The sequence below is a fragment of the Acinetobacter sp. LMB-5 genome, assembly GCF_001541635.1.
Lineage (GTDB): Bacteria > Pseudomonadota > Gammaproteobacteria > Pseudomonadales > Moraxellaceae > Acinetobacter > Acinetobacter pittii.
Map to the genome: position 1 here is coordinate 288358 of NZ_LRDR01000005.1, position 57671 is coordinate 346028.

Annotated in this window: 49 protein-coding genes (2 of these 49 only partly in view); 20 read left to right on the forward strand and 29 right to left on the reverse strand. The window is 39.9% G+C overall.

Going from position 1 to position 57671, the window contains the following annotated elements:
• The 5 genes from AW165_RS08390 to AW165_RS08410 form a co-directional block, all read right to left on the reverse strand.
• Positions 1-299: the start of an OprD family porin gene (locus AW165_RS08390; RefSeq protein ID WP_060465493.1), read on the reverse strand. It extends 952 nt beyond the left edge of the window; 299 of the gene's 1251 nt are visible here — the first part of the coding sequence; its start codon is at positions 297-299; the stop codon falls past the left edge of the window.
• A gap of 81 nt (positions 300-380) precedes the next feature.
• A complete protein-coding gene (locus tag AW165_RS08395; protein WP_060465494.1) occupies positions 381-1520 on the reverse strand; it encodes an acyl-CoA dehydrogenase family protein in 1140 nt (379 codons plus the stop codon).
• 74 nt (positions 1521-1594) lie between these two features.
• Positions 1595-3481, reverse strand: coding sequence for a feruloyl-CoA synthase (locus AW165_RS08400; RefSeq protein WP_171254242.1), 1887 nt, complete (start codon positions 3479-3481; stop codon positions 1595-1597).
• An 81-nt stretch (positions 3482-3562) separates the two neighbouring features.
• Entirely contained in the window at positions 3563-5014 is a 1452-nt protein-coding gene (locus AW165_RS08405) for an aldehyde dehydrogenase (protein ID WP_060465496.1), read from the reverse strand.
• A gap of 37 nt (positions 5015-5051) precedes the next feature.
• Complete coding sequence (locus tag AW165_RS08410; protein ID WP_169538806.1) at positions 5052-5891, reverse strand: p-hydroxycinnamoyl CoA hydratase/lyase; 840 nt, start codon at positions 5889-5891, stop codon at positions 5052-5054.
• A gap of 248 nt (positions 5892-6139) precedes the next feature.
• On the opposite strand from AW165_RS08410, the gene mhpT reads away from it, so the two are divergent.
• Positions 6140-7372 carry a 3-(3-hydroxy-phenyl)propionate transporter MhpT gene (gene mhpT / locus AW165_RS08415; RefSeq protein ID WP_060465497.1) on the forward strand — a complete coding sequence of 411 codons (1233 nt, stop codon included), beginning with the start codon at positions 6140-6142 and terminating at the stop codon, positions 7370-7372.
• Between the two features lie 70 nt (positions 7373-7442).
• Positions 7443-7901, forward strand: a complete 459-nt coding sequence (locus AW165_RS08420) for a MarR family winged helix-turn-helix transcriptional regulator (protein WP_000252459.1) — start codon at positions 7443-7445, stop codon at positions 7899-7901.
• A gap of 96 nt (positions 7902-7997) precedes the next feature.
• On the opposite strand, the gene AW165_RS08425 is transcribed toward AW165_RS08420, so the two are convergent.
• Positions 7998-9569, reverse strand: a complete 1572-nt coding sequence (locus AW165_RS08425; protein ID WP_060465498.1) for a carboxypeptidase regulator — start codon at positions 9567-9569, stop codon at positions 7998-8000.
• 488 nt (positions 9570-10057) lie between these two features.
• Here AW165_RS08425 and AW165_RS08430 point away from each other — a divergent pair, with 488 nt between their 5' ends.
• Positions 10058-10750 carry a GntR family transcriptional regulator gene (locus AW165_RS08430; RefSeq protein WP_005802836.1) on the forward strand — a complete coding sequence of 231 codons (693 nt, stop codon included), beginning with the start codon at positions 10058-10060 and terminating at the stop codon, positions 10748-10750.
• Positions 10751-10793: 43 nt separating this feature from the next.
• Here the strand turns inward: AW165_RS08430 and AW165_RS08435 are convergent, their stop codons facing one another.
• The 5 genes from AW165_RS08435 to AW165_RS08455 all read right to left on the reverse strand — a co-directional run bounded on the left by AW165_RS08435 (position 10794) and on the right by AW165_RS08455 (position 16925).
• Positions 10794-11738, reverse strand: a complete 945-nt coding sequence (locus tag AW165_RS08435) for a PDR/VanB family oxidoreductase (RefSeq protein ID WP_060465499.1) — start codon at positions 11736-11738, stop codon at positions 10794-10796.
• A gap of 12 nt (positions 11739-11750) precedes the next feature.
• On the reverse strand, positions 11751-12827 hold the full coding sequence (locus tag AW165_RS08440) for an aromatic ring-hydroxylating oxygenase subunit alpha (RefSeq protein WP_060465500.1): 1077 nt from the start codon (positions 12825-12827) through the stop codon (positions 11751-11753).
• A gap of 233 nt (positions 12828-13060) precedes the next feature.
• A complete protein-coding gene (locus AW165_RS08445) occupies positions 13061-14248 on the reverse strand; it encodes an OprD family outer membrane porin (protein WP_060465501.1) in 1188 nt (395 codons plus the stop codon).
• Between the two features lie 12 nt (positions 14249-14260).
• Positions 14261-15214: a formylglycine-generating enzyme family protein gene (locus AW165_RS08450; RefSeq protein WP_081410589.1), complete on the reverse strand. Its 954-nt coding sequence runs from the start codon at positions 15212-15214 to the stop codon at positions 14261-14263.
• 25 nt (positions 15215-15239) lie between these two features.
• On the reverse strand, positions 15240-16925 hold the full coding sequence (locus AW165_RS08455) for an arylsulfatase (protein WP_060465502.1): 1686 nt from the start codon (positions 16923-16925) through the stop codon (positions 15240-15242).
• Between the two features lie 372 nt (positions 16926-17297).
• Between AW165_RS08455 and AW165_RS08460 the strand changes: the two genes are divergently transcribed.
• From AW165_RS08460 to AW165_RS08470, 3 genes are all read left to right on the forward strand, one after another.
• The gene (locus AW165_RS08460) at positions 17298-18644 is read left to right on the forward strand and encodes an MFS transporter (protein WP_060465503.1); all 1347 of its coding nucleotides are present in this window, start codon (positions 17298-17300) and stop codon (positions 18642-18644) included.
• Positions 18645-18675: 31 nt separating this feature from the next.
• Complete coding sequence (locus AW165_RS08465; protein WP_060465504.1) at positions 18676-19956, forward strand: OprD family outer membrane porin; 1281 nt, start codon at positions 18676-18678, stop codon at positions 19954-19956.
• A gap of 252 nt (positions 19957-20208) precedes the next feature.
• On the forward strand, positions 20209-22407 hold the full coding sequence (locus AW165_RS08470; RefSeq protein WP_060465505.1) for an OsmC domain/YcaO domain-containing protein: 2199 nt from the start codon (positions 20209-20211) through the stop codon (positions 22405-22407).
• Between the two features lie 64 nt (positions 22408-22471).
• On the opposite strand, the gene AW165_RS08475 is transcribed toward AW165_RS08470, so the two are convergent.
• From AW165_RS08475 to AW165_RS08490, 4 genes are all read right to left on the reverse strand, one after another.
• The gene (locus AW165_RS08475) at positions 22472-24142 is read right to left on the reverse strand and encodes a GMC family oxidoreductase (protein ID WP_060465506.1); all 1671 of its coding nucleotides are present in this window, start codon (positions 24140-24142) and stop codon (positions 22472-22474) included.
• Positions 24143-24169: 27 nt separating this feature from the next.
• Positions 24170-25063 carry an alpha/beta hydrolase gene (locus AW165_RS08480; RefSeq protein WP_060465507.1) on the reverse strand — a complete coding sequence of 298 codons (894 nt, stop codon included), beginning with the start codon at positions 25061-25063 and terminating at the stop codon, positions 24170-24172.
• Between the two features lie 72 nt (positions 25064-25135).
• Positions 25136-25990: an SDR family NAD(P)-dependent oxidoreductase gene (locus tag AW165_RS08485; protein ID WP_060465508.1), complete on the reverse strand. Its 855-nt coding sequence runs from the start codon at positions 25988-25990 to the stop codon at positions 25136-25138.
• A 44-nt stretch (positions 25991-26034) separates the two neighbouring features.
• Positions 26035-27522, reverse strand: a complete 1488-nt coding sequence (locus tag AW165_RS08490) for a flavin-containing monooxygenase (RefSeq protein WP_060465509.1) — start codon at positions 27520-27522, stop codon at positions 26035-26037.
• A gap of 135 nt (positions 27523-27657) precedes the next feature.
• On the opposite strand from AW165_RS08490, the gene AW165_RS08495 reads away from it, so the two are divergent.
• Positions 27658-28671, forward strand: coding sequence for an AraC family transcriptional regulator (locus AW165_RS08495; protein ID WP_081410577.1), 1014 nt, complete (start codon positions 27658-27660; stop codon positions 28669-28671).
• Between the two features lie 43 nt (positions 28672-28714).
• Here AW165_RS08495 and ttdB read toward each other — a convergent pair whose 3' ends face one another.
• The 3 genes from ttdB to AW165_RS08510 are packed head-to-tail and all read right to left on the reverse strand — an operon-like array spanning position 28715 to position 31567.
• Positions 28715-29323: a L(+)-tartrate dehydratase subunit beta gene (ttdB, locus tag AW165_RS08500; protein WP_060465510.1), complete on the reverse strand. Its 609-nt coding sequence runs from the start codon at positions 29321-29323 to the stop codon at positions 28715-28717.
• Positions 29320-30219: a L(+)-tartrate dehydratase subunit alpha gene (ttdA, locus tag AW165_RS08505; protein ID WP_002163154.1), complete on the reverse strand. Its 900-nt coding sequence runs from the start codon at positions 30217-30219 to the stop codon at positions 29320-29322. Before ttdA ends, ttdB begins: the two co-directional genes overlap by 4 nt.
• Positions 30220-30268: 49 nt before the next feature.
• Positions 30269-31567, reverse strand: coding sequence for an MFS transporter (locus AW165_RS08510; protein WP_060465511.1), 1299 nt, complete (start codon positions 31565-31567; stop codon positions 30269-30271).
• A gap of 237 nt (positions 31568-31804) precedes the next feature.
• On the opposite strand from AW165_RS08510, the gene AW165_RS08515 reads away from it, so the two are divergent.
• Entirely contained in the window at positions 31805-32725 is a 921-nt protein-coding gene (locus AW165_RS08515; protein ID WP_060465512.1) for a LysR family transcriptional regulator, read from the forward strand.
• Positions 32726-32781: 56 nt separating this feature from the next.
• Here the strand turns inward: AW165_RS08515 and AW165_RS08520 are convergent, their stop codons facing one another.
• From AW165_RS08520 to AW165_RS08535, 4 genes are all read right to left on the reverse strand, one after another.
• Positions 32782-33660 (reverse strand): class I SAM-dependent methyltransferase, encoded by an 879-nt coding sequence (locus tag AW165_RS08520; RefSeq protein WP_060465513.1) that lies wholly within the window; start codon positions 33658-33660, stop codon positions 32782-32784.
• A gap of 113 nt (positions 33661-33773) precedes the next feature.
• Positions 33774-35297 carry a flavin-containing monooxygenase gene (locus AW165_RS08525; RefSeq protein WP_017386376.1) on the reverse strand — a complete coding sequence of 508 codons (1524 nt, stop codon included), beginning with the start codon at positions 35295-35297 and terminating at the stop codon, positions 33774-33776.
• 22 nt (positions 35298-35319) lie between these two features.
• Positions 35320-36153 (reverse strand): SDR family NAD(P)-dependent oxidoreductase, encoded by an 834-nt coding sequence (locus tag AW165_RS08530; protein WP_017386375.1) that lies wholly within the window; start codon positions 36151-36153, stop codon positions 35320-35322.
• A gap of 65 nt (positions 36154-36218) precedes the next feature.
• Positions 36219-37178 (reverse strand): metal-dependent hydrolase, encoded by a 960-nt coding sequence (locus AW165_RS08535; RefSeq protein WP_005070390.1) that lies wholly within the window; start codon positions 37176-37178, stop codon positions 36219-36221.
• 524 nt (positions 37179-37702) lie between these two features.
• Here AW165_RS08535 and AW165_RS08540 point away from each other — a divergent pair.
• Positions 37703-38323 carry a TetR/AcrR family transcriptional regulator gene (locus tag AW165_RS08540; RefSeq protein WP_002163161.1) on the forward strand — a complete coding sequence of 207 codons (621 nt, stop codon included), beginning with the start codon at positions 37703-37705 and terminating at the stop codon, positions 38321-38323.
• Between the two features lie 59 nt (positions 38324-38382).
• Here AW165_RS08540 and AW165_RS08545 read toward each other — a convergent pair whose 3' ends face one another.
• Positions 38383-39105: a pirin family protein gene (locus AW165_RS08545; protein ID WP_060465514.1), complete on the reverse strand. Its 723-nt coding sequence runs from the start codon at positions 39103-39105 to the stop codon at positions 38383-38385.
• Between the two features lie 604 nt (positions 39106-39709).
• Here AW165_RS08545 and AW165_RS08550 point away from each other — a divergent pair.
• The 3 genes from AW165_RS08550 to AW165_RS08560 all read left to right on the forward strand — a co-directional run bounded on the left by AW165_RS08550 (position 39710) and on the right by AW165_RS08560 (position 42694).
• Positions 39710-39937 (forward strand): hypothetical protein, encoded by a 228-nt coding sequence (locus AW165_RS08550; RefSeq protein WP_002163179.1) that lies wholly within the window; start codon positions 39710-39712, stop codon positions 39935-39937.
• A gap of 322 nt (positions 39938-40259) precedes the next feature.
• Positions 40260-41579 (forward strand): NCS2 family permease, encoded by a 1320-nt coding sequence (locus AW165_RS08555; protein WP_005070381.1) that lies wholly within the window; start codon positions 40260-40262, stop codon positions 41577-41579.
• A gap of 116 nt (positions 41580-41695) precedes the next feature.
• Positions 41696-42694 (forward strand): adenosine deaminase, encoded by a 999-nt coding sequence (locus AW165_RS08560; RefSeq protein ID WP_032004035.1) that lies wholly within the window; start codon positions 41696-41698, stop codon positions 42692-42694.
• Between the two features lie 45 nt (positions 42695-42739).
• On the opposite strand, the gene AW165_RS08565 is transcribed toward AW165_RS08560, so the two are convergent.
• Entirely contained in the window at positions 42740-43294 is a 555-nt protein-coding gene (locus tag AW165_RS08565) for a cytochrome b (RefSeq protein ID WP_060465515.1), read from the reverse strand.
• Positions 43295-43533: 239 nt separating this feature from the next.
• Here AW165_RS08565 and AW165_RS08570 point away from each other — a divergent pair, with 239 nt between their 5' ends.
• Together AW165_RS08570 and rnhB are read left to right on the forward strand one after the other, a co-directional pair.
• Positions 43534-43923 (forward strand): hypothetical protein, encoded by a 390-nt coding sequence (locus tag AW165_RS08570; protein WP_005076998.1) that lies wholly within the window; start codon positions 43534-43536, stop codon positions 43921-43923.
• A gap of 70 nt (positions 43924-43993) precedes the next feature.
• The gene (rnhB, locus tag AW165_RS08575; RefSeq protein WP_060465516.1) at positions 43994-44560 is read left to right on the forward strand and encodes a ribonuclease HII; all 567 of its coding nucleotides are present in this window, start codon (positions 43994-43996) and stop codon (positions 44558-44560) included.
• A 67-nt stretch (positions 44561-44627) separates the two neighbouring features.
• Here the strand turns inward: rnhB and csrA are convergent, their stop codons facing one another.
• The 3 genes from csrA to alaS all read right to left on the reverse strand — a co-directional run bounded on the left by csrA (position 44628) and on the right by alaS (position 49111).
• On the reverse strand, positions 44628-44882 hold the full coding sequence (gene csrA / locus AW165_RS08580) for a carbon storage regulator CsrA (protein ID WP_000906487.1): 255 nt from the start codon (positions 44880-44882) through the stop codon (positions 44628-44630).
• A gap of 246 nt (positions 44883-45128) precedes the next feature.
• Positions 45129-46409: an aspartate kinase gene (locus tag AW165_RS08585; protein ID WP_002115333.1), complete on the reverse strand. Its 1281-nt coding sequence runs from the start codon at positions 46407-46409 to the stop codon at positions 45129-45131.
• A gap of 65 nt (positions 46410-46474) precedes the next feature.
• Positions 46475-49111, reverse strand: a complete 2637-nt coding sequence (alaS, locus tag AW165_RS08590) for an alanine--tRNA ligase (RefSeq protein WP_032037792.1) — start codon at positions 49109-49111, stop codon at positions 46475-46477.
• 269 nt (positions 49112-49380) lie between these two features.
• Here alaS and AW165_RS08595 point away from each other — a divergent pair, with 269 nt between their 5' ends.
• The 6 genes from AW165_RS08595 to AW165_RS08620 all read left to right on the forward strand — a co-directional run bounded on the left by AW165_RS08595 (position 49381) and on the right by AW165_RS08620 (position 55725).
• Positions 49381-50400 carry a type I glyceraldehyde-3-phosphate dehydrogenase gene (locus tag AW165_RS08595; protein WP_005076995.1) on the forward strand — a complete coding sequence of 340 codons (1020 nt, stop codon included), beginning with the start codon at positions 49381-49383 and terminating at the stop codon, positions 50398-50400.
• A 165-nt stretch (positions 50401-50565) separates the two neighbouring features.
• Complete coding sequence (locus AW165_RS08600; RefSeq protein WP_060465517.1) at positions 50566-51651, forward strand: hypothetical protein; 1086 nt, start codon at positions 50566-50568, stop codon at positions 51649-51651.
• 189 nt (positions 51652-51840) lie between these two features.
• Entirely contained in the window at positions 51841-53007 is a 1167-nt protein-coding gene (locus tag AW165_RS08605) for an ATP phosphoribosyltransferase regulatory subunit (RefSeq protein ID WP_014206187.1), read from the forward strand.
• A 63-nt stretch (positions 53008-53070) separates the two neighbouring features.
• Positions 53071-54390, forward strand: coding sequence for an adenylosuccinate synthase (locus AW165_RS08610; protein WP_002121613.1), 1320 nt, complete (start codon positions 53071-53073; stop codon positions 54388-54390).
• A 122-nt stretch (positions 54391-54512) separates the two neighbouring features.
• Positions 54513-54830 carry a hypothetical protein gene (locus AW165_RS08615; protein WP_002121533.1) on the forward strand — a complete coding sequence of 106 codons (318 nt, stop codon included), beginning with the start codon at positions 54513-54515 and terminating at the stop codon, positions 54828-54830.
• 115 nt (positions 54831-54945) lie between these two features.
• Entirely contained in the window at positions 54946-55725 is a 780-nt protein-coding gene (locus AW165_RS08620) for a M48 family metallopeptidase (protein WP_057074204.1), read from the forward strand.
• Between the two features lie 54 nt (positions 55726-55779).
• Here the strand turns inward: AW165_RS08620 and AW165_RS08625 are convergent, their stop codons facing one another.
• Positions 55780-56829, reverse strand: coding sequence for an NADP(H)-dependent aldo-keto reductase (locus AW165_RS08625; protein WP_060465518.1), 1050 nt, complete (start codon positions 56827-56829; stop codon positions 55780-55782).
• Positions 56830-56988: 159 nt separating this feature from the next.
• Positions 56989-57671, reverse strand: partial view of a cAMP-activated global transcriptional regulator CRP gene (gene crp / locus AW165_RS08630; protein ID WP_005070320.1) — the 3' portion only. It continues 25 nt past the right edge of the window; the window shows 683 of its 708 coding nt (coding positions 26-708); its start codon lies off the right edge, out of view; it ends in the stop codon at positions 56989-56991.

Consider the following 57671-nt stretch of genomic DNA (forward strand, 5'->3'; position numbering starts at 1 on the left):
CGCGTGTCTCTAGGTAAGTTACCTGTACCTCCATGCTCTGCATCGGCATCAAGTTTAAAACCCGCCGTTGCAAGCACATCCAGCCCAAAACCGACAGTCCCTTCGGTATAACCTGAATTGGCTTTAAGAATAAAACCTTGTGTCCAGTCCTTGGCGGCAGGGTAAGCGGATTGCTCTTGGTAGTCGCGGTCAAAATAGAAATTTCGTGTGGTGAGTTCTACTGAACTGTTATCAATAAAACTGCCAGCCCACACTGAACTTGAGAGCATGAGGGTAGAGTACATCCATAATTTCGACATAGCATTTCTTCCTGAAATATCATTTTTTGTTTTCAACAAGGCATAGTTGTTGTGTCTGCCTTGTTTGGTTTTTAAATCGAATTATTTTCCGAGCAGTTCTCGGGCAACGATTTCTTTCATAATTTCATTGGTTCCCCCATAAATTTTTTGTACCCGCGCATCCACAAAAAAGCGTGAAATCGGGTATTCCTGCATGTAACCGTAGCCACCAAAAAGCTGAAGTAATTGATCAATCACTTCACATTGGACATCGGTAATAAAGCATTTCAGTGCGGCAACTTGAGTGACGCTTAACTGGTGTTGTTGATACAGCGCTGCACATTGGTCTACAAAAGCTTGAGCGGCTTTTGCTTTGATTTGCGCGTTTGCGAGCACAAAGCGCGTGTTTTGCATTTGGCTTAAAGGTTGTCCGAAAGCTTTACGTTCCAAAACATAGTCTTTAGTAATTTCAATGGCGCCTAAAATTGCCCCCAACGCCATCATTGAAATACTCAAACGTTCGCGAGGTAACTCTTGCATTAAATAAGTAAAGCCTTGTCCTTCTTCACCCAAACGCTGAGTTGCCGGCACACAGACATCATCAAAAAACAGTTCAGCTGTATCTTGGGCATGCAGCCCGATTTTTTGTAATGAACGGCCTTTTTTAACGCCGTCTAAAGCAGCATCAACTAATAAAATCGAAATACCTTTTGCTTTAGCTTGAGGGTCAGTTTTTGCCACCAAAACAATCAGGTCGGCATGTAATCCATTCGAGATAAAGGTTTTTGAACCATTCACACGATAGTGGTCATTTTCTAAAATGGCTTGAGTGCGTATGGCTTGTAGATCCGAGCCGGCATTGGCTTCGGTCATAGCAATTGCAGTGACGACTTCACCTGTGACCATTTTCGGTAACCAATAACGTTTTTGCTCTTCAGTTCCAATATTTTGTAGGTAAGGAGAGACCAACTCATTTTGCCCGCCAATGGCAACCGCCAAAGACGCAAAGCCCGCTTGAGCCGTTTCTTGAACCAGCATGAGGGAGTAATGAACAGGAGCGCCGTAACCGCCATATTCCTCAGGCACATCAACACACAAAAAACCATTTTCCCCAAGACGAAGCCATAGATCACGTGGGATAAGGCCATTGTGTTCCCACTGTTCGTAATACGGGGCAACCTGTTCTTTTAAGAACCTGCGATAGCTGTCCCGAAATAGTTCAAATTCTGTATCGTGTGGCATGTTGAACCTTTTTTAGGCAAAAGTGAGGCTAAGGCCCAAACCGAAGTTTGAGCTTCCTTTTCTATTTCAAATGCTTATTGCTTTAAGGTGGGCACCCGAATAATCAGCGGGTTATCAGCCTGCTTTTGATAAAGCTCATCAATTAAAGCAGCACGACGCTTGGTAATATTGCCTTGATTGAGGTTGCCTTTATCGGTCACTTCACCTGCATCGAGTTGAGGTGGCTCGGTCATTAAATAAAGTATTGAGACTGTATTTGAGCTGCCAGTCGCATCTTTATTAAAGGTGGTTAAAAATTGGCGGAACCATTGCTGGACTTTAGGATGCTGTAATATCAGTGTTGGAGAATGTTCGCCCAGCTTAAGGCCAGCTTGTTGAGCACAAGCTTCTAATTTTGGAAAAATCAGAAAACCAACAGCATTCAGGTTTGAACCAGTAATACAAACATCTTGAATCAGTAAATTACCTTGAATCAGTACTTTGTTGCGTAGTGTGCCCACATTCACAAAAGTACCCGTATTGAGTTTAAAGTCTTCGGCAATTCGTCCGTCGTACATTAGGCCTTTAGTTGGATCATTGACATCGACTAAACGAACGGCATCGCCTGTATGGAAAAAACCTTCATCGTCAAACACAGTGCTTTGCTGGTCTGCCTTTAGACGCCAATAGCCTTTCATGACATGTTTGCCACGAACACAAAACTCTAGTTTGTCGCCACATGGCACTAGCTTAATTTCGCATCCCGGAGCAGGGTATCCAATAAAACCAGCCATTACGTGTGGGCCAGTGGTAAAAGCACAAGAGGGAGCAGTTTCAGTCATGCCCAATCCACTCATTATGCGAATTTTTTCTCCACAATGTTGCTGAGCAATTTTATCGAGTCTGTTCCAGCCCGCTTCTGAAAGCGCTGCACCTGCAAAGAATAGAATTTTAACTTTGGCAAAAAAGCGGTCTCTTAATTCTTCATCTTTTTCTAAAGCTTCGGTAAGTTCTTCCCAACCTTTTGGCACATTTAAATAAACGGTTGGAGAAATTTCTTTGAGATTGCGAATGGTTTCGTCAAATTTTCCTGCAACGGGTTTGCCATCATCAATGTAAATCGTACCGCCGTTATAGAGTGCGATGCCGACATTGTGACTGCCGCCAAATGTGTGGTGCCAAGACAGCCAGTCGAGTAGGACAGGAGGAGTTTCTTCAAACTCAGGGAAAGTCTGCAATAACATTTGCTGATTGACACACAACATTAAATGCGTGGTCGGCACAGCTTTAGGGAGTTTGGTTGAACCCGAGGTAAATAAGAATTTGGCAATTTGGTTTTCATCAAGGGTTTGATAAAACTCTTGGACATTTGAAACAGGCGTATCTAACAGCGACTGAAAAGATGTGCAGATCTGATCGCCCACAATGCCTTTATTGGTTACCACTTCAATATTGGATGTAATGCATGCCTGAATGGCTTTTGCAAAAGCTTGTCCATCGCTGGCATAAACCATACCAGGTGTGAGCACTTCAAACACATGTTTGAGTTTGCCAAAGTCTTGAGAAATCAGAGAGTAGGCGGGTGAAATAGCAGAGAAAGGTACACCTGCCAGCATAGCACCCATAGAGAGTGTTAAATGCTCAAGATCATTACCACTTAAAATAACGAGTGGTCGTTCTTGGCTTAACTTACGTTCATGTAAAGCTTGAGCAATGTGCCATGCACGTTGTAAAACTTCTGCATAACTCAGTTTGACCCATTCACCTTGAGCATTGCGTTTTGCTGCAAAAATATGGTCTGGTTTAGTTTGTGCAAAATGAATTAACCGATCTGTCAGTTTTTGTGGATACGGTTTTAATTGCTCTTTTGGGCTGATATAGAGCGTGTCATCTTTATGGTGATAATGAATATCATGTTGCCCTAATTTTACGAACCGTTCGCGGTCTTGTGATTGAGTGGCATTCATTTGCATTTCTTTCACTCCATGGAAAGCGCATCAGTGCGCTTTATTTTTTGCATCATGCAATTTTTATTTAATCTGTCGGTATTCGCATTAGCCTGACTAAATCGGGTAATGACGTGATTGGGTTTGAATGGTAATCCAGCGTAGTTCTGTAAATTCGGCAACGGAGACTTTACTACCAAAACGTCCGTAACCACTCGATTTTGTTCCACCAAATGGCATTTGAGCTTCGTCATGTACGGTTGCGCCGTTAATGTGACAAATACCCGAATCAATCTGTTTAGCCACTTCCAATGCTTGCGGAATATTCTGGCTAAACACTGCCGCAGAAAGACCGAACTCGCTGTCATTTGCCAATGCTACGCCTTCGTCAATGCTTGAAAAACGTTGAACTGTGCATACTGGGCCAAATGATTCTTCACGGTAAAGCAGCATGTCAGGTTTAATATTGAGCACTAGCGTCGGTTGCATGGTGGTGTCTTCAATATGAATACCTAAAGGTAAGTCAGCACCTTTGTTTTGAGCATCTTCCAGCAAATGCTGAATACGGTTTGCAGCACTGCGACTTTCTAAAACACCGAGTACATTATCTTTTGAGGTTGGATTACCTGCCTGAATAGAGCGGGTTTTTTCAATCAGTTTTTCAATAAATTGGTCGGCAATTTTGTCTTGAACCAAAACACGTTCGGTCGACATACAGATTTGACCCTGATTAAAGAACGCTCCAAAAGCGACTGCATTTACAGCTTCATTAATGTCAGCTTCATTTAAAACCACAACAGGGGCTTTACCACCGAGTTCGAGTAAAACTGGTTTTAAATATTTAGCAGCAGTCTCGGCAATAATTTTTCCAACTTTGGTTGAACCGGTAAAATTAATGCGTTTCACAGCTGGATGAGAGACTAAACGCTCCACGATTTGTGGTGCATCTTCGGCGGCATGCGTAATCACATTGACCACACCTTTACCCAGACCTGCTTCATGTAACACTTCACCAATGAGACGATGTGTTGCTGGGCAGGCTTCCGATGCTTTTAACACAACCGTGTTACCACAAGCCAAAGGCATAGCAAGCGCACGTGTTGCCAAAATGACAGGCGCATTCCAAGGTGCAATGCCAACAATGACACCGCAAGGAACTCGTACACCCATCGCAAGATTGCCCGGCACATCTGATGGAATCAGACTTCCGTCAATTTGTGTGGTCATGGCTGCGGCTTCACGTAACATGTTGGCAGCAAGGTGAACGTTAAACCCATACCATGTTGCAGTTGAACCTGTTTCTTGCATTCCAGTTTCAATGAATTGCTCGGTTTTTTGGTCCATTAAATCGGCTGCTTTTAATAAACGTAAGCGACGTTCGGTAGGCGAGAGTTTCGACCATACTTTAAAAGCTTGTTGTGCCGATTCGATTGCACGATCAACATCGTCTAAAGTTGCGGCAGCAGCTTTACTGGCTACTGATCCATCAATTGGGCTAATACGCTCAAAAGTTGCCTGATTTGATGCATCAACAGATCGACCGTGAATAAGTAACTGTACATTTTGCATGGGTTGCGTCCTTACATTGCCATTAAAGTATCAAAAGTTAACCAGTACGTTTATAACTCTGTAAACCCGGTTTAATTGATTTTTCATCTAAGAATTGTTTCAAACCTTCTTGGCGGCCATTTTCTGTATCGCGGTGGATACATTGATCAAGTTTGGCATATAAGTAGTCTTCGTTTTGATCCCAAGTCAGTTCACGACAACGCTTAAATCCATTTTTAGCGGTACGAAGAACCACAGGGTTTTTCTCAAGTAAGCAATTTGCAAGTTCAGTCACTTCTGCTTTTAATTGGGCAAGCGGTACGCTTTTATTGACAAGGCCCATGGTTTCAGCTTCTTTACCGCTAAAGGTTTTACCCGTCATGATGTAGTACAAAGATGCACGGTGACCTACGGTATCTGCCATTGCTTTACTTACAAGGTTGCCCGGTGGGATCCCCCAGTTAATCTCAGATAAACCGAAAGTTGCTTCATCTGCTGCAATTGCTAGGTCACAAGCCACTAAAGGTGAGAAACCGCCTCCAAAGCACCAGCCGTTGACCATTGCAATCGTTGGTTTTGAATACATGCGAAGAAGTTGCCACTGCCAACGGCATGAGTCACGGCGAATACGTTCTTGGAAAATTTCAGGCTGAGTGTCGACTTCACGGAAATATTCCTTCAAATCCATACCCGCTGTCCAAGAGTCACCAGCACCCGTCAAAACTAAAACACGCGCATCTTGATCAAGCTCAAGCGTTTCGAGCACATCAATCATTTCACGATTGAGTGTTGGGCTCATGGCATTTTTCTTTTCTGGGCGGTTTAGTGTTACCCATGCAATTCCATCTTCAACTTTAACATCTACTGTTTCCCAGCGGTTTTCATAACTCATCTTCATACTCCTTGAATGATTTTTTGCTGTTCTGGGATTTAATTTAATATCAGTTAAACTTACATTCAAGTCTTTTTTATAAAATTTCATAAATATTTTATAATCCATTGTATTTTAAATATTAATTAATTTTATTGATGATTTAATATAAAAATATGTTGATTTTTTAGTAAGTTTAACTGATATTTTTGATGTGTTTAAACAACAATACACAAAGGGCTAAATGGAACGACTAGTCAATAAAGGACAACACAATGGAAAAAATATCAGGACAGCCTTCAAGGGCAAAAATCACGTTGCTACTGTGCTTTGCCATAGCAATTTTTGAAGGGTTTGATCTTCAATCAATGGGGGTAGCCGCTCCACGAATGCGGGCTGAGTTCATGTTAGACAATGCCCAGATGGCGTGGGCGTTTAGTGCTGCAATTTTAGGAACGTTACCAGGTGCAATATTAGGCGGTCGGTTTGCTGATATTGTCGGGCGTAAGAAAATTCTGATTTTTAGTATTTTACTTTTTGGAATTATGTCTTTGCTAACGGCTTATGCTGCTAACTTTAGTTTGCTATTACTCATTCGTTTTTGTACAGGTTTAGGAATGGGTGGAGCACTTCCGATGATGATTACACTTGCCTCTGAAGCTGTACCTGATAAATATAAAGGTACCGCGGTAAGTATTATGTATAGCGGAATTCCTTTTGGTGGATTACTTACTTCTGTGGTTGCCATGTCATTGGCAGGTGATGCAGAGTGGCGTCATATTTTCTATATTGGTGGGATTGCGCCAATTTTTCTCATTCCACTGATTATGCGCTTTTTACCAGAGTCAAATGACTACCTGCAACGAAAAGTTCAAGCGCAAAAAACGACACCATTCTTTGAAGTTTTATTTGCCAAAGAACGTCGTATGTCAACCATTCAGCTTTGGATAAGTTTTTTCTGTACGCTAGTGGTACTTTATTTCTTGTTGAACTGGTTACCGTTGCTGATGGGTGCGCAAGGCCTATCAAAACTACAGGCAAACTATGTACAGATGGGCTATAACGTTGGTGGAATTTTAGGTTCGGTTCTGATGGGCGTATTGCTTGATAAATTACGCATGAGCTTTGTGATTAAATTAATTTATCTCGGCATTTTATTCTCACTGTGCTGTTTAGCAATTTCTCCGACAGTGGCTTTACTTGCACTTTCGGCAGTGGGTTGTGGCCTATTCATTGTGGGAGGACAATCCGCGCTGTATGGTCTGGCTGCTATGTATTATCCAACCGAAATGCGGGGAACTGGAGTTGGTGCAGCAGTTGCAATTGGCCGTATTGGTTCGTTTGCAGGGCCTTTAATGGCTGGGTTTTTACTCTCGCTTGGACAAAGCTCGACCATTGTAATTGGTTCAAGCATTCCGGTGATTTTAATTGCAGCGATCTCTGCATTACTTCTTGTCAAAAAACCTAAACAGCCTGTACATTTAGTACAAAGCTCAGGTGCTCGCTAAGTTTTAACGAAAGTATGGGGTTAGAACCTCATACTTTCACTACAGATTTTCTTATGATGAATGAAAGGTTATGGTACGTTCGAATTTAGTTCCAAAAAAAGTAGAAGATGAGCCTAAGTTAAGTTATATGATTGCTCGTGTTGACCGAATTATTAGTAAACATTTAACAGAACATTTAAAAGAGCTTGAAATTACCTTGCCGCAATTTACTGCGCTTTCTGTTTTAGCTTCAAAAAGTAATTTATCCAATGCCAAGCTTGCTGAGCGTTCTTTTATAAAGCCGCAATCTGCCAATAAAATTTTGCAAGATTTACTGGTCAATGGTTGGATTGAGAAAAAACCGGACCCAACACATGGCCGCCGTATTTTAATTACACTGACTGAAAGCGGTATTGAAAAGCTAAATAAATGTAATGAAGTGGTTTTAAAAGTTGAAGAAAAAATGCTGGAAGGCATTGATATTAACTTGGCTTATTTAATTCGTAATAATCTCGATATTATGGTCAATAATCTTAAGAATTTTAAATAATTTAGATTAAAATTTTCTAAAAATTAGTAAATTATAGTAATAGTTTAAGGAACAGCGATCTAAAGATTATTTAAATCGCTGTATATAATACTAAATTTATTTAGAGCAATATTTTATTGCAGATGGAGAGACCGTTGGTTCTGAGTTTAACCATTGTTTTGTTGGGATCACTGTAATATCACAATTTTCAGCAACTTTAATTTTAAATGCGCTCCAATAGCGGCTTTCTCCAGTATTTGAAGTAGGGGTAAAAATTTGAGTACCTTTCATTGTATTTAATTCAACTTTTATTGGTGAGCCAAAAATACCCGGATTGGATGTACCCGAATAGTTGTGAACAAAATAATGGTAATCACCTACCATCAATTTACTTAATGTGATCACTTCAGGGCCATAACTCGTCGTATCATCAACATCTAAATTTATAAAAGGATGTTGCAGTAATGCTCCTTGGGCACTGTATGAAACATGACTGCCATCTGGGGCTAGCATATGCGAGTCAATATCATTGGGATTTTGGCCCCAAGTCAACCTAACCGTAATATTTTGGCTTGGCTCTGTTAAAACTAAGCAATCATTTAAAGTACTATTTGAAGCTAATACAGTATGTTCAATTGTATTACTGCGTAAGTTATTTGCCTGACCATTAATTAATACAATAGAGTTTTGTTTTGCTGCGGCTGAGAACTCACCATTATTATTGGTATTAGTAATGGTGTAGCCAGAGTAGTCTTTACCCTCAAGCAAAATTTGAGCATTAGCAATTCGTTTTCCACTTGAATCTGCTAAGCAGCCAGCAACATTTGTGGTCTGATAAGGAATATCTGCATTTACAACATTTAATGTACTTGAGCTACCTGCGTAGAAACTATTTCCGTTATTATCCGTCTGTAAGGTGAGTGTTTGGTTACCATCCTGAAGCCAATAACCACGAGTAGGGTCAAAATAATAAAGTGGAATGGTAGCAGGGGCAATTCCTCTCGCCATTAAAGGAATACGAATATTAGCCAATTGGTTAGCTATCAGTTCAACTTTTGCACCAGTGCTATCTCTCAAATCAACAATCATGGCTCCAAAACTTTCCAACGGCGCTCTTGTATTGTTCACTTGAGTTGCTAAATCACCTGGCATATTGCGCACTTCTTGCGCAGTGTTAATGAGTGCAAAACTCACATTTACATTACCTTGAATAGGCTGTCCATCTACACGTTTTAGACTATTTGGGGCAATAACAACTTGAGCTGTACTGTTTGCTAAGTTTACCGTTCCACCAGTGATGGCAGAAACAGACCCTCCTAAATTTAAAGGAATGAGCTGAACAATAATACCTGAGAGTTCTTGCTTATCCACTAAATCGACAGTAACAAATTGATCTGCATAACCAGTTTTACTAATTTTAATGACAGATCGACCAACGGCAATTTTTTGTAGTTGTGCTTTACCTTCTATATCAGTAGTTAATGATATTGTTTTATTTACTATGCTAACTTGAGCATTATTAATTTGACTACCTGTAGTATTATCAAATACTTGTAAGGCAACACTTGCGGAAGGAGTCGTAACAGGTGAAGTTTCACTTGGATCATTATCACTATCATTACAAGCCATTAAGCCCATACTTAATGCAATAATAAGTGGTAATTTTTTAAAAAATAATAAATTTCTCATTGATAAATCTCTAATCTGATAAATATAAATAATTTTTAAAATTATCGTTTTAAAGCTGTGTTATTAATTTTAAAACGAGAATGAAGTCATCCTTTTTAATGAGTGATTTGAAAGTAAATATTTAATAAAAAGTGATTAAATACCTATCATCTAAAATAAATGAGTTTAAAATATATTATAAATTTATTTTTTATTAAAGAGGTTGTTTTGAAGATTTATTATAGAATAATTTTTAAATTATTCTTAATAATCAATATTTTTATTTATATTATTTAATAAATTTACGACTATATTTTATCAATTTAAAAATAAAAAATAAGTTAATTTTGATATGACGGTAAACCAAGTTGAGTACTTTTTTAAAAAATTAATTTAATCTTGATCAATTAAGTTGACGCTTATAAATGTCTGAGCTGTTAGATTCAAACAGAAAATTTATTTCATTTTACAAATGAACTTGCTAGCATCGAACTGACGTTTTTGGTGATGTGTGGCAGCGAATGTCTTCAGGACAACAAGTTTTACTTAAACTAAGAAAAATGATTATTTCAGGGGAACTTGAAGGCGGTGCCAGAATTGCCGAAATTCCGACTGCCGAGTTACTTGGTGTTTCAAGGCAGCCTGTTCGTATTGCCTTTCGCTTGCTTGAGCAAGAAGGTCTCCTCATTAAAAACCCAACTCGTGGTTACACGGTTCGTGAAATTTCAGAACAACTCGTTCATGATGCGCTCGAAGTGCGCGGTGTGCTGGAAGGGTTGGCTGCAAAAACTTTGGCAGAACAAGGCTTAAGCGAAGAGCAGAAAAAGACACTGCAACATTGCATTCAAGAAACTGAAAAACTATTTAATGAAACAGACGAGTTTGGTGATGCTGAACTGGAACGTTATCACCATTTCAACGTCATTTTTCATGACACGATTATTGAAGGCGCGCAAAACGTCGCACTCATCCAAGCCTTAGCGAAAAACAATCAATTGCCGATGGCGTCTGCCCAAGCTATTACCTATGACCAGAACCAAGCTTTATCGGAATATCGTCGTTTGCACTATGCGCATTTACAGCATTGTTCGATTTTCGATGCATTGGTACATCGTCAGGCAGGGCGTGCTGAAACTTTAATGCGTGAACACAGTAGTGTGGTGATTTTAGGTGAAACGCTAAGAAATGTTCTCAGCGCTTAAGTTAAAAGAAGTTCCTTTATTTTTGAATAAAGGAACTCAAGAGTTAAAGCTCAATCACAAGATTTTTAGTTTTTGCACGAGAACAGCAGGGCGTAAATTGGTCATTTAGTGCATGTTCTTCATCGGTCATAAATAGATCCCGATGATCAGGTGTGCCTTCTACTACGCGGGTAATACAGGTCCCGCAAATGCCTTGTTCACATGAAACAGGAATATCAAAACCATTTGCAATTAATGCTTCTGTTGCGGTTTGCTCTGGTAATACTTCAATTCGGCGGCCCGTACCTTTCACTTCAATCGTGAAAGCTTCATCGTTGGACGTATCTATCTTTTGAGCAACAAAATGCTCTTGATGTAACTGTTCATTGTGCCAACCCGCCTGTTCGGCTGAGCTCATGACAAACTGCATAAATCCTGTCGGACCGCACACATATAAGTGTTTATCAGGTGAAGCTTGGTCCAAAACCTCTGCCATATTACATTCAGTGTCTGGCTGATCTTGAATATGAAAATGGACTTGGTTACCAAAGTGCTCGGTTAAGTTGCCATAGAAGGCAATCATTTCATGACTACGAACGAAGTAGTGCAATTCAAAAGGAATATTGGCCGACTTAAGCCGATATGCCATCGACAAAATCGGGGTAATACCAATACCACCCGCAAATAAAACCGCCTGTTTGGTTTGAGGGTGAATCTCAAATAAATTACGTGGCTCACCAATTTTTAAATGATCGCCTTCACGATATTCATTGTGAATGCAACGTGAGCCACCGCGTGAATTGGCATCATGTAAAACACCAATGACATAGCGATGCTTTTCAGTGCAGCAGTTTGAAAGTGAATACTGACGGGTGAGGCCGTTTTTTAGGTGCACATCAATATGCGCACCTGCTTCAAAACTCGGTAGCTCTGTACCATTTGCTGCAACCAATTCAAACGCACGAATGGTCGGGGTGAGCTGGTGAATTTTCTGAATAATAACGTCCATGTTCATACTCCTTTAAATAATCCGAATGTTTGGAAACTTCTGTGCGGATGTTTCAGGAGGTGTTTTATTTTCTTCGGCAAGCAGTCGCTCAATCACCTTGCGAGACTGTACACCGCCTGCGTCGATGTTGAGCATGAGTAACTTGCGATGTGGATTGTTTAAAATATTTTGCTGCTGTTGCTCCAGCATTTCTAAATCTTCAGTAAAGATTTTGCCTTGTCCTTCACGAATTTGATCGGTGAGTTCAGCATTATCTGGCTGGAAATTACGCGCCATTCCCCAGAAATACCAGTGAGAGGTTTCAGTTTCCGGTGTAATAAAATCAACTACGATTGAGGAAACTTTTTTGTCTTTCGGTGCGTGGTAACCACCATGTCCAGCATGTGCGACACCCACTTCAATATGAACATTACTTGGAGCAAAGAAGTGACAACGTTGCCAACGATCAACTGGTACATCATCTGCTAAGTGGTTGCCGCGAAGGGCCATTTGCCAAAATGGAGGTGCGATCACATTTTCCATATAGCGTTCGGTAATCACATGGTCACCGTCAACTTTAGTCACAGGCAATGATTCATCAATCTCTTTTTGCCCAATACTGCTTGAGTGAACATAGGTCTCGTGGGTTAAATCCATGAGGTTGTCGACCATCAGGCGATAGTCACAATGAATGTGAAACAGCCCTCCGCCATAGCTCCATTCAGGATGATCTGCCCATTCTAAAGTTGGAAGTTTTGCTTCATCCGCTAAAGCTTTCTCACCCGGCCATATCCAAATAAAACCGAATTTTTCGACAACTGCATATGATTTGTTGCAAGGGAAACCGTTTACACGTTGGGCTGGCATTGAGACGGTCTTTCCGTCACAGCCCATAACTAGTCCATGATAACCACATACAAGGTTGCCATCTTCGACATAGCCAAGTGAAAGTGGGGCACCGCGATGGGGACAAAAATCTTCAACGGCTGCAACTTGGTTTTCTTTACCACGATAAAAAACAATTTTTTCACCACAAATAGTGCGACCTAGTGGTTTGTCTTGGATTTCTTCTGGACGGCAGGCAACATACCAAGCATTTTTAATAAACATTGTGACGACTCCTTATCACTTATTGGATCCAATTTATAACAAATAAAAATATTGGTCAATTGATAAGCAGTATATTTATTCAAAAATATTGTTCTTTAAAGTTGGTTAATTTGTATATTTTTAAATATTGTTAAGGACTTCTGCTATTCTTTGGAATTTTAGAGTGAAATTTTTATTAGTTTTTATTTGGATCCATAATGACTTCAGTTAAGCCATTATGGGAGTGTAGAGATTTAGAAATTAACCGTGTAGTGAAGCATCATGCGCTGTTCATCCAGACTTTTGCCGTGTTTGGTGTCGTAATTTATATTTAAGAAAAGAAACTTAAGATTTTTAACCCAAGCATTTAGATCGTACTGAATCAACACATCACTTTCTTGCTCAAAATCATTTTGATTCATGGTCTGAAATGAATCGCCATAAATATATTTATAGGTGATTTTTAAACCCTTGATATAGTCTTTAAAGTCATACGAGGCAACAAAATGATAAGACTTTTCATCTGCTTTGGTAAATGCGCCTAAGGTCCAGTTCACCATGTGAGGAATGGGCATATTGTCGAGTTTTGGAATACCATCTTTGCCAAAGTTTTCTTGATAGCCAATTCCGGTTGTAAAGTTGCCATGTTTAATGAAATGCATAGCGCCTATGGATGTATTGTCATATTCACCAAGCTTTGATTTCCCGACATCGTCGTGGCGAAACACACGTAATTTTGTGGTGTGCTGCTTTGTCCATTGATAATCAAAGGCAAAGTAACTTTGATTGATGAGATCTGTTAAGTAACCATTATAAAATTTCCAGTGGTACCGAGGTGTATTGCCGTCCCATTGAAAGAAATAGAGCCCGTCAGATTCATGTTTTGATATGGCGAGTTTGTGGTAGTCCTCCTCATTTTTTGGTGAATAACGGTTAATCAAACCCAGCTCGAAATTTTGTTGCGGTGTCTTATATTTTAATTCCAAGCCTTTATAGTTCACTCGTAATTGATGTGTGTCTACTTGTGGCGTAAGTGGTGAATCGGGAGTGATTTCACCTACATTCATGCGAAAGTTTTGATATTCAACACCAGCTCCTAAGCCATATTTAACTTGGTCTTGCGCTTGTTTCTTAGTGTTAGGGTCAAAGGGTATGACCATATCATTGGTGTGTTGGTCGTTACTTAGGCGATATGCATATTGGATGCTTGGATTGAGGTGGAGCTGAACCTCATTAAGCTTGGTTGTCCAGTCACCACGATAAATCAAGCCTTGACTCAAGCTATGAGTATCGGGGCTAGTACCATTTTCATATTGTCTGTCGAAGTTGAATGTTTTGAGTGTGAGTGTATTTTGAAAGTTAACATCTACTTCACTGTGAGCTAAACAGCAGGCAAGGGTTGTCCCTGAGAAGAAAATCCCATAAATAAAAATATGCTTCATTTTTAAATCCGTTTAAAAGCGTTTTACTGTTCTAAATCCGACATGGCTAGTTGCAAGGTCGAGTTCCTGTGGATGCCTTGCGGCAGCACGATAACGTGCGCAATAATTGGTTGCGCATAAATAAGATCCACCTTTAATCGTGTATTGCAAAATCTGTTCGTGACTTTGCCGATATTTCGATGGATCTCCCATATGGTGATCTCGTGGGCCTGTATAGGGTGTTTGCGTCCATTCCCATACATTGCCAATCAAGTCATATAGCCCAAATGGGTTTTTGCTAAAACAACCAACAGGGGCCACATCCTTAAAACCATCTTCCTGAATGTTTTTATAAGGAAATTCGCCTTGCCAGAAATTGGCTACAATATGGCCTTCGTGGGTCGGGCCAATATCGGAATTTTGCTGAAAACCTTTGGCTGCATATTCCCACTCAAGCTCAGTCGGTAAGTCATGACCTAGCCAGTTTGCATAAGCGTAGGCATCATTCCATGTCACCATACGAACAGGCTCATGAGGCGCGGGTTGTTTAGGGGTGTTTAAGCCCCATGGATGTTTCCAATTGGCCCCTTTTTCAAATTTCCACCATTGTAATTCTTCAACTGGATGATCTGGTTGTACAAACATAGCTGCGCCGCCTTGCTTCTCTGCATCGGTGACATAACCCGTTTCTTTAACAAACTCTTGAAATTGAGCATTGGTGACTTCAGTCGCATCAATTAAAAACGCGGGAACTGAAGTTGCCTGTAAATTTAATGGGCGTTCATCTTCATAACCTTGTGTGGTGCCTAAAACAATTTTTCCTTGCGGGAGTTTGACCATGCCTGCTTCTTTGTTGTTAGGCCAACCCGAAGGAAGGCCTGAATAAGAATTACATTTAGCTTTGCTGCCTAAGTCGGGCAAGATGGTCTGTTCTAGTTGAGGCATGGTTTTTTGGCATGCACAAAGTAAGAGAAACGATGAAAGCATCATGATCTGTTTCATCTGGTTTTCTCTACTTTTTGTTGTATTGCTCAAAATCCACAACACCATTTTCATCGGCATATCTTAAATATTTATCATTTAAGACTTTGACGATCTCAGGATGGGCTGCATAAACATTATGTTGTTCATTAAAATCTGTTTTTAAATTGTAGAGTTCCCAGCCATGGCTCTTAAATTTAGAAGGTGAGTTTTCAATAAGTTTCCATTCGTCAGTTTTTGCGTAGCGGCTGCCATGTAGTTCTTTAAAGTCATAGTAATTAACAGGGCGAATACGGGCAGTATTATCTTTAAACGCAGGAATTAGGCTAAAGCCCGACGGTTTAATTTTGGTGCTTGAAGTTGGATAAACCTGATTATTTTGAATCCCCGCTAGCTCCATCACAGTGGGGAAGATATCTCTGACTGTCGCAAAGTTATTGTTAATTCCACGTTGTTTGGAAATCTGCACAGGCGATTTAACAATAAATGGAACTCGTACTCCGCCTTCTGAAGCAGCTGACTTCCAATGGGTAAATGGTGTGCTGCTCACTTCGGCCCAGCGTGGACCCATATAAACATATGAACTGGCGTTGCCTATATTTTCATAGCGATTGTCGGCATCACCCATTGGGAAATTGTGATCACCACCTTCAGCGCCGTTATCTGACATAAACACAATTAAAGTGTTGTCATATAAATGATGCTTTTTAAGATATTGAATGACATCACCCACGCGGTCGTCTAACTGGGTAACCATGCCCGCATAAACTTCCATTTTACGTGCTTCGTATTTGCGCTCTTGGGGGGTGAGTTCATTCCAGCTTTTGGTGCCTAAAGCTTGGTTGCCACGCTCGACTGGGTATTCTGCGTTTGCTGGAATTAATCCTAATTGCTTTTGTCTAAGAAAGCGTTGTTTGCGAATCGCATCGTAGCCTTGATCGTATTTACCTTTATATAAGTCTCTATAATGAGCGGGTGCTTGTAGTGGCCAGTGTGGAGCGGTATAGGCTAGGTAGGCAAAAAATGGTTTTTGCGCTTTATTTTTGTCTAAGTACTCAAACGCTTTTTGTGTAAAAAAGTCGGTTGAGTAGTAGTTGTCTGGCAATGTGACCTTTTGACCATTTTCTGTGTATTGAGTATTGCGCGGATAGTTTTTAGGCTGGTCTTTAAAATGTAAATCGAAGCCGTCGAGTAGAGCAAAAGATTGATCAAAACCACGGGCTTTAGGGTTTTGGTCGGGAGCATAGCCTAAGTGCCATTTACCGACCATGAAGGTGTAATAATCTTTTGTCTTTAAAATTTCTGCGAGTGTGTAAGCATTTTGCGTTAAGTGACCTGAATAGCCATCAATTTTGAGTAGTGCACGCGGACTATCGGCGCCAACCAATTTTTCTTGTCGTTTTGAAGTTTCATACATGGCACCTAAACCCACCAAGTGATTATCTGCGCCTGTCATAAGTTGTGCACGAGTAGGTGAACACATTGATGAAGCATGAAAATTAAAAAGCATTTTTCCTTGCTTTAATAGGCTATCAATATGAGGGGTTTTAATTTCGCCACCATAGGCGCTAATGTCTGAGAATCCAAGATCATCGGCCAAAATAATCATGATGTTAGGTGGTTGTTGATTTTTTGGAGGTGCTGCTTGCGCCGTGTAAAACAATTGGCTGGCAAAAAAAAGTCCCAATGTAAGCTGGCTTACTCTTTTGAGTTTCATAACAACAATCCTTTGATGTTTTAAAAATGCATCTTGCATTTCCTGGAAATAAACTGAGCTTTTTTTGGCTAAAAAATGCTCTGGAATCGATCATAATAGATTTTTTAATATGGATCCATAAAAATATTCAAGCATTCTAATTTTATGTTTTTAATAATTTTATACTTATATAATTTATGTGTTTATATACTTTTTAATAATCCGTTTATAATTTTAGTTGATTTTTTGGATCCAAATATTCAGTATAGAAAAAGAGCAGGATGCTCAAAAAACAAATATTCCTCTAGGTCATTATGGATACGGATATGCATAACCACCCAATCGCTCATCTAGCAATGTCGTGTGTATGTCTTATCCAAGGGAGATACACAAATGGAAAGAGACGTTCTAAGTGAGATCAATCAAAACAATATGAACCGTTACCAATGGTTCGTTATTTTGATCTGTATTTGTCTCAATATTATTGATGGCTTTGACGTGATGGTAATGGCATTTACCGCTCCATCTGTGTCAGCAGAATGGTCACTTTCAGGCGCACAAATTGGTTTGTTGTTAAGTGCAGGCCTTTTTGGGATGGCTGCCGGTTCCATTTTTCTTGCACCTTTAGCCGATAAAATCGGTCGCCGTTTACTCATCTTAGTTTGTCTTGTCATTGCAGGTCTTAGCATGCTGGGCTGTGCTTTTGTACAAAGCCATGGCATGTTGGCAGCACTTCGATTTATTACAGGAATTGGGGTGGGCGGCATCCTTGCGAGTAGTAATGTACTGGCAAGTGAATATGCCAATGCTCGCTGGCGCAGTCTTGCTGTGAGCTTAATGTCTACAGGTTATGGAATTGGTGCGACACTTGGCGGGGTACTATCACTCGCATTGATTGAGCATTTGGGTTGGCGTTCAATCTTTTTAGCAGGAGGGGTGACTACCATTGGAATGCTGCTAATCAGCGCATGGTTATTACCAGAATCTTTAGATTACTTACTCGCGAAACGACCAAAACAGGCACTAGAACGAATTAATACAGCTGTAAATCGTATGGGGCTAAACGAATTACCCGTTATGCCGCGTTATGAAAAAATCAGCACGCAAAATGGTAGTGAACTGGGCAAGTTATTTGCTGGACAACTTGGATTTCAAACGCTTTGTTTATGGTTTGCATTCTTTTTAGTGATGTTTGGCTTTTACTTTGTGATGAGCTGGACACCAAAAATTCTTATTTCAATGGGAATGTCACCAGAGCAAGGTGTAAGTACCGGTATTTTAATTAGTATTGGCGGGATTTTCGGGGCAGCCATTATTGGTTTATTGGCATCACGCATGAAAATCTTCTATGCCTTAAGCCTTTTTTTAGGGCTAACCTCGGCATGTGTTTTCCTATTTGTTGCAGTCTCTGCTCAAGTCAGTATTGCACTCATGGTGGGGTTATTACTTGGCACACTTATTAATGGCTGTGTAGCAGGTTTATATTCGATTTCTCCAACAATTTATGATGCTGAAATCCGTAGTCGCGGCGTGGGCTATGCAATTGGTTTTGGACGAATTGGGGCAATTTTATCGCCAACGGTCGCAGGCATTTTTCTGGATAAAGGTATAGCACCCGCAACGCTGTATGCCTATTACGGTGTGGTGTTTATTTTGGCTATTTTCCTGATTTTAAGTTTGGGTAGTGCTTTTTACCGAAATAAGAAAGAGCAAAATTACTCGCTTAAAACAGCACCTTAATCCATTAAAAATTAAATAGTTGAGATAAAAAATGAAAAAGACACCATTATGGGTGGGGGTATGCTTGTGCCCATTATTTAGTCAAGTTGTGCATGCTGAGTTTATTGCAGACAGTAAAGCTGAGCTGACACTGCGTAATTTTTACTTTGACCGAGACTATAAAAAAGACCCATATCCCTATACAGCAGCCAGAGATTGGGCGCAGGGTTTAATTTTTAAAGGACAGTCTGGTTATACTGAAGGTACGGTTGGGTTTGGTGTTGATGTACTGGCAATGGCAGGTTTTAACCTGATGGGAAGCCGTGCTGATGACTATGCGCGTAGTGGCTTACTTCCAGTGAATACCGATAACTCGCGTGACGATTATTATGGAAAAATTGGTATTACAGGGAAGGCTAAATTTAGAAAAAATGAGCTTTTTGTGGGGGATTTAGTTCCACAATTACCGACCATATTTTCATCGCCAGCGCGTTTGTTCCCTCAGACTTACCGTGGTATCCGCTTTGTTTCAAATGAAATTCCAAATCTTCAACTTGAAGGCTTTTATGTCGACGAAGTGCGCCAGCGCGACTCAATTCGTTATACCGATGTGGGAACAGACAATATCAACCATCGTTTTGACAAAGCGGCAGCTACTGATTCTTTTTATACATTAGGTGGAAGCTATCAGTTAAAGGACTACCGTTTGCGTGCTTATCATGCCGAACTCAAAGACATTTACCAGCAACAATTTTTAGGATTTAACGGCAAACAGCCTTTAAATGATCAGCTTAATTTTTTAAGTGACGTGCGTTTTTTTAATAGTGAAGAAACTGGAAGTAAAAAAATAGGAGAAGTCGATAACCGACATATTAGTGGCTTATTTGGTTTGAACTATCAAAACCATACAGTTTCTTTGGGCTACATGCAGTCGTTTGGCTCGACTGGTCTGCCATTTTTGTCGGGAACTGAAAGTCCGGTTGTGCTTGATTTTATGAGTTCGGACTATTCAAATAAAGACGAAAAAGTCTACTCAATTCGTTATGAGTATGACTTTAAAAATGCGCGGGTAGGTGATTTTTCATTAAATGGATTACGCTTTATGACTCGCTATGTAAAAGGTGAAGACATTGATTTATTGCAATATGGCGACCAACGTTTTAAAGAGGAGTCGATGGAATTTGATTTGGGCTATAAAATTCCTGAAGGTAAGTTAAAAGGTTTGGGAGTGCGAGCTCGTTTTTCTCACTACCGCAACGATATGCCAACGAATATGACATTCCATTCGGCAAATGAAACGCGTTTGAATGTTGACTATACCTTTAAATTTTAACGTTCAATATTTAACTAAATTCAAGACAAGTTAAAACATTGTGATCAGCAATGTTTTAACTTTAGTTATCAACTGCACAAAATCCCTCTATAATACCGCCAATCTTATTAAAGCCACTTGAGTCTCTCATTAAACACATGGCTTTAATCTCTCATTTTTTTAAGTCAATTTCTTCGCTGTGATTCGGCTTATTTTTCAATATTTAGAATTTTATGTGTCTGTGCTGACACATAAAAATATTTAGGTGCCAGCATGGAAATCAAGGTTAATTATCTCGACAATCTTCGACAGGAAGCTAAGTTCGATGACTTTACGGTAATTGCCGATCAACCAATTCGCTACAAGGGTGACGGTTCGGCACCGGGCCCATTTGACTATTTTTTAGCATCGTCGGCATTGTGTGCAGCGTACTTTGTAAAAGTGTATTGTGCCGCTCGAGATATCCCAACCGATAATATTCGTTTATCGCAAAATAATATTGTTGATCCTGAAAACCGCTATAAGCAAACCTTTAAAATTCAAATTGAATTACCAGCCGATATTTCAGAGAAAGATCGCCAAGGGATTTTACGTTCGATTGACCGTTGTACTGTTAAAAAAGTGATTCAAACGGGTCCCGAATTTATTATCGAAGAAGTTGAAAGCATCGACGCAGATGCGCAAGCACTGTTATTGCCAAGCTTAACTTCAGAAAGTCATACCTATATTCAAGGTAAAGACCTGCCATTAGAAGAAACCATTGCCAATATGTCTGCTATTTTGGCAAATTTGGGCATGAAGATCGAAATCGCGTCTTGGCGTAATATTGTTCCAAATGTATGGTCGTTACATATTCGTGATGCTCAGTCTCCGATGTGCTTTACCAATGGTAAAGGTGCAACTAAAGAAAGTGCTTTAGCGTCTGCATTAGGCGAGTTTATTGAGCGTTTAAACTGTAACTTCTTCTATAACGACCAGTTCTGGGGTGAAGATATTGCCAATGCTGAATTTGTGCATTATCCAGATGAAAAGTGGTTTAAACCGGGCCCAAATGGTGAATTACCTAAAGAAATCTTAGATGAATATTGTCTTGAGATTTATAACCCAGATGATGAGTTACTTGGTACACATTTATATGACACCAACTCAGGCAACGTAGAGCGTGGCATTTGCTCGCTACCTTTTGTGCGCCAGTCTGACGGTGAAGTTGTCTATTTCCCATCAAATTTAATTGAAAACTTGTACTTAAGTAATGGTATGAGTGCGGGTAATACTTTGGCAGAAGCCCAAGTTCAATGCTTGTCAGAAATTTTTGAACGTGCCGTTAAACGTGAAATTTTAGAAGGTGAAATTGCACTTCCAGATGTTCCTGAAGACGTATTAGCAAAATACCCAAGTATTGTTGCTGGTATTAAAGGCTTAGAAGAGCAAGGTTTCCCTGTATTAGTTAAAGATGCATCGTTAGGTGGCCAGTTCCCTGTAATGTGTGTAACTTTAATGAACCCGCGCACGGGTGGTGTGTTTGCGTCTTTCGGTGCGCATCCAAGTTTTGAAGTTGCGTTAGAACGTAGTCTGACTGAATTACTTCAAGGCCGTAGTTTTGAAGGCTTAAATGATTTGCCTCAACCGACTTTCCAAAGTAATGCGGTCACTGAGCCGAACAACTTTGTTGAGCACTTTATTGACTCAAGCGGTTTGGTATCTTGGCGCTTCTTTAGTTCTAAATCTGACTATGACTTTGTTGAATGGGATTTTTCTGGCGAAGGCGAAGAGTCGAATGCAGAAGAAGCCGCAACATTGTTCGGCATTCTCGAAGAGATGGGCAAAGAAGTATATATGGCAGTCTATGAGCATTTAGGTGCGACCGCTTGCCGTATTTTAGTACCAGATTATTCGGAAATTTATCTCGTTGAAGATTTGATTTGGGACAATACCAATAAGGCACTTTCATTCCGTGAAGACATTCTAAATCTACATCGTTTGGATGATGAACAGCTTGAGGCATTGGTTGAGCGCTTAGAAGAATGCGAGTTGGACGATTACACTGAAATCACCACGCTGATTGGTATTGAGTTTGATGACAATACAGTTTGGGGACAGCTCACCATTTTAGAACTGAAATTGCTGATTTATGTTGCTTTACAACAGTTTGAAGAAGCAAAAGAGCTTGTCGAAACTTACTTGCAATATAACACCAACACCGTTGAGCGTGGCTTGTTCTATCAGTGCATGAATGTGGTGCTTGAAGTGATGTTAGATGAAGAACTAGAGCTTGAAGACTACCTGACTAATTTCCGCCGTATGTTTGGTGATACACGAATGGATGCGGTATTAGGTTCTGTCGATGGTAGTGTTCGTTTCTATGGCTTAACACCAACAAGCATGAAACTAGAAGGACTTGATCGCCATTTACGTCTGATCGAGAGCTATAAAAAATTGCATGCAGCTCGCGCTAAAGCCGTGGTGATGTAATTTAAAAAGCGAAATAAAAAAGCCTATTTTTAAATAGGCTTTTTTTATAAAACGACTCGCTAGTTTAAGCAGAAGCTTTAGTAATCTCTATGGTTTCTGCATCTGCTCTATAACCTTGTTGCTCATCCAAAGTATGTTTAGCCGGAATATAAGACATTGCGCGTTCTGCAAGAGCTGTAATGGTGAGACTTGGGTTAACGCCCAAATTTGCACCTAACATTGAGCCATCTACAACGTATAAGTTTTTATAGTTAAAGACACGGTTTTGTCCATCTACCACACCGCGCTCTGGGCTTGAAGCAATTGCACAGCCACCCATACAGTGCGCTGTAAAAGGTACATTAAACAAAATTTCGGTAATAGTCGTCATTGGATGACCATTAAACATTTTGGCAACTTTTTCGGTAAATGCATTGGCCTGCGGAATATACACAGGTAGCTTTTTACCTTCGCTCGATAACACCTTACCAAAAGGCCAGAACCAATTACGTTTCAAGCGCATATTAATTGAGGCATCAGCTGTTTGCATCACCAAGAAAATTAAAGTTTGGCGTGCAAAACTGACAGGGTTACTCATGCGAAGGAAAATAAATGGATGGCAGATTAAGGCCCATAACCAAAAGAAAATACGTGTCCAACCTGGTTTGCCTTTAGCCATGTAAGTACACATGAGGCCCATGGCATCTGAACCAGTTTGGTAACGAGTCGCTTCAATGTGAGTGTCATGGTCAATGTAAATACTTGAACCAATGGCAACACCTTTGCTCATGTCGACATCTTTACCAAAAAAGCGAACACCTAAAATCGACTCGGCATTGGTACGTACCCGATTACCCAAATCATCAGAGATATTTGGCAGTGAACCAGCCTGTTTTAAACGGAATAACATCTCTTGCGTACCCAAAGAAGATGCAGAGAAAATCACGTTACGAACACGCCATGTACGGCGCTGTTTGTTAAACCATGAGTTTGAACATTCAGTCGTAACTTCATAGCCATCGCTGCCATCGGCTTTGCCATTGAGTGGTTTAACATCAACAACTTTGGTTTCTTCGTAAACCTTGGCACCATTTTTTTCGGCAAAATACAAATAGTTTTTATCTAATGTATTTTTTGCGTTGTGTTTGCAACCTGTCATACAGCCGCCACATGCGGTACAGGTTCCGCGGTCTGGACCTTCGCCGTTAAAGTACGGGTCAGGGTAGGTCTTTCCACCTTGTTCACCTTCGGGTGGAAAAAATGTTGCAACACGAGTCGGTTTAAACGTATGCCCAACACCAACTGCATCGCCCATTTTTTTGAGCATGTGGTCGGCAGGACCGAAAATTTTATTATCCGTCACCCCAAGCATACGTTCGGCTTCAGCATAGTGCTGTGGCATTTCATTTTTCCAGTCCGCCGCATCTGCCCATGTACCTTCATCCCAAATATGTTCAGGTGGAACCAGTAAGGTATTGGCATAGGTGATTGAACCGCCACCTACAGCATTACCGCAAATAATGGTGACATGGCGAAAAAAACGCATGTTGAAATAACCAAAAAGTTTCATGCCCGGGCGCCAAATCCAGCGACGGGTATTCCAATTATTTTTAGCAAAATCTTTAGCTTCCCAGCGTCGCCCCATTTCCATTACAGCAACAGAGTAGCCCTTTTCGGTTAGACGGCAGGCAGAAACACTACCACCAAAGCCTGAACCAATAATGAGGTAATCATAGTCATAATTGTTTGTTGTCATGCCGAGGACTCCTCTCTGGCGATATTTTTATATTGACTGTGTATGTTTATCAATGAATTGCCCAATGCGCTCAATCGAGTCATTAGATTCATTTAGTATACCCGCGTGGAACTGAAAAACATGTCCGACTCGGTCATAAACCCTTAAGTTCGTCGGAATACCATACTTTTCGGTTTGTTCAGCGAGACGTTTTGCATCGTCTAATAAGACTTCTTCGGTACCGACATGAATCAAAATAGGCGGTAATCCAGTTAAGTCGGCATAGAGTGGGGAACAGGTTGGATCGGTTGCCGATTTTTGTCCGCAATAGTTTTTTGCACACCAAGCTAACCATTCCTCTGACAACATCGCATCTTGAGCAGCATGAGTTTTGATGCTGCTTCCAGAAAGGCTTAAGTCAACCCACGGTGAAAGTAAAACTAATGCCGCTGGTAACGGTAACCCCGCATTTCGTATTGCAATTGCAGTACTTAAACTCAGTCCGCCGCCAGCAGAGTCACCAGCGATCACGAGTTTTTTCGGGTCTTGTCCTTGGGCAAGTAAAGCTTTATAAACTGCAATTACCTCTTCAATAGCAGCAGGGCTTGTGTGCTCTGGGGCTAGGCGATATTCAGGTAACCAGACTTGTGATTGAGCTGCATGTCCGATTTGAGCAGCAAGCTTAGTGTGACTTTTTGAGCTACCCACCACATAGCCTCCGCCATGTAAATACAAAATGCCGCGTCCTGATTGAGTCGTTTTGGGCTGAATATGGACTGTCGGTACTTGCGCAATGGTTTGCTTTTTTGTTTTATAGCCACGTGGCCCAAGCACAATTGCACTGGCTGCATCGCTACAAAAACGTTGTAGCTTTAGTGGTGTTTTAGGGGATAAAGCTGGACGTAGTGTGGTACGAATAGTCCATGCAAGAAGCTGCTTCATAATAAGGACTCATACTAAGCATTTAATATCAGTCAGCATCTCTTAAAATGAAGAGTATGCTGACCACTGTTTTTATTTTGCTGATTTGTTGAGTAGACGGGTTTGCAAGGCAGTGGCAGTTGCAAAAATCTTTTGGTAGCCTTGTGGCAGAATACGTTGAATCACATCAACGGCTTTCGCATCGGCTCCGATTAGTAAGCGGCGACGATCTTTACGAACAGCTTCTAAAATTTGTTGAGCTGCATCATCAGCAGGGGTGCGAAGTAATTTATCGAAAGCATCCTGACTTTTTAGCGGGTCCATTCCTAAAGACTGGACGCTATTATTCATGCGGGCAGCTTTGGCAATATTGGTACGAATACCACCCGGATGCACACAGGTCGCACTCACTCCAGCATTTTGTAGATCGAGTTCTTGGCGCAATGATTCAGTGAAGCCACGAACGGCAAATTTACTAGCGTTATAAGCACTTTGAGTTGGTTGAGCTGTTAAGCCAAACATACTGGAAATATTAATAATATGCCCGTCACCACTTTGCTTTAAGTAAGGTAAAAACTCTTTGGTGCCATAAACTACGCCCCAAAAATTAATACCAATGAGCCATTCAAGGTCTTCGTAGCTCACACCTTCAGCCGTACTACCAATTGCGACACCAGCGTTATTAAAAATCAGGTTAACTTGGCCATGTTCATCTACTACTGTCTTTGCCCAAGTTGCAACTTCATCACGTTTAGCCACATCGACTTTTTGTGTGGTTACTTTGACTGAATAAGGCGTTAACAGCTCGACTGTTTTAGCTAATCCCGCTTCACTAATATCGGAAAGTGCCAGATGGCAACCTTGTTTTGCCAATGCAATAGCAATTGCTTGTCCAATACCAGAGCCAGCACCTGTCACAGCTGCGACTTTATTTTTAAAAGACTTCATAAAACTCTCCGTTTATTTTTCTCATTTCCTATGGTGAAGCTTGTTTAAGAAATAGCTGAAACCTGAGTGTAGTTTTCAACATCGAAGCGACGAGTACGTTGACGATATTCAAGGGTAAAACCTGGCCAGTTATTGGTATTTTTGCCATCAGCAGTTTGATACCAACTGGTACAACCTTGTGCCCAGACAGTTTTTTTCATTTTTTCTTGAATGCTTTGATTAAACTCATGTTGAACTTCTGCACGAACATTGGTGAACAAAAGTTTGTTTTGTAGGGTGGTCTGGATGGCATCTAAAATATAGTTCACTTGGCTTTCAATCATATACACAATTGAGTTGTGCCCAAGATTGGTATTTGGACCATAGAGCATAAAGAAATTTGGAAAGCCGCTAACAGTTAAACCGAGATAAGCTTCTGCACCATCTTTCCATGTGTCTTTTAAGGTGCGACCATCAAGACCTGTAATCTGCATGGGTGCCATAAATTCTGTTGCGGCAAAGCCTGTACCATAAATAATGGTATCGATTTCACGCAGATTTCCTTCCGTATCTAAAATCCCATTTTTAGTAATTTCTTGAATGCCCGTATTAATCACATCAACATGAGGTTGGGTCAGCGTTTCATACCAGTGGTTAGAGATTAAAATACGTTTACAACCAATTGGATAATCCGGCATTAAGCGGTGGCGTAACTTCCCATCTTTAATGACTTTACGGATGTGGCGCTGGAATAAATATTCCACCAACGGCATTTCATTGAGTGAAGTTGTAAAAGCAAGTAGGCGAATTTCATGGTGTCCATATTGCAAGGCGCGGTCTAGACTTTGCAAAATCGGTAGTTTGCGGAAAGCTTTTTTCTCTAAAGGTTGATAAATCCGATCCGGTTTGGGAATAACATACGGCGCTGAGCGTTGATAAACGTCTAGGTGAGCAACCTGTTTAGCAATTTCAGGTACGAACTGAATTGCACTTGCACCTGTGCCAATAACTGCAACACGTTTGCCAGTTAAATCATAGTCGTGATCCCAACGTGCTGAGTGAAATGCCTTACCTTTGAAGTTTTCAATGCCTTTAAGTTTTGGATAAGCAGGACGGTTAAGTTGGCCTACCGCGCCCACTAAAAATTCAGCTTCAAACTGTTCGCCAGTCGTGCTTTGAATGTGCCATACACCTTGTAGGGCATCAAATTCGGCACTGGCTATTTCAGTATTAAATTGAATATGTGGACGAATATCATATTTATTCGCACAGTGGCGTAAATATTGATAAATCTCTTGAGATGTTCCGTAGCGATTTTTCCAGCCTAGCTCTTGCTCAAAAGAAAAGGAATACAGATGAGAAGGCACATCACAGGCAGCGCCCGGATAAGTGTTGTCACGCCAGACACCGCCAACATCAGCAGCTTTTTCAAAGAGGGTAAATTGTTCAAAACCTGCTTGTTTGAGACGAATGGCAAGTCCTAGACCACCAAAACCAGTGCCAATAATGGCGATGCGTACATTTTTATTTGAATTAGACGACGAATTAAACATGGGCTGCTCTAAATCCTTAAAAACAGTGAGCGAAAAAATCGCAATTTCCTGTATGCAGAATAGACGTTTATTTGCTTGATTTAGAGGATGGATGAGGACAAAATATTGTGATTCGAGGACATTCTGAGCAATACAGTGAAGTATGCATGGGCTTTTGAACGCAGTGTACACAGTGTTCGGTTAATGGCTGATTTTGCGATGGAATCAGGCATCTCTTATCAGACAATTTTGCAAGGGACAGGGCTTAGCCAACAACAATTACTCGACCCTAATATGGTGGTGACCGGCCATCAGGAATTACAGCTCATTCATAACTTGGTTGAGCAACTAGGAAACAAGCCCACATTAGGCTTAGAAGTGGGCATGCGCTATCATTTCACCACATTTGGGCCATTAGGTATGGCTCTGATGAGTAGTGCTAGCATTCGTGAAGCACTAGATTTGGCTTTAACCTATTTTACTTTAACCTTTGCTTTTACCCGCTTTGATGTATCTGATACATCACAGGGAGTTCGCATCGAAATTGATGAGCAAGATATTCCTTTATCAGTTCGTCAATTTATTATTGAACGTGATGCAGCCGCTTTAATTACGGTACAACGCGATCTAGTCCAAGATAATTTTTGCCAATATTTGGCTTTTTCTTTCCAACTCAAAGGCGATGCCGAGCCTTATCAGGACTTATTTGGCGTGATGCCTGAATTTGGTGCTGCGAAAAGCTTTGTAATTCTTGATCCGCAAAAAGTAGACCAAAAGTTGCTTATGGCAAATGAATTGGTTTTACATACAGCTGAAGAACAGTGCCGACAAATATTAGAGAAACGCCAATCACAAAATAAATTTACAACTTTAGTGCAACAGCAATTGATGAACGTGCGAGGGGAAATGCCTTCTATGGAAATCGTGGCTGACCGACTGCATTTAAATGCACGAACCTTACGCCGTCATTTGGCATTAGAGGGGATGACTTTTATTCAGATACGTGAAGAAGTCAGGCAAGTTCTAGCTGAGCAATATTTGGCATTACCAAAAGCTTCGGTTGAGCAAATAGCCGAGTGGTTAGGTTATGCAGAACCTGCCAGCTTTATTCATGCTTATAAAAGATGGCATGGGAAAACACCTCATGCCATGCGTTTAGTACAAAAATAAAAAAATGAAGGGTGCTTTTGCTTTCCCTTCATTAAAGAGCAGTTTATTTAATAAAGCTTAGTTGCTTACTGATTTTTTCTAAAATCGGTGCTTTCTTGGCTTGAAATTCAACTTTGTTTTGTTGAATCAGGTTGTTGCCTTTGGTGTCGATAGAAATAATGAGAGGACCAAATTCTCTCACACGGTTAATCCAAAGGGTTTCTGGCATACCTAGGTCTTGCCATTCAGCGCCTTCAATCTCTTCAACTAAGGTTGCTGCGAGAACTGCGCACCCACCTGGGAAAATGGCATGAACGGCAATATTTTCCTGACATCCAGCAGCTGTTTCTGGTCCCATGCCACCTTTACCCACAATAAGCTTTACGCCAGTTTGCTTGATAAATTCCCGTTCGAATTTTTCCATTCTCATACTGGTTGTTGGACCAATCGAAACCATTTCGAAGTCGTTTTCACCTTTCTTACGCACAATAGGGCCAGCGTGAAAAATCGCTCCGCCTTCAAGGTTAACTGGTAGTTCTCGACCTTGTTTGATCAGTCTGCGATGGGCAACATCGCGACAAGTCACTAAACGGCCAGTCAAATAAACCACATCACCGACTTTAAGGTCTAAAAGATCTTCATCTTTGATTGGCGTTGTCAGAATTTTTTTCATAGTACAACTCCTTCATGAGACAAGATTTCATACGACATATCTGGGTTAATCTTAATTTTGCCACGGCGATGTGCCCAGCAACCTGTATTTACGGCAACCCCAATGGTTGATGGGTGGCGCGCAGAAGATTCAATATTGACTCCCATCACACTGTTATTGCCTGTTAGTCCCTGAGGACCAATACCAATTTCATTAAGACCTTGTTCTAACAGTTGCTCCATCAAGGCAGCGCGTGGGTTATCACTTGTTGAGTCAACCGGACGCATAATCGCGAGCTTAGAAAGGCGAGCCGCTGTTTCAACTGAAGTCGATACGCCAACACCAACCAGTAAAGGTGGGCAGGCATTAACACCGCGTTCGGTAATAACATCCATCACAAATTCAGCAACGCCTTCGTAGCCTTGACCTGGCATTAAAACTTTTGCCGCACCTGGTAAGGTACAACCGCCACCAGCCATATAGACATCAATGGTACAAGTGTCGAGTTCAGGTACAATACGCCAATCTAACCATGGAATTTGAGTACCTGTATTTGTGCCCGTATTTTTTTCATCGAAGGTTTCCACAGCGTTGTGACGTAAAGGACCTATGCGAGTTGCCTCAGCAGTTGCTTCGCTCAAAATATCTTGCAGTTCACCAAGCAAAGGGAAGTTGGCACCTGCTTCAACAAAATATTGAATGACACCCGTGTCTTGGCAGCTTGGGCGGTTGAGTTTATCGGCAGCTTGCTGATTTTCTTCCATCGAGTCATAAACTGATTTAGCCAATGGATTGGTTTCTAAAGTACGCAGTTCAATTAACTTGCTTTTCACATCTTTAGGTAGGCGTTTTCCAATATAAGCCGTAAATTTAGCCATGGTGTCCGTAAGGGACTGGACTGCAATATCTTTGTCCATGTTGTGCTCCTTGAAGAAACTTGTTCAGATCTAATTGGTGTAAATAGGGTTATTGGGTTGCTTTGGCAGCGTTTACTTTCACTTTTTGGGAGAAGCTCAGCACTAGTGTCAGTAAGGTCGAGATGATGAGTAGGCCTGCAACAAAATAGAGTCCGCCTGTGAAATCTCCAGTTTGATCTTTAATCCAGCCGATCATGGCAGGTCCTGCAAACCCGCCTAAATTTCCGATTGAGTTAATCGTGGCGATGCCTGCTGCTGCGGCTGATCCTGACAAGAACATGGTTGGCATGCTCCATAGCGGTGGCTTGGCACAACTAATACCGACATTCACAATGGTAAGTGCTGCAATTAATCCAATGACGTTATGTGTGCCTGCTGCAATTGCGAGACCAACTGCTGCGGTTAAACATGCGAGAGCAACATGCCATGTACGTTCATTGGTGCGGTCAGAGTGTCGAGACCATAAAACCATGGCAATGACAGAAACGATTGGAGGAATAGCATTTAAAAGCCCCACAGTCATAGACGTCACGCCAAGCTGTTTAATAATTTGTGGCGCCCAGATGCCGAGGGTATAAAGCCCAGCCGATGTTCCGAAATAAATCAATGCAAGGGCAAGTACCCGTGGGTTGGCAAGACCGCGAAGAATGCTGTGATGCTCAGGTGCATTTTTTCCTACATCCTCTTCCTTCATGGTTTTTACAAGCCATTCGCGTTCATCCTGTCTTAACCAAGTAGCTTGTTCAGGGCGATCCGTCATATATTTAAAAACAACAACGCCTAAAATGATTGCTGGTATTGCTTCAATAATGAACATCCACTGCCAACCAGCAAGCCCCCAAATTCCATGCATTTCAAGTAATGCGGCAGAGATTGGTGAACCCACCGCGGTAGCAATGGGAGCGGCTGCCATAAATAAAGCAATCACCCCAGCACGATGGCGTGCAGGAAACCAGTAAGTTAAGTACAAAATAATGCCCGGAAAGAAACCTGCTTCGGCAACACCGAGTAAAAATCGCATAACGTAAAAGCTGGTTGAACTTTCTACAAATGCCATTCCTGCTGCAATCAGACCCCAAGTCACCATGACTCGAGCAATCCAGATACGGGCACCGACTTTATGCAAAATAATGTTGGATGGAACTTCAAATAAGAAATAACCCAAAAAGAAAATTCCGGCACCAAACCCGAGAACTGAGGCGGTAAAGCCTAGATCTTCTTTCATGGTGAGTGCGGCAAAACCAATATTGACGCGGTCGATATAGGCTATAAGGTATAACAACATAATAAACGGTACGATTCTCCAAGTAATTCGACGCAACGTTCGCTTTTCAATATCCATTTCCATGTCATGACTCCATATTCATGACTACCAATCCTGATTGGTAGTTTTCGCTTTCTTTACCGCTATTGATTCGGCTAGATGGCTTTTCCCGTTCATCCACAGCATTCCTTCTGCGGACATTGTTATGCTCTTAAACAAGAGATGGCTTATGTCGGGAAACATTGAAATGGATGTTAAACCCTTTAAAAAACTGATGAATCGATATAAAGTTAAATCACTATTGCAAAAAACTTAATAATCATGAATGCAGATACGGAATTAGCTTTCTTTTGTTTATTGGTTAAACAAGGAAGTCTTGTCGCGACGGCACGAGAGTTAAACTTGACTCCACCTGCGGTTTCTAGACGTTTAACTCAACTTGAAGAGCGTTTAGGCGTAAGACTTTTAAATAGAACAACACGGCGAATTAGTTTAACCAGTGAAGGTGAGGTCTACTTTGAAAATGCGGTTCGTATTTTAAAAGAGATTGATGAAATGGAGCGTTTGGTTTCAAGTAGTCGGGCAGCACCCAAAGGGGTACTGCGTGTGAATGCACCTTTAGGCTTTGGTCGTTCTTATATTGCGCCAGCGATTTCTACATTTTCCAAAATCTATCCTGATGTCGATGTCCAACTGCATTTAACAGACCGCCCGATTAATCTGCCAGATGAAGCCATTGATGTCTCAATCCGCTTTGGCGAAATACCTGATTCACGTCTAATTGCAAAAAAATTGGTAGCCAACCGCCGTTTATTATGTGCCTCACCTAGCTATTTAAAAACAGCAGGCCAACCGCTTACTCCCCATGATTTAACACAGCATCAGTGTATTGTGATTCGGCAAAATGATTCAGCTTATGGTAATTGGCGGTTAAGTCATGGCAAACAAGTTGAAACTGTTAAAGTTCATGGGCAACTGAGTACCAATGATGGTGCAGTCGCATTAAATTGGGCTTTAGAAGGCTACGGTATTTTGATGCGAGCAGAGTGGGACGTAGCAAAATATTTAAGAAGTGGCAGATTGGTTCAAGTGCTTGAAGATTATGAGACACCACCAGCAGATGTCTATGCGGTGTATTTAGAGAGACTGAATCTGTCACCTAAAGTCGCGCATTTTCTAGATCATTTACGCCAACTTTTAAATCAGCATGTCGATGGGCCAAAGCCGCGTTCAAGCTGGTAACGATGGTATTAACCTCAATTAAAAAAGCCAACTTAAAGTTTAAGTTGGCTTTAACATTAGTTTCTATTTAAACGCAAATGCAATAACCGTGTTGCTGAGGTGTGGCGAATTTCATCGGTCCGTGCATTAAAATATCGTTCAGTAATGGCTTCACCTGAAAGATCTTCGATCACTTCAAATCCCATCTGCTCCACGGCCTGATGTAAATCTCTTGGTTTAAATTGGCCCAATAAAGGCTCTTTCAGCAAATGAGTAAACTGCGCAACCCCCATACTTCCAAGTCGCTCAATACCGTTTAATTCCTGAAAATCGGTCGAATAGTCGAGTACTACTTCGCTACCGTTTGCAGCAAATTCAGCAATACTTTTTAAAGTTTGTAACGTCGTTTGCGGATTTAAATAGTGCGTTGTGCCTAACCACGAATAAAATGCAGGAGCAGATTGATCATAGAGACTTCTGGTCAGAGCTTCCGAAATAGACTCTTTTTCAAAGTTAATCGCGACAAACTCAACGGTAGTAGGAATATTTCCTAGCTTTTTTAGCTTGGCTTGTTTGGCCGCTTGAGTATCAGGATGATCAACTTCAAAAATTTTCAAAGTAGGGTAATGGTGTGATTCACGTAGTGCAAAAGAGTCTAGGCCAGCACCCACTAATACATATTGTTGAGTATTTTGTTGAACTGCCTGAGCAAGTAAATCTTCGGCATAACGAGAGCGACCGACCACTTGTCCAGTAAGTAAACCTAAAGTGCGGTTTAAAACCGTAGAATTCATGACTTTAACAATAAGTTGGCTAGAAAGAAGTTTTTTCCAGCCTTTACTGGTCAGCTCAAAAGCATAAGGGTCAGAAAATACAGGGTTCTGTGTATTTTGAAAATGATTGGCTCGTAAGGCAGCAGCAGCTTCAGCAGTACGACTTGATTGTCCTTCTTTCATCTTTATCCTGTTTTTTTATTTCTTGAAGATATTCAACGAAGAAGGCAGTGTATTTCATGAAAACCTAAAATACACTGCCTATTTCTTACAACGGATTTGATCGAAAATACAAATTAGTGAGTTTTTGTCGTTTGATACGTCACTTCATAATCTTTCAAATCTACTTTTTTCAAACGTTGTTTAAGTTTTTTCAATGACCAAGGCCATGCAGCAAAGTTACGACCGTTGGCATCAAGGTAATAACTCTTACATCCGCCGCTATTAAATACCGTTGTTTGTAAGTGCTTTTGTACTAAATCATTATGCTTTTTAATCACATCAGATTTAACATTTAACTTGCTAATTCCTTTGTTTTTAATTTTCAATAAGCCATCTACGATATAGTCGAGTTGTGCTTCTGCCAGACCAATGAAAGAATCATAAACCAGTACGTTTGGACCCAAAACTAAAAATGCATTCGGTACATTTTCAATATTGGTCCCTAAGTAAGCCTCTGGTGAAGTGTTTTTCCATAAATCATTTAAACGTTGTCCTTTTTCATTAAACACACGTTTACCGATTGGTGGGTGAGATACTTCAAAGCCTGTACCCCAAATAATCACATCAACTTCGTGGCGTTCACCATTGGCAGCAACCACCGTATTGCCTTCAACTTTCACTAAACCATGTGGAATGAGTGTGGTGTTCGGTGCTTGTAGTGCAGGGTAGTAGTTGTTAGCGAATAAAATACGTTTACAACCAATGTCAAAGTTCGGCGTTACGTTTTTACGTAGCACTGGGTCATTAATTTGCAATTTAAGTAATTGCTTACCCAATACATTTACTGGTTTTAGGGCAAGAGGATTACGTAAACCAAAGTTAATTGCATTCAGTGTTAACGCTACACTTTTACGCCAGCTCGCCTGAATAGCTGGATATTTGGCAATGACTGATTTACTAAACTCGCCCAAGTCTGTATCTGGTTTTGGTAATACCCAAGGTGCTGTACGTTGGAACACAAACAGTTCTTTCGCTTTTGGTTGAATTTGTGGCACAAACTGAATAGCAGAAGCACCAGTACCAATCACTGCAATGCGTTTACCTGTGAGGTCATAATCATGATTCCATTTCGCTGAATGGAACATTTCGCCTTTAAATGTTTCTAAGCCTTCAAGACGTGGAATTTGAGCCTCGGTAATTGGACCTGTGGCAAAAATAACGGTTTTAGACAAATATTGTCCAGTAGTGGTGTCAAGCACCCACACATGACGTGAATCATCCCACGCTGCGTTAAGCAACTCGTTGTTAAACTCAATTTTAGATGCAATATTAAACTCGTTACTCACATCTTCCAGATAACTTAATATTTCTGGTTGGCGCGCAAATAAATGGCTCCATTTTGCACTTGGTGCAAATGAGTAAGAATAAAGAGCAGAAGGTACATCGCAACCACAACCCGGATAGGTGTTCTCACGCCATGTTCCACCCACGCGGCTAGCTTTTTCAATAATTTTATAATTGGTATAACCAACTTGATCTAGGCGAATGGCAGCAGCGATCCCTGAAATGCCCGCACCCACAATAAAAGTATCGAAAATATGGCTTGGTGATTTGACAGCTTTTTTTGCTGATGCATTTGTTTTCATTTGAGCAGTCATATGTGTACTACCTATAAATTTCTTATTTAAATAATTTGTACGATGTACCAAGGAACTTGGTATACAAGCTTGGGGATGCACGTTTCATTAGCCAGAATAACTTCGCATCAATTTGAGGAATGGTATACATCTCATCCTGATCAAGGCGATTAAGTGTTAATCTTGCAACATCATCACTTGTGGTGAGCGCATAGTTCATCAGTGCATGGTCTGCCAGTTTTGAATAGCGTCCCGGAATGCGACCATTTTTAATGATATTGGTGGGTACCAGCGTCGGGCAGAGCACGTTCACCTTAATGTTAAACTTACGCAGTTCGGCAGAAAGCGTTTCTGAAAGCGCACGTACGCCAGCTTTAGTCACGTTATAAGCAGTCATTTCTGGGGCAGCCGTGTAAGATGCCGCAGATGCCACATTAATAATCGCGCCGTAACCTAACTTTTTAAACTTGGGAACAAATGCATGACAACCGTGAATAACACCCCAAAGGTTAATATTCATGACCCAGTTCCAGTCTTCTAGGCTGAGTTCGTCAAATTTACCGCCTAAACCTACACCAGCATTATTAATGACAAGAGTTACAGGGTGCCCAAGCAAGATTTCAGCAGTTTCAGCGAGATGGTTAACCTGTTCAGCATTACCCACATCACAGCGCATAGCAAAAGCTTTTGCACCTTCTTGTTCAAGAAGTTTTACTGTTTCTTCAGCAGCTTCGAGATTAATATCTGCACACACTACGCTGCCACCACGTTTCGCAAGTTCAATTGCAAAACTTCGACCAATCCCACTGCCTGCACCCGTCACTACGGCATAAGCTTTTTGGCTTGGTTTAACTTTCTTTTTGCCAAATAAAATCATGATTCATCCATAAATAGCTTGAAGAGATACCAGCTACCTCTTTGATAGCTGGAAATGCAGGAGGATTAAGACATGCGTACTGGAGGGGTAAATTCTTTAACAAAGTAAGGAGCAATTGCGCCGCCTTCGGTCAGCAATTTCTTTTTGTAATACTCAAGATATTCAGTTGTATCATGATCATTTGGATGAAAGTCTGGGCGTAAGTAGTCAAGAATTTGACCAATCGTACTGCCGAAAACTCCGTCTTTTGGACCAAAGATTAAGCCTACACCACGACGGGCGTCCTTCCAGAATTTCAAAGTCAGCATCTCTTGTGGCTTTCTTAAAACAGGGACAAATAATGTAGTCGCAGGGATTAATCCTAAAATGGTAAATAGCGCGAGGAAGAAACCAGACGCACGTAGTGCATAACTACCATTTAACAGTTGATAGACATCATAGGCAATATCTTTATGCTCAGACTCTTCAAGCATATGCCACATCCAAAGTGCGCGGCTTTTTTCGTCATCTGAATAATAGAAATTCTTTTCATGCTTCATCATGTATTCAGCAAGTACCGCAGTAAAATGCTCGATACCCGCCATCATTGATAATTTGAGTGGCTGTGGAAACTTTAAGAAAACATACTTAAAGAAGTTTGAGCCAAGAAAACGATATAGCGCAACAGGATATTCAGCATCTTGAAGGGCATCGTTATATTCATTGTGCAATTTAGAATGAATTGCTTCTTGGCCAATCAACGACGTTACTCGCTGCTTTAATATTGGATCTTTGATAAATTCACGGTGATGGCGAGCGGTTTCAATCACCAGATCTTCGCCGTAAGTTAAAAACACCGAAAGTGTGGCAAAAAACAAAGTAGCAAATTGATTGTCCATATAGAATCTGACATCAATTTCTTTACCATCAAAACCAATATTTAAATGTCTGATTGGAATTGAGCTTTTGCTAGCAAAATCTGGTAGCTCAATTTCACGCTGAAATTTAAGTTTGTTGAATGATTTTTTAACTGCGGTCGAGATCATGGCGACACCCTGAGGCAAAGTAGTGGTGCATTTTGATGAAAATCAATAAACTCAATGATCAACAAAGCACTGTAAAATTCCATTTTCAAAAACAGATGATTCTCTGCATTGACTACGGTGTTGTTGCTCCGTTATTTGTTTGATTATTTGGCTGAATAACGGAAGAAGAACCGAGGCAGACAAGAGCTGCTGAATGACTCTTCTTTAATTTTTTCATATTAATCTGACATTATGTTCGGATTCAATTCGGGTAAATTTTTAAATATATAAAAGTATTTTATAGACATTTCTTGTAATAATTTTTCTAAATAAATTGATTTTATCTTTTTGAAAAATAATAAATTAAATTCATTCCTAATTTCTGAAAATAGTAAATAAAAGCATCCATTGATTGATAAGTTGAGATCTGTTTTTCTCAATTTTTTCACTTAAGTTTGACAACTATTCGGATTTTGTTTTTTTATTTCTACCGAGTCAGATTACATGCTAATCTGACTTTATGTTCGGATTATTAATTAGATCGTATGACTACGCGTAAACCACGTCAAACTCGAGCTAAAGTCACTGTCGACACGATTATTGAAGCAGGTTTTATTGCCGTGGCACTTCATGGACCGAGTGGAACCACGACACGTCATATTGCAGAAATTGCAGGAGTGAGTGTCGGGTCTTTATACGAATATTTTAAAAATAAAGAAGAAATTTATGATGCAATGAATCACTTTTTTGTTCGGGAAATTCTGGACATGATTACAGAGCTTACACCGACAATTTTACAGTTGGAGTTAGAGCCTGTCATCGAAATGATTTTTTATACTTTTAGTGATTTATTAAAGAAAAATAATGACCGTTATTTGACTGTTTTACGTTATGCAGGAGAATTGCAGTACGACAAATACATTCCCAAAATTGAACAGGCTTTAATGGAAGTCATCATGAAATATATGATGCATAATCCAAAATACCTAAAAATCAATAATTTGCCTGTAATTACCTACATTTGTATCAATAGTGGAATTTTTAATGTTGCACGGCATCTTATTTTGCCAAACCCTTATATTAGTTTTGATGAAATGGTGCAGGGGCTAACTACTATGATTATGAGCTATATCAATACAGAGATGGCACGTTCAGAAGAGCATTGAGCAGAGTTAGCATTAATAAAAAAGCCCTCGCATAAATTTTATGCGAGGGCTTAGTTGCATTATGGCATGGTTGGAACTTCTTCAGGACGCATATCGAAAATCAAAATTTCGGCGTTATCACCATTGGTAAACGATAAACTTCCACCTTCACGAATACGTGCTGCATCCCCAGTGTTAAAGGTTTTACCGTTCACATCAACACGACCTTTAGCAACATGTAGGTACACATAACGGCCATCAGGAATCACAAATTCAGCAGTTTCTTCACCATCAAAAAGACCTGAGTAAATATTAATGTCTTGTTTGATCGATAAAGTTTTCTCACCACCTTTCGGTGAGATGATCAAATGCAATTTACCGCGTTTGTCTGCTTCATCAATATGAACTTGTTGATAGCCTGGCTCTGTATTCACTTCATTTGGAACAACCCAAATTTGCAAGAAATGAACGCCTTCTTGAGCTGAGTGGTTAAATTCACTATGAGCAACACCACGACCTGCACTCATCAGCTGAATGTCACCCGGCACAATCACAGAGCCTGTACCCATCGAGTCTTTATGCTCTAATGCACCTTCAAGTACATAGGAAATAATTTCCATATTACGGTGAGGGTGAGTACCAAAGCCTTTAGATGGAGCAACGTTATCATCGTTAATTACAAGCAGATCCGAAAAACCAACTTGTTTAGGATCCCAATAGTTAGCAAATGAAAAGCTATGTTTTGATTGTAACCAACCATGATGTGCTGCACCACGCTCGTGAGATAAACGCATATCAAACATGATGTATTCTCCTGATTTAATTTTTTATCTGAATACAGTTTATCGTAGCGTTTATTGGAATGAAGCTAAGAAAATAGAAAGCTTGGTGCGATTTATAGAACGATGAAACTTGGACGTAATTTTGCTAGTCAACCAATAGAGTTAAAGGAGAAAAATATTTTTAAATAAGATGAAGATTTCTTTGAGATGAATTTTTACTTTCCATGCTAAACATACAACATAGAAATTAGTCGCTAAAGAAACAATTTTAAAGAAAAGTACATTAACGAAAATAGCTCCTTTTTATCTAATTTAAAGCTTAGCAAATAAAAAGAAATTTCAAGCCATATACACATTTGTCTATGCTCTATCTTTAAAATAACTTAAGAGTTAAAACCGATAAAAAGATAATATTAAAAATAACTAAAATAAGCTCTTATTAAATAAAGTTACTTTTCAATGGAAAAGTTTAGTATTTATTAGGTTTTTTCATGATATTTTTAAAATAACTTTTATTTTCAATAATTTGAATAAGAGTGTGTTATTGTAAATAAATGTGAAAATATTCACAAAGCTATAATTTTTTGTTAAGATCATTAACATTAAAAACATAGAGATAATAATAATGATCAATAAAGTATTAATAGTGTTGTGTGTGGGTATCGTCTTTGTATTAGGGTATTGGGCTTATTTAGATACTCAAAATAAAAGACATCAAGAGCTAATGCAGATCATACAAGAAGCTGAAAAAAACCTGCAAAGTATCGAACGAAATCCGAATCATGCTCATCACAGCAATTTAGCTTCTTTTCACATGCAACAATATATAGGCGAGAAAAAAATTATTTTCTAGCAATAACGAGCTATAAATTTCTAACTTTTTACAGTGTCATTGGTCATATCTTTTCATAAATTTTGATCATGTTTCTGTTGAATCTGTTAAACTTATTGAACGTATAGTAAAAAAGCTGCATAGGGGTTATGCAGCTTTTTTGTGTTTCAAGAGGGGCTGTGGTTGTTTGCTATGTATAAAGCTAGAAATCAAATGAGTGGCATATTTGTTGCTTCTTAAATTTGAGATTCTTGTTTATAGGACTGAACAGAAAAACAATATTGTTCAGCGACCTACATAGACATAAATATTCCACAGTTCAGATTTTGTATAGAGGCTACTTATGGCGGCGCCCAATTCTTCGGCAGGCTGGTTAGAGCGTTTATTTAAGCTAAGCGACAATAAAACCACTTTCCGAACTGAAGTTCTTGCTGGTGTAACTACATTCTTAACGATGTGTTACATCATTATTGTCAATCCACTCATTTTATCTGAAACCGGCATGGATCATGGTGCCGTATTCGTTGCAACCTGTTTGGCAGCAGCAATCGGATGTTTAGTAATGGGGATCATTGCTAATTATCCAATCGCACTGGCCCCTGGTATGGGTTTAAACGCTTACTTTACCTACTCGGTTTGTATGGGGATGGGCGTGCCATGGCAAACAGCTTTAGCCGCTGTTTTTGTTTCAGGCCTTGTCTTTCTTGCAATTAGCTTCTTTAAAATTCGTGAAGCGATTGTTAATGCGATTCCAATGTCACTTAAGTTTGCAATCGGCGGTGGTATTGGTTTGTTCCTAGCACTGATTGCACTAAAAAATGCTGGAATCATTGTTGATAACCAAGCGACATTAGTCGGTTTGGGCGATATCAAACAGCCTACAGTATTATTAGCGCTATTCGGATTTTTAATGATTGTGGTTTTACACCAATTAAAAGTTCGTGGCGCAATCATTATTAGTATTTTAGTTGTTACGGCCATCGCTACTGCTTTAGGTTTAAATGAATTTAAGGGTGTAGTGGGTCAAATTCCTTCAATTGCACCAACATTCATGCAAATGGACTTTGAAGGTCTATTTACTGCAAGTATGGTGGGCGTCATTTTCGTATTCTTTATTGTCGACTTGTTTGACAGTACAGGTACTTTGGTTGGTGTTTCACACCGTGCAGGTCTTTTACAAGACGGTAAATTACCTCGTTTGAAGAAAGCATTATTCGCAGACTCTACTGCAATCGTTGCAGGTGCCGCATTAGGTACATCTTCAACTACACCATATATCGAATCAGCTTCAGGTGTAGCAGCAGGCGGACGTACTGGTTTAACTGCCGTTGTAGTTGCAGTCTTATTTATCTGCTGTTTATTTTTAGCACCTCTTGCTCAATCTGTACCGGGTTTTGCAACGGCGCCAGCTTTATTGTTTATTGGTGTGTTGATGATCCAAGGGATCACTCACATTGATTGGGATGATATTACTGAAGCTGTTCCAGCATTTTTAACCATTGTATTTATGCCATTCACCTATTCAATTGCTGATGGTATTGCAATGGGCTTTATTAGCTATGCATTAGTTAAATTATTCACGGGTAAGGCAAAAACTGTACCGTACATGGTATGGATTATTGCTGCGCTTTGGGTATTTAAATTTATCGCGTTTGGCGGTTAATATGATTTTTTATAATTTTCTTCTTGAGCTATCTTAGACATAGTTTTCAATAAGAAGAAAATTATAAAAGGGTGTGATTTTGACCACACCCTTTTTTCTTTAGACGTGGAGTTAATATGAATCAAGTCGAGCTGATTCGCGCCTTACCAAAAGCCGAATTGCATGTACATATTGAAGGGACTTTCGAACCTGAATTAATGTTTGCAATTGCCCAGCGCAATCAGATTCAGATTCCTTACAAATCTGTTGAAGAAGTAAAGCAAGCTTATAACTTTCATAATCTTCAATCATTCTTAGATATTTACTATGCCGGTGCAAATGTTCTTGTACATGAACAAGACTTTTATGATTTAGCATGGGCTTATTTTGAGAAATGTGCCGAAGATCATGTTGTTCACACAGAAATGTTCTTTGATCCGCAAACCCACACAGACCGTGGTGTTGCATTCTCAACTGTAATTAATGGTTTAAAACGTGCGTGTGCAGATGCTAAAGCTAAGTTTGGTATCAGCTCTCAACTGATTATGTGTTTCTTACGTCATTTAAGTGAAGAAGCTGCATTTGAAACACTTGAACAAGCGCTGCCGTTTAAGCAAGATATTATTGCAGTCGGCCTTGATTCAAGTGAAGTAGGGCATCCGCCAGCTAAATTTGAACGTGTTTTTGCTAAGGCGCGTGAAGAAGGTTTCTTAATCGTTGCTCACGCTGGTGAAGAAGGCCCGCCTGAATATGTATGGGAAGCTTTAGATCTACTTAAAGTGAATCGTATTGATCATGGTGTGCGCTCTGAAGAGGATGAACAATTAATGACGCGTTTAATTAATGAAAAAATGCCATTAACGGTTTGTCCTTTAAGTAACTTAAAGCTATGTGTTGTTAAGGATATGAAAGATCATAATATCCGCCGTCTTTTACAAAAAGGCGTACACGTGACTGTTAACTCAGATGATCCTTCATATTTTGGTGGATATATGAATGATAATTTCTTTGCCATTCAGCAAGCATTAGACTTAAGCAATGATGAGTTGAAGCAACTCGCAATTAACTCTTTTGAAGCTTCATTCATTTCAGATGAAGAGAAACAAAAGTGGATTGCAGAAATCCAAAAAATCTAAATAAAAAAAACCGCCTGTGATAGGCGGTTTTTTTATATATCAGGTTTATTTAGGTTGTTTGGTCATACTATTTAAAATATTGTCTTTATCAATAAAGTGATGTTTCAAAGCTGCAAGTACATGCCCAACAATGAGAAAACCGGCAAACCAAGAAATATAAATATGTAAAGGTTTAACGATAGCTAAAAGCTCATCATTTTTTTGAACTAAACGTGGAATATCAAATAAATATAAAACTGGAGCCGGATGGTCTGCACTCCAACTAAATAGACATCCAGTGATAGGTAAAGCCACTAAAATTACATAAAGGAATAGATGACCAATGTGAGCCAGAGTTTTCATCATCGGTGACATGGAGTCAGGTAATTTTGGAGCTGGATGTGTATAGCGCCATAAAATCCGGATAATCACCAAAAAGATAATGGTGGTTGCAATATTTTTGTGCAGCGTAATGACATCACCTTTAATGGTACTAGTATCATAACTTAAAAAATTTCCACTATAGAAACCAATAGCCCATGCGACTATGAAAATGATTGCCATCACCCAATGCAGAATTTGTGCGGTACGGGTGTAATACTGAGAGGAAGCAGCAGGCATAAAAGACCCTTTTTTTGTCGTTTTGATTTGTGATTTTAGGGGAAAGCGCAGATTTTGAGAAATGTTTTAAATGTGACAGAGCGTGCTAAAAACAGAACGTTTTACCCCAAAAAAAGCATTTGATGAGCTGAATTTCGGTCGGCAAAATAGTTTGCATAAATGCATCAAATTATTTGTTTCTTCTAAAGTTGAGTTTAGGCACAATACGCGCTGCCAACGTTCAATCAAAGGAAAAAATGATGAAAAAATTGATGCTCGCTCTAGCACCAGTTGTTTTAGCTTTAACAGCATGCGCAACAACTACAGGCACTGGTACAGGTGCTGCTTCTGCACAAACCACAACTCAACAATTGGGAGTTGCTGCGTTAAAGGTTGCTGTAAATGCGAAATGTATTACAGAGATTAATAATGTCGCAGCTTGGAAAACAGCAACAAAATATATGACTGCTGAGCAACGTGATAGCATCCAAACCAATGTTTGTGGTTGTGTGAGCGAAAAGGCTCCAAACAGTGTGACAGCAGTAGAATTAGCTGCAGCTGCACTTGATGTAAATACACGTGCTACAATCGTAAACCAAGTGGTTTCTAAAACTGTAAATGCTTGTGTGGCAGAAGCTTTACAAAAGTAATTAATAAATTATGTGTTAAAGAAGGCTGATTACTATTGATCAGCCTCTTTTGTTTAAAGGTAGTGAGTTGATGTTTATTGCTGGTGTAGATGAGGCGGGACGAGGACCTTTAGTAGGTTCGGTTGTGGCAGCAGCCGTTATTTTAGATCCGAATAATCCAATTTTAGGATTAAATGATTCTAAAAAATTAACTGAAAAGAAACGTGAAAAGTTGTTTATTGAAATACAAGAAAAAGCCTTAGCTTGGTCAATTGCTGAAGCAACTCATGCTGAAATTGATGAGCTAAATATTTTACAGGCGACTTTTTTGGCTATGCAACGCGCTGTTGATGGCTTGAAAACTCAACCTCAAAAAGTGATTGTCGATGGTAATCAAATTCCGAAAGGAATTATTATTCCTTGCGAAGCCATTGTTGGTGGAGATGCAAGCCATGCTGAAATTAGTGCAGCAAGTATCTTGGCAAAAGTGACACGAGATCGACAGATGGCAGAATTAGATCATCAATATCCGTTATTTGGTTTTGCCAAACATAAAGGATATCCAACCAAAGCACATTTTGAAGCGATTGCCGTGCATGGCGTGATTGATCAGCATCGTCGTAGTTATGCACCTGTTAAACGTGCTTTAGGTCTATAAATACAACCACTTAAAAAATTTAAAGCGACTATAAAGTCGCTTTAATTAGGGAGAGAACAACTTCATACTAACGATTGAAGTTTTTCTGTGCATAATTATCATCTTCATAAGAAACTTGATAATCTTGATCAAGATGTTGAAGGTGTTCATGCATTGCACGTTCATGTTGAATACGTTGATAAATTTCTTCGCGATGAACAGAAACCTCTTTTGGTGCATTCACACCAATACGAACCTGGTTTCCTTTGACGCCAAGCACAGTAACACTGACTTGATCCCCAATCATTAATGTTTCCCCGACACGGCGGGTCAGAATCAGCATGTTTATCTCCTTGCTAAACGCTTAAAACTGCAATATTGGTACCCAAATAAAAAGCTCAACCTCAGTTTTCAGTCAGATTCTAACAGAAATATGAGAACAAAGTCATATTTTGATAATCTCTGCCAAAAAACTTTCCGTTTAATATAACAGAGCCGCTATAAAAAAAACTATAGCGGCTCTGTGTTTTCTTTGATTATTGTCGGACAAGTAAACATTTTTTAATGAATTCTTGACCGGTTGGTAAAATTAAGCGCGGGCGCTGCTTTCACCATGTTCACGATCCAAACCAAAAGCGGTATGTAAGCAGCGAACAGCAAGTTCAAGGTATTTCTCGTCGATAATCACAGAAACTTTAATTTCAGAAGTTGAAATCATAAGAATGTTGATACCTTCATCAGCAAGGGCAGTGAACATTTTGCTCGCTACACCTGCGTGTGAACGCATACCTACACCAACGATAGACACTTTAACGATGTCATCACGTGTTGAAACTTCACGTGCGCCAATATTTTTAGCAGTTTCGTTTAAGATTTTTTCAGCTTTCGCTAAATCAACACGGTTTACAGTGAAAGTAAAATCTGTTGTGCCATCTTCTTCAACATTTTGCACTATCATATCGACTTCGATATTGGCATCACTTACTGGTGATAAGATTTTAGAAGCAATGCCTGGTTCATCAGGTACACCTAAAATCGTTAATTTTGCTTCGTCACGGTTAAAAGCAATACCTGCAATAATTGGCTGTTCCATAGTATCTTCTGCCTCAGTAGTAATGAGTGTACCAACATTTTCTTTAAATTCGTCGTCAAAAACGCCGTCGTCGTCATTATCAAAGCTTGATAATACACGTAAAGGAACTTGATATTTCCCGGCAAACTCTACTGAGCGAATTTGTAAAACTTTAGAACCTAATGATGCCATTTCTAGCATTTCTTCAAAAGAAATACGATCGATTTTTTTGGCTTTAGGAGCAACGCGAGGGTCAGTAGTGTAAACACCATCTACATCAGTGTAAATCTGGCATTCGTCAGCTTTTAAAGCAGCAGCAAGAGCAACACCAGAAGTATCTGAACCACCTCGACCTAGTGTTGTAGTATTTCCATTGGCATCAAAGCCTTGGAAACCAGCAACCACAATAACACGGCCTGCATCTAGGTCATTGGTCATGACATCTGTATCAATAGACTCGATACGCGCCTTGGTAAATGCACTGTCAGTTTTAATACCGACTTGACGTCCGGTATAGGATTTAGCTTCCACACCAATCGAATTAAGTGCCATAGCTAACATGGAAATCGTCACCTGTTCACCGGTTGAAACCATTTGGTCTAACTCACGTGGGTCAGGTGTTTCGGTAATGGCTTTAGCGAGAGCAAGTAAGCGGTTTGTTTCACCACTCATTGCAGATACGACCACAACAACCTTGTGACCGTGATCATGCCAACGCTTCACACGACGAGCAACATTTAAAATGCGCTCGGGGGTACCCATAGAAGTACCGCCATATTTTTGAACGATTAATGCCATAGTTGTTCCATATAAGCCATGACCCTGAGAGGCTTTTCAGGGTCAGTTACACAAAAAGTGAAGTCTTATTTTTGTTCAAGCCATGCAGGTAATGCTGCGATAACTTGTCCAAACTTCTCGTTAAGTGGCGCGCCACCTTGTGCTAAGTCAGGTTTACCACCACCTTTACCACCTAACTCGGTTGCTAGATGTTTGATGATGTCACCTGCTTTTAGAGTTGCAGTGTATTGTGATGCAACTGAAGCAAGTAGGCTGACTTTGTCACCCTCTACACCAGCTAACACAATAACTGCATTCTCTAATTTCGATTTAACACTGTCGTGTAAGTTGCGAAGTGATTTTGCATCTACACCTTGAACAGTGGTAATAAGCGTTTGACGACCAGCAATGGTTTGTACCTGATCAATCAATTCTGACGCTTGGAAGTTTGCCAATTTCTGATTGAGCTGTTCAATCTGCTTTTGTAATGCAGAAACCAATTCAACATTGGCTTGTACACGCTCAACAGTTTGGTCTTTCTGTGCTTTTAATAAGCCATTAATGTGCTGGATATCAGCATCAGTTTTTTGTACTACATCTAGCGCTTTAGTACCTGTAACAGCTTCAATACGACGTACACCGGCAGCTACACCACCTTCAGAAGTGATTTTGAATAAACCAATATCACCTGTACGTTTAACGTGGATACCACCACAAAGTTCAATTGAGAAGTTTTTCTCATCAATAATTGAACCCATAGAAAGTACACGTACTTCATCACCATATTTTTCACCGAACAACATCATGGCACCTTTAGCTTTTGCAGCCTCGATATCAAGAAGTTCGGTTGTTACAGCACTATTTGCAATAATTTCTGCATTCACTAAGCGCTCAACTTGTTGTAACTGTTCAAAAGTTACAGGTTGGTCATTAGCAAAGTCGAAACGTAAGATATCGCTTGCAACTAAAGAACCTTTTTGTTGTACATGTGAACCTAAGATTTGACGAAGGGCAGCATGTAATAGGTGAGTTGCAGAGTGATTACGTGCAGTTGCTTCACGAATGTCTGCTTTAACAATCGCTTCAACATTTTGATCTGCTTTAAGGCTACCAACGGTCACAATACCTTGATGAACAAAGGCACCACCTGACTTTTTAGTATCTTGAACTTCAAAAATACCAGTTTCGTTTTTGAAGATACCAGTATCACCAATCTGACCACCACTTTCAGCATAGAAAGGAGTTTGGTTTAAAACGATAAGCGCTTCATCACCTTCAGAAACTTCATCAACTTGTACGCCATCTTTATAGATCGCTACAATTTGACCTTGACCAGTGGTGTTGATGTAACCGTCAAACTGAGTTTCGCCATCCACTTTTACAATATTGTTGTAATCAACTGCAAACTTACCAGCATCACGAGCACGTTGACGCTGTGCTGCCATTTCTACTTCAAAACCAGCTTCATCAATAATAAAGTCACGTTCACGTGCAATATCAGCAGTTAAGTCTGTCGGGAAGCCGTAAGTGTCGTAAAGTTTAAATACAGTCGCACCAGGAATAGTTTTGTCTTTTAACTGAGCAAGCTCACCTTCGAGTAGTTTCAAGCCTTGCTCAAGTGTTTTTGCAAACTGTTCTTCTTCACGAATTAAAGTTGCTTCAATCACATCTTTACGAGCTGCAAGCTCTGGATATGCATCACCCATAACTTCAATTAAAGGTTGCAACATTTTGTAGAAGAACGTACCAGTTGCACCAAGTTTATTACCGTGACGCACAGCGCGACGGATAATACGGCGAAGTACATAACCACGACCTTCATTACTTGGGTTTACACCATCAGCAATGAGGAAACAGCATGAACGCGCATGGTCTGCAACAACACGTAAAGAAGGCTGACCTTGGTCTTCAATACCGATAATGTTGGCAGCAGCTTTTAATAAGTGTTGGAACAGGTCAATATCATAGTTTGAATTAACATGTTGCAATACAGCAGAGATACGCTCTAAGCCCATACCTGTATCAACAGACGGAGCAGGAAGAGGGTGAAGCACGCCATCAGCAGTACGGTTAAACTGCATGAAAACGTTGTTCCAGATTTCAATGAAACGGTCGCCATCTTCTTCAGGAGAACCAGGTAAGCCACCCCAAATGTGATCACCGTGGTCAAAGAAAATTTCAGAACATGGACCACATGGACCAGTATCACCCATTGCCCAGAAGTTATCAGATGCGTATTTTTCGCCTTTATTATCACCAATACGGATAATACGTTCTGGCGCTAAACCGATTTCTTTGTTCCAGATGTCGTAAGCTTCGTCATCGGTGTGGTAAACCGTGGCATAAAGTTTATCTTTTGGTAAAGCAAGCCATTGTTCGCTGGTTAAAAATTCCCATGCGAATTTAAGTGCATCACGTTTGAAATAATCACCGAATGAGAAATTACCTAACATTTCGAAGAATGTATGGTGGCGTGCAGTGTAGCCAACGTTGTCTAAGTCATTGTGTTTACCGCCAGCGCGTACACATTTTTGAGATGTAGTTGCACGCACATAGTCACGTTTCTCAAGACCTAAAAAGCAGTCTTTAAACTGGTTCATCCCAGCATTTGTAAATAATAAAGTTGGGTCGTTGGCAGGAACAAGAGAACTCGACGCGACACGTGTATGCCCTTGCGTTTCAAAGTAGCGCAAAAATGCTTCACGAATTTCAGCAGATGTCATTAAACGAGTACTCACAACCAAGTCACTCCATATTTTCGAATTTGGCTAAATGTATCAATGCCTGTTTGTTTTATGCCAAACCTTGCATGTGATACGGGGCTTATTTTTTAAAAACGCTAAATTGTAGCGGAAAAACCCCACCGAACCAACGATTTTAAAAGGAATATCTTACAAAACTGTGATTTGGCTAAAAATCTATATTCAATTGGCCTTGACGTGCTTTACTATATGCCTTCTTTAGTTTGTAGTTTTGTTGATAAGGATTGGTCATGCAACGTATCGCCATTAATGGGTTTGGTCGGATTGGACGTAATGTTTTACGCGCCTGGTTCGAAAGCCCAAAACAATTTCATTTTGAAATCGTGGCGATTAACGATATAGCAGATGTCCAGACATTAGTGCATTTATTTAAATATGATTCTACGCACGGCCGCTTCAATGGAAATGTAGATATATTCATTGAAAATGAAAAAGTTTTTTTGAATATTCAGTCAAATCAACGAACGCTAAAAGTTGAGGTTTTAAAGCAGAAACAACCTGAACTTTTACCATGGTCTAGTTTAGATATTGATGTGGTACTTGAGTGTACAGGACTGTTCCGTTCTCATGCGGATGCGACACGTCATCTACAAGCAGGGGCGAAGCGGGTCATTATTGGGGCGGCACCTTTTGATCATGTTGACGCAGCCATTGTTTATGGTGTGAACCATAATGAAGTCAAAGTGACTGATCAGATCATATCAAGCGTTTCATGTACTACGCAGGCTTTAGTTCCATTAGTCAAAATCATTGATGATGCTTTCGGTATTGAAACTGCGCTTATGACAGAAATTCATGCAGTGACAGCAGATCAATCTGTTCTTGACCACGCACATCGTGATTTACGTCGTGCTAGAGCTTCAGGGCAAAATATTATCCCGACCACATCTAGTGCACTCGGCGCATTAAAGCGTGTTATGCCTAAAATGGAAGACCGTATTGATGGTTATTCAATTCGTGTACCAACTATTAATGTGGCGGCAATTGACTTAACTTTTATCGCGCAATCTCCAATTACTGTGCATCACATTAATGAAATACTAATTAAAGCATCTCAAACAGACTATGCAGAAATTATGGCGGTAACAGATGAGCCATTAGTTTCGAGTGATTTCAATCATTCACCTTATTCACTCATCGTTGATTTAACTCAAACTATGGTTGTAGGGCATCAAGCTAAAGTATTTGCTTGGTACGATAATGAATGGGGCTATGCAAATCGTTTATTGGATCTGTGTGATTCTTTCTAAATATGATTTTAAATCATTTAAGGGTGTTAAATTAATACCCTTTTTATGGTTGTTAATTTCTAATATGAAAAGTTCAAATAATTAAAATTCTAAATATTAGTGTTGTGTAAAATTATATCTATTTGTATGATTCGCAAACATTAAAATTTTAATTATAGAGTTCATATGAAATTTAACTCAAAAAGAATAAGTGGTTTTTTAATTTTTACATCTACTATTATTTTAGCTGCTTGCGGTGGTGAAGGCTCAGATCAAAATACCCATGATCAAGGCGAAAATAATTTAGAAAAAGAAGACAAAATTTACCAAATCTATTATCAACCTTCTGATATTTCTTCAAGTATCTATAGTGATTCTTTTGAAATTACTCAATATTCAATTAAGAATAATGAAATCTTTTTTGCAAAGTCACATAACCAACCGCTAGAAACTGAACTTTTAACTGAACAGAAAGTTTTAAATAAAGGGACCTTACAAACACATACTCTGAAAAGGTTAACACCGAGCAGTTGGACGTATGAATTAACGCCTGATTTGAAAGAAAATTTAAAATTTGAAATTGTGAATTTAGAGGGTGAAAATATCTTTGATCGTGTATTACCGGGCTATAAAGAAAATAAAAATTTAGAAACGGGCCTTCACAATCAACTTGATAAAAATTTAATAGACTTCTACCAAAATTATAAGAATGTTAGGTTTCCAAAAAATAGTTATTGTTATCGTTTAAAAGAAACTCAATGGAATCAATCTTATATTTCTTATATATCTAGTTTTAATTCAAATCCTTCGTTTAGTGAGAAAAAGCAGTCAATTGTCGAAAGATATAATAACTTAGGCCAAGATAAAAAGTATTTTAGGCTTCTAAATTCGCAGTGGTATGGTTATAACTTAACTGTTTTAGAAAACTTAGAAACTGGTGATATTCAAAGCGCATTGGGAAATAATAATAACCAGTCTGCTTTTTTTATTAATTTTATATCAAGTAGTCGGTGGGATGCTGATAGAAATTTAGCGTATGAAAAGTCTCATTTGTATTCTATAGAAGATAACCCGCTTAATAATGTGCATTCATTAATTGCTTTCAGACAAAAGCTAAAAATTGCAAATCTTGAAAAAGGTTGCTTTGCTTTTAATACTCAAGCAGCTCAAGCTATTCAAAGATTAAATCTGGTTAACTGGCAACAAGGAGATAGCTCAGATATTGGCCCATTCTTTGGTCGAAGAACTTTTGTCTATGATATGAGTGAATGAGAATAAGGTATTGAATATTATTATTAATTCATAAAATCTTCTTTTTGACTTTAGAGTTTATTAAGAAAGATTTATGCAAATTGTCAGGTGCATGGCACAAAGTATCATGCTACACTAAGAGAAATCGGGTGTGTTCCCGATTTTTTTATGTGGGGTCGTTCCACGTTGATCAGATTTTAGGCTTGAAATATGACCATTTCAGAGACATGGTTGCTGCCTGACGGGGTAGCAGATGTATTGCCGGAACAGGCGCAAGTCATTGAAAAACTTCGCCGTGAAGCTTTAGATTTCCTCGCGGTACGAGGTTATCAATTGGTATATACACCATTTATCGAATACATCGAATCGTTGTCTTCATTATCAGAATCAAATCAAGACTTAGATTTAGTAACTTTTAAGGTCATTGATCAGCTCTCAGGCCGTTTACTCGGTGTTCGTGCTGATATGACACCGCAAGTTGCACGTATCGATGCACATGTAAGACCAGTTGAAGGCGTTGCACGTTATTGTTATTCAGGGACTGTATTACATACTAAACCACAAAATTTTAATGCCACACGTGCACCTCTACAATTAGGAGCAGAGTTATACGGGCATGACAGTATCGAAGCTGATGTCGAAATGGTCGATGTTATGCTGGGGTTGATCGAGAATATCTACACTTTACAAGGCGCACATCTAGATTTGGGCCATGTAGGGTTGTTCCGCAGTTTAGTAAAATGTGCTGGACTGTCAAAAAATGAAGAGCATGAGCTTTCAGATCTTTATCAAAGAAAAGCGTTACCAGAGTTAGCTGAATTTACTCAAAACCTCAATATGGGTTCTGATTTCTATGCACTTGGCCGCTATTCTAGTGATCTAGAAGCATTGCAGGCGAATTTAAGTGCAAACATCTTACAAGATGCTGAGTTTAAATCAGCATTAGATGCACTTAAAACGACACTTGCGCAAATTAAAGGCCGTTGGCCAAATCTCAATATCGGTATTGATGTTGTAGAGCTACGTAGTTATCACTACCACACTGGCTTAATGTATGCGGTCTATGCACCGAATCGTGCTGCGCCTTTAGCGCAGGGTGGTCGTTATGATGGTATTGGTGAGCACTTTGGCCGTGCACGTCCTGCTACTGGCTTTAGTTGTGATTTATATGCCCTAGGTGCAAATCAGTTCGCCGAAATCGAAACTGTTGTTGCTCCAAAAGGCTCAGAACAGGATTTACTCTCAGCAATTTCGAATGCACGTGCTCAAGGTTTACGTGTAGTTCAATTGTTAGGTAATGATGATTTAAGTTCTATTCCATATGCGACCCATCAACTCGTGTCGCAAAATGGACAATGGAATATTGAAAAGATTTAATCGCCATCGGTAAATTTTTACTGGTGGTTTCCAATTTTAACAGCATGATGTAATGAGGCTATTATGGGCAAAAATGTTGTGGTACTTGGTACCCAATGGGGCGACGAAGGTAAAGGTAAAATCGTCGACCTGCTCACAGATCAGGCGGCTGCGGTAGTACGTTATCAAGGCGGACATAACGCAGGTCATACTCTTGTCGTAGGTGGTAAAAAGACTGTATTGCACCTCATTCCATCAGGCATTTTACGTGAAAACGTATTGTGCTTAATTGGTAATGGTGTAGTACTGTCACCAGCCGCGTTAATTGAAGAAATGGGAATTTTGGAAGCAGAAGGTGTTCCTGTTAAAGAACGTCTACGTATTTCTCCAAACTGTCCACTCATTTTGCCTAACCACATTGCACTTGATCAGGCACGTGAGAAGAAACGTGGTAATGCTAAAATCGGTACTACAGGTCGTGGTATTGGTCCTGCATACGAAGATAAAGTGGCTCGCCGTGCAGTGCGTGTTGCTGACCTTGTTCGTGGTGGTGCAGCGTTAGAAGAAAAACTCCAAGAAATGCTTGAGTTACATAACTTCCAATTAACTCAGTTCTACGGTGTAGAAGCTGTTAAATTTGAAGATGTATTGGCTCTTTGCAACCAATGGCGTGAAGTACTTGCTCCATTAGTTATTGATGTGACTAAAGTATTGCATGACTATCGCAAAGAAGGTAAGGCTGTAATGTTTGAAGGAGCTCAAGGCTCACTTCTAGACATCGACCACGGTACTTATCCGTATGTTACGAGCTCAAATACAACTGCTGGTGGCGTAAGCTCTGGTTCAGGTATGGGACCTTTACATCTTGATTATGTATTAGGTATTACTAAGGCTTATACAACACGTGTAGGTGCTGGTCCATTCCCAACTGAATTGGTTTACGATGCAGCTGCTGATTCTGGTGATCCGATTGGTAAACATCTAGGTACAGTTGGTCATGAATTTGGTGCTTCTACTGGCCGTCAACGCCGTTGTGGTTGGTTTGATGCTGAAATTCTTCGCCGTTCTGTAGATGTAAACTCACTTTCAGGTATTTGCTTAACTAAACTTGACGTTTTAGATGGTTTGGAAGAAGTAAAAATCTGTGTAGGTTATGAAAATACAGATTCAGGTTGTGTAGGTTCTTCAGATGCGGTTTCTTTTGAATGCTTGAAGCCAATCTATGAAACTATGCCTGGTTGGAGCGAGTCGACTGTTGGTTTAACTAGTATCGATCAATTACCAGCAAATGCTTTGGCTTATGTTAAGCGTATTGAACAATTAATCGAATGTCCGATTGATATCGTTTCAACTGGTCCAGATCGTGCAGAAACAATTGTTTTACGTCATCCATTCTCTGCTTAATTAGCAAAGATTAAAAAGGCCTCCTGAAAGGGGGCCTTTTTTATACCCGACTAAAGTGCAGTTTTCATTTTATTAGATTCAGATTAAAACGTTATATATAGATAAGGAAGGATGGGCTCAGGATGAAGCTGCAACCAACTATTTCAAAAACAATTTTTTATTCTTTTTTATTTGCTATTGGTGGTTCACCCACGCTGGCGATGTTGGTTATTTATGGACAGGAATATCATGAAGATTTCTTTATGACCGCTTTTATGAGCTTGTCGGTTTTGTTCGCATGTGTGTTAATTCCTGTAGTACTCATACAAAATAGTTATTTACTCTGGAAACGGGAAAGTCCTAATCTTGAAGAGAAAGTTAAAACCTTAAGTCATGTTTATTTGGGTTTAAATGTAATTTGTTTAATTTTCTGGATTTATTTGATGACTTTATCTACTTGATCGTTACATAAATACTATGATCATGGAGAAATGAGACATTCAAAGCATCAGTGGTATTTCTTATAATAAGTGCAAAAGAATAAACAGCTTTTTATCGATTTAGGTGATCCGTGTTATGAATAAAAAACTCTTTTTAAGCTTGTGTGCTGCAAGTGTGATGACCATTTCTGGCTGTGCAACAGTAGCGGACATGGCTGGTGCAGATACTGCAACCTTAAATGCTCAATCTGCTCAAGGTTTTAATAAGATGGTGCAGGAAGCACGTGGTAAGGGTGCTCTCGATACAAGCTCTAGTACATATAACCGTATTAATGCTGTATTCAACCGTTTAAAACCATATGCTAACCAGATGAATCAGACTGGTCAACCATTTAGCTGGCAGTTAGCGGTGTTGAAATCAGATACGATTAATGCTTACGTTGCACCTGGTGGCAAAGTAGTGTTCTATACAGGTATTGTGAATAAATTGAACCTGACAGATGCTGAAATTGCAGCTGTTATGGGACATGAAATGACACATGCTTTAGAAGAGCATGCAAAAAGTAAAATCGGTGCACAAGCTTTAACTGATTTAGCTCTAGGTATCGGTTTAAGCTATGCGGGTAATAATGTAGGCCAACTCGGTACTGCTGCTGCTCAGTTAGGTACACAAGTGGGTGTGGGCTTACCATATTCTCGTAGCTTGGAAAGTCGTGCTGACCAAGGTGGTTTAATGTTGATGGCGCGTGCAGGCTATAATCCAAATGCAGCGATTACGCTTTGGGAAAAAATGAATAAGCTTGAAGGTGGCGGTGGTTCATCCTTCTTGTCTACTCACCCATCTAACTCACAACGTATTGGTGATATGCGTAAAAACCTACCTGCGGCAATGGCAGTTTATAATAGCCGCAGATAAGATGTAAATTTTGTATAGGTAAAGAAAACGGATGCTTTAGCATCCGTTTTTTATTTAAGGAGCAGGGTTGGGCTGTTGGGTATGGATGGCCTCAATACCTTTTAGAACTTCACTTGGTAATTCAATCTCAAATGCCTGAATATTTTCTTTGAGTTGATCTAAATTAGTAGCACCAATAATTGTACTGGTCACAAAGAATTGTTGTTTAATAAAAGCTAAGGCCATCTGAGTTAAGCTTAGTCCATGTTTTTCTGCTAGCTGTGCGTATTGTTCAGTCGCCCATTCGCTTTGAGGGTTGCTGTAGCGGCTAAAACGCGGAAATAGTGTTACACGAGCATTAGCAGGACGAGCGCCATTTCTAAACTTACCCGTTAGGTAACCAAAAGCCAGAGGAGAGTAGGCGAGCAAGCCGACATCTTCATATTTAGCAATTTCTGACATACCTATTTCATAAGTACGGTTAAGAAGACTATATGGATTTTGAACACTTACAAATTTACTGACACCTAGCTTTTCGGCCAAATGTAAAAATTTCATAGTGCTCCACGGGGTTTCATTTGATAAACCAATATAGCGAATGCGTCCGCGATTAATCTCTTCTTGTAGGGCGAGTAATGTTTCTTCTAGAGGTGTTGTGTCGTAATCATTTTCAGCTTGCTGATTGCCATAAGCGAGCGTACCGAAAAAGTTGGTATGACGTTCAGGCCAATGTAGTTGATAAAGGTCGATATAGTCCGTTTGGAGGCGTTTAAGTGATCCATCTAGAGCTTTAGCAATATGGTCGCTGTTAAAGCGTGTATTGCCTTCTCGGATGTGTGTTCCTCCAAAGCCCGGACCTGCAATTTTAGATGCGAGAAAGACTTTGTCACGTTGTCCATTTTGGGCAAACCAATTGCCAATAATCGTTTCAGTTGCTCCATAAGTTTCAGGTTTTGGTGGAACGGAATACATCTCTGCCGTATCCCAAAAATATAAACCATGTGCCAAGGCGTAATTGAGTTGTTCAAAAGCTTCTTGTTGGGAGTTTTGCTCACCAAATGTCATGGTGCCTAAACAAATTTCTGGAAGTTTAAGGCCTGTGCGACTAAGTGGGTTAAATTGCATACAGCGTAATCCTTGGAAATTTTGAGTTAGCCTAACGGAGAATATGTATTCAACTTAAATCATAAAATTAGAATAGTTTGTAAGTTTTGTGTATTAACTCATTGTTGCATATAAAAAAAGCAAACCGAAGTTTGCTTTTTATTAAAAATTTAATGAATATTATTCTTCATCGTCGTAGTCATCATCAGAAACAGTGTTTTCTTCTAATGATGCATCAAAAATAAGAATGGCTTTACCATCAGTTTGGATCATACCTTGATCTTCTAAGGTTTTGAGTACACGACCAACCATCTCACGCGAACATCCAACAATACGGCCAATTTCTTGACGAGTAATACGAATTTGACGACCATTTGGCAAAATCATTGCTTCTGGTTGAGAAGATAGATCGATTAAACAACGAGCAATACGGCCAGACACATCAATGAACGCAAGATCTGTCATTTTACGAGTCGTATTTTTTAGACGGCGAACTAATTGTGCAAAAACAGCATAGCTTAAGTCTGGGTATTGTTTGCTAAGTTCGTGGAAGTTGTCATAAGAGATCTCTGCAATTTCACAGACATCACGAGTTCGAACTTCGGCTGTACGTTGAGGGTTCGGTTCGAAAAGCCCCATTTCCCCAAAGAAATCGCCCGGATTTAAATACGCAACAACAATTTCACGTTCGTCATCTTCACGCAAAATAATTGAAACTGAGCCTTTTAAAATTAAATATAAAGATTTTGACTCTGTTCCGGCATCAACAATTGTGGTTCGTTTTGGATATCTGTTGATGTGAGCACGTTTTAACAATGCTTTAACGGATTCAGGTAGTTGCCCCGGAGATAAAGCATCTGTGC

Bases quoted from the DNA above. Each gene is read 5' to 3' on its own strand.
- AW165_RS08395 (WP_060465494.1), bottom strand. From the start codon at position 1,520: ATGCCACACGATACAGAATTTGAACTATTTCGGGACAGCTATCGCAGG.
- AW165_RS08405 (WP_060465496.1), bottom strand. From the start codon at position 5,014: ATGCAAAATGTACAGTTACTTATTCACGGTCGATCTGTTGATGCATCA.
- AW165_RS08410 (WP_169538806.1), bottom strand. From the start codon at position 5,891: ATGAAGATGAGTTATGAAAACCGCTGGGAAACAGTAGATGTTAAAGTT.
- mhpT (WP_060465497.1), top strand. From the start codon at position 6,140: ATGGAAAAAATATCAGGACAGCCTTCAAGGGCAAAAATCACGTTGCTA.
- AW165_RS08420 (WP_000252459.1), top strand. From the start codon at position 7,443: ATGGTACGTTCGAATTTAGTTCCAAAAAAAGTAGAAGATGAGCCTAAG.
- AW165_RS08425 (WP_060465498.1), bottom strand. From the start codon at position 9,569: ATGAGAAATTTATTATTTTTTAAAAAATTACCACTTATTATTGCATTA.
- AW165_RS08435 (WP_060465499.1), bottom strand. From the start codon at position 11,738: ATGGACGTTATTATTCAGAAAATTCACCAGCTCACCCCGACCATTCGT.
- AW165_RS08440 (WP_060465500.1), bottom strand. From the start codon at position 12,827: ATGTTTATTAAAAATGCTTGGTATGTTGCCTGCCGTCCAGAAGAAATC.
- AW165_RS08445 (WP_060465501.1), bottom strand. From the start codon at position 14,248: ATGAAGCATATTTTTATTTATGGGATTTTCTTCTCAGGGACAACCCTT.
- AW165_RS08450 (WP_081410589.1), bottom strand. From the start codon at position 15,214: ATGCTTTCATCGTTTCTCTTACTTTGTGCATGCCAAAAAACCATGCCT.
- AW165_RS08455 (WP_060465502.1), bottom strand. From the start codon at position 16,925: ATGAAACTCAAAAGAGTAAGCCAGCTTACATTGGGACTTTTTTTTGCC.
- AW165_RS08460 (WP_060465503.1), top strand. From the start codon at position 17,298: ATGGAAAGAGACGTTCTAAGTGAGATCAATCAAAACAATATGAACCGT.
- AW165_RS08465 (WP_060465504.1), top strand. From the start codon at position 18,676: ATGAAAAAGACACCATTATGGGTGGGGGTATGCTTGTGCCCATTATTT.
- AW165_RS08470 (WP_060465505.1), top strand. From the start codon at position 20,209: ATGGAAATCAAGGTTAATTATCTCGACAATCTTCGACAGGAAGCTAAG.
- AW165_RS08475 (WP_060465506.1), bottom strand. From the start codon at position 24,142: ATGACAACAAACAATTATGACTATGATTACCTCATTATTGGTTCAGGC.
- AW165_RS08480 (WP_060465507.1), bottom strand. From the start codon at position 25,063: ATGAAGCAGCTTCTTGCATGGACTATTCGTACCACACTACGTCCAGCT.
- AW165_RS08485 (WP_060465508.1), bottom strand. From the start codon at position 25,990: ATGAAGTCTTTTAAAAATAAAGTCGCAGCTGTGACAGGTGCTGGCTCT.
- AW165_RS08490 (WP_060465509.1), bottom strand. From the start codon at position 27,522: ATGTTTAATTCGTCGTCTAATTCAAATAAAAATGTACGCATCGCCATT.
- ttdB (WP_060465510.1), bottom strand. From the start codon at position 29,323: ATGAAAAAAATTCTGACAACGCCAATCAAAGATGAAGATCTTTTAGAC.
- ttdA (WP_002163154.1), bottom strand. From the start codon at position 30,219: ATGGACAAAGATATTGCAGTCCAGTCCCTTACGGACACCATGGCTAAA.
- AW165_RS08510 (WP_060465511.1), bottom strand. From the start codon at position 31,567: ATGGAAATGGATATTGAAAAGCGAACGTTGCGTCGAATTACTTGGAGA.
- AW165_RS08515 (WP_060465512.1), top strand. From the start codon at position 31,805: ATGAATGCAGATACGGAATTAGCTTTCTTTTGTTTATTGGTTAAACAA.
- AW165_RS08520 (WP_060465513.1), bottom strand. From the start codon at position 33,660: ATGAAAGAAGGACAATCAAGTCGTACTGCTGAAGCTGCTGCTGCCTTA.
- AW165_RS08525 (WP_017386376.1), bottom strand. From the start codon at position 35,297: ATGACTGCTCAAATGAAAACAAATGCATCAGCAAAAAAAGCTGTCAAA.
- AW165_RS08530 (WP_017386375.1), bottom strand. From the start codon at position 36,153: ATGATTTTATTTGGCAAAAAGAAAGTTAAACCAAGCCAAAAAGCTTAT.
- AW165_RS08535 (WP_005070390.1), bottom strand. From the start codon at position 37,178: ATGATCTCGACCGCAGTTAAAAAATCATTCAACAAACTTAAATTTCAG.
- AW165_RS08540 (WP_002163161.1), top strand. From the start codon at position 37,703: ATGACTACGCGTAAACCACGTCAAACTCGAGCTAAAGTCACTGTCGAC.
- AW165_RS08545 (WP_060465514.1), bottom strand. From the start codon at position 39,105: ATGTTTGATATGCGTTTATCTCACGAGCGTGGTGCAGCACATCATGGT.
- AW165_RS08550 (WP_002163179.1), top strand. From the start codon at position 39,710: ATGATCAATAAAGTATTAATAGTGTTGTGTGTGGGTATCGTCTTTGTA.
- AW165_RS08555 (WP_005070381.1), top strand. From the start codon at position 40,260: ATGGCGGCGCCCAATTCTTCGGCAGGCTGGTTAGAGCGTTTATTTAAG.
- AW165_RS08560 (WP_032004035.1), top strand. From the start codon at position 41,696: ATGAATCAAGTCGAGCTGATTCGCGCCTTACCAAAAGCCGAATTGCAT.
- AW165_RS08565 (WP_060465515.1), bottom strand. From the start codon at position 43,294: ATGCCTGCTGCTTCCTCTCAGTATTACACCCGTACCGCACAAATTCTG.
- AW165_RS08570 (WP_005076998.1), top strand. From the start codon at position 43,534: ATGAAAAAATTGATGCTCGCTCTAGCACCAGTTGTTTTAGCTTTAACA.
- rnhB (WP_060465516.1), top strand. From the start codon at position 43,994: ATGTTTATTGCTGGTGTAGATGAGGCGGGACGAGGACCTTTAGTAGGT.
- csrA (WP_000906487.1), bottom strand. From the start codon at position 44,882: ATGCTGATTCTGACCCGCCGTGTCGGGGAAACATTAATGATTGGGGAT.
- AW165_RS08585 (WP_002115333.1), bottom strand. From the start codon at position 46,409: ATGGCATTAATCGTTCAAAAATATGGCGGTACTTCTATGGGTACCCCC.
- alaS (WP_032037792.1), bottom strand. From the start codon at position 49,111: ATGACATCTGCTGAAATTCGTGAAGCATTTTTGCGCTACTTTGAAACG.
- AW165_RS08595 (WP_005076995.1), top strand. From the start codon at position 49,381: ATGCAACGTATCGCCATTAATGGGTTTGGTCGGATTGGACGTAATGTT.
- AW165_RS08600 (WP_060465517.1), top strand. From the start codon at position 50,566: ATGAAATTTAACTCAAAAAGAATAAGTGGTTTTTTAATTTTTACATCT.
- AW165_RS08605 (WP_014206187.1), top strand. From the start codon at position 51,841: ATGACCATTTCAGAGACATGGTTGCTGCCTGACGGGGTAGCAGATGTA.
- AW165_RS08610 (WP_002121613.1), top strand. From the start codon at position 53,071: ATGGGCAAAAATGTTGTGGTACTTGGTACCCAATGGGGCGACGAAGGT.
- AW165_RS08615 (WP_002121533.1), top strand. From the start codon at position 54,513: ATGAAGCTGCAACCAACTATTTCAAAAACAATTTTTTATTCTTTTTTA.
- AW165_RS08620 (WP_057074204.1), top strand. From the start codon at position 54,946: ATGAATAAAAAACTCTTTTTAAGCTTGTGTGCTGCAAGTGTGATGACC.
- AW165_RS08625 (WP_060465518.1), bottom strand. From the start codon at position 56,829: ATGCAATTTAACCCACTTAGTCGCACAGGCCTTAAACTTCCAGAAATT.